57 protein-coding genes and 2 tRNA genes (2 of these 59 cut by a window edge) are annotated in these 57,671 nt (G+C 30.0%); 35 read left to right on the top strand and 24 right to left on the bottom strand.

What is annotated here, in order from left to right:
* Window positions 1-213, bottom strand: the start of a protein-coding gene (locus B3086_RS11520; RefSeq protein ID WP_346880027.1) for a histidine phosphatase family protein. Its footprint begins 399 nt before the window's first position; 213 of the gene's 612 nt are visible here — the first part of the coding sequence; it begins with the start codon at window positions 211-213; its stop codon lies beyond the left edge, outside the window.
* A 371-nt stretch (window positions 214-584) separates the two neighbouring features.
* Here B3086_RS11520 and B3086_RS11515 point away from each other — a divergent pair, with 371 nt between their 5' ends.
* The 7 genes from B3086_RS11515 to B3086_RS11485 all read left to right on the top strand — a co-directional run bounded on the left by B3086_RS11515 (window position 585) and on the right by B3086_RS11485 (window position 6,020).
* On the top strand, window positions 585-1,451 hold the full coding sequence (locus B3086_RS11515) for a CAP domain-containing protein (RefSeq protein WP_346846512.1): 867 nt from the start codon (window positions 585-587) through the stop codon (window positions 1,449-1,451).
* A gap of 368 nt (window positions 1,452-1,819) precedes the next feature.
* Window positions 1,820-2,296 carry an NUDIX hydrolase gene (locus B3086_RS11510; RefSeq protein WP_346846513.1) on the top strand — a complete coding sequence of 159 codons (477 nt, stop codon included), beginning with the start codon at window positions 1,820-1,822 and terminating at the stop codon, window positions 2,294-2,296.
* An 83-nt stretch (window positions 2,297-2,379) separates the two neighbouring features.
* Entirely contained in the window at window positions 2,380-3,420 is a 1,041-nt protein-coding gene (locus B3086_RS11505; protein WP_346846898.1) for a S66 peptidase family protein, read from the top strand.
* Window positions 3,421-3,424: 4 nt separating this feature from the next.
* A complete protein-coding gene (locus tag B3086_RS11500) occupies window positions 3,425-3,955 on the top strand; it encodes a 2'-5' RNA ligase family protein (RefSeq protein ID WP_150842363.1) in 531 nt (176 codons plus the stop codon).
* 159 nt (window positions 3,956-4,114) lie between these two features.
* Entirely contained in the window at window positions 4,115-4,654 is a 540-nt protein-coding gene (locus tag B3086_RS11495) for a 2'-5' RNA ligase family protein (RefSeq protein ID WP_346846514.1), read from the top strand.
* A 36-nt stretch (window positions 4,655-4,690) separates the two neighbouring features.
* Window positions 4,691-5,230 (top strand): DUF402 domain-containing protein, encoded by a 540-nt coding sequence (locus tag B3086_RS11490; RefSeq protein WP_346846515.1) that lies wholly within the window; start codon window positions 4,691-4,693, stop codon window positions 5,228-5,230.
* 265 nt (window positions 5,231-5,495) lie between these two features.
* Complete coding sequence (locus B3086_RS11485; protein WP_346846516.1) at window positions 5,496-6,020, top strand: biotin transporter BioY; 525 nt, start codon at window positions 5,496-5,498, stop codon at window positions 6,018-6,020.
* A 58-nt stretch (window positions 6,021-6,078) separates the two neighbouring features.
* Here the strand turns inward: B3086_RS11485 and B3086_RS11480 are convergent, their stop codons facing one another.
* Entirely contained in the window at window positions 6,079-6,342 is a 264-nt protein-coding gene (locus B3086_RS11480) for an ATP cone domain-containing protein (RefSeq protein ID WP_150842366.1), read from the bottom strand.
* Window positions 6,343-6,589: 247 nt separating this feature from the next.
* Here B3086_RS11480 and B3086_RS11475 point away from each other — a divergent pair, with 247 nt between their 5' ends.
* A complete protein-coding gene (locus B3086_RS11475; RefSeq protein WP_346846517.1) occupies window positions 6,590-7,513 on the top strand; it encodes a DMT family transporter in 924 nt (307 codons plus the stop codon).
* Between the two features lie 78 nt (window positions 7,514-7,591).
* Here B3086_RS11475 and B3086_RS18035 read toward each other — a convergent pair whose 3' ends face one another.
* Window positions 7,592-8,143, bottom strand: a complete 552-nt coding sequence (locus B3086_RS18035; protein WP_414632290.1) for a metal-dependent hydrolase — start codon at window positions 8,141-8,143, stop codon at window positions 7,592-7,594.
* A 333-nt stretch (window positions 8,144-8,476) separates the two neighbouring features.
* Between B3086_RS18035 and B3086_RS11470 the strand changes: the two genes are divergently transcribed.
* The 5 genes from B3086_RS11470 (at window position 8,477) to B3086_RS11450 (ending at window position 12,762) form a co-directional block, all read left to right on the top strand.
* Window positions 8,477-10,480: a S9 family peptidase gene (locus B3086_RS11470; RefSeq protein WP_346893409.1), complete on the top strand. Its 2,004-nt coding sequence runs from the start codon at window positions 8,477-8,479 to the stop codon at window positions 10,478-10,480.
* A 44-nt stretch (window positions 10,481-10,524) separates the two neighbouring features.
* Window positions 10,525-10,866 (top strand): hypothetical protein, encoded by a 342-nt coding sequence (locus B3086_RS11465; RefSeq protein WP_346846519.1) that lies wholly within the window; start codon window positions 10,525-10,527, stop codon window positions 10,864-10,866.
* Window positions 10,867-10,958: 92 nt separating this feature from the next.
* The gene (gene def / locus B3086_RS11460; protein ID WP_035133709.1) at window positions 10,959-11,438 is read left to right on the top strand and encodes a peptide deformylase; all 480 of its coding nucleotides are present in this window, start codon (window positions 10,959-10,961) and stop codon (window positions 11,436-11,438) included.
* Window positions 11,439-11,796: 358 nt separating this feature from the next.
* A complete protein-coding gene (locus B3086_RS11455) occupies window positions 11,797-12,189 on the top strand; it encodes a hypothetical protein (protein ID WP_346846520.1) in 393 nt (130 codons plus the stop codon).
* Between the two features lie 6 nt (window positions 12,190-12,195).
* Window positions 12,196-12,762: a flavodoxin family protein gene (locus tag B3086_RS11450; protein WP_346846521.1), complete on the top strand. Its 567-nt coding sequence runs from the start codon at window positions 12,196-12,198 to the stop codon at window positions 12,760-12,762.
* Here the strand turns inward: B3086_RS11450 and B3086_RS11445 are convergent.
* On the bottom strand, window positions 12,759-12,953 hold the full coding sequence (locus B3086_RS11445; RefSeq protein WP_035133703.1) for an aspartyl-phosphate phosphatase Spo0E family protein: 195 nt from the start codon (window positions 12,951-12,953) through the stop codon (window positions 12,759-12,761). The two genes, B3086_RS11450 and B3086_RS11445, sit on opposite strands and share 4 nt — an antisense overlap.
* 346 nt (window positions 12,954-13,299) lie before the next feature.
* Here B3086_RS11445 and B3086_RS11440 point away from each other — a divergent pair, with 346 nt between their 5' ends.
* The 3 genes from B3086_RS11440 (at window position 13,300) to B3086_RS11430 (ending at window position 16,086) form a co-directional block, all read left to right on the top strand.
* Complete coding sequence (locus B3086_RS11440; RefSeq protein ID WP_035133744.1) at window positions 13,300-13,500, top strand: DUF896 domain-containing protein; 201 nt, start codon at window positions 13,300-13,302, stop codon at window positions 13,498-13,500.
* Window positions 13,501-13,562: 62 nt separating this feature from the next.
* Window positions 13,563-14,474 (top strand): HPr(Ser) kinase/phosphatase, encoded by a 912-nt coding sequence (hprK, locus tag B3086_RS11435; protein ID WP_035133701.1) that lies wholly within the window; start codon window positions 13,563-13,565, stop codon window positions 14,472-14,474.
* 205 nt (window positions 14,475-14,679) lie between these two features.
* Window positions 14,680-16,086, top strand: coding sequence for an aminopeptidase (locus B3086_RS11430; protein WP_414632287.1), 1,407 nt, complete (start codon window positions 14,680-14,682; stop codon window positions 16,084-16,086).
* A gap of 262 nt (window positions 16,087-16,348) precedes the next feature.
* Here B3086_RS11430 and B3086_RS11425 read toward each other — a convergent pair whose 3' ends face one another.
* Window positions 16,349-16,813 carry a DUF4883 family protein gene (locus tag B3086_RS11425; protein ID WP_346846523.1) on the bottom strand — a complete coding sequence of 155 codons (465 nt, stop codon included), beginning with the start codon at window positions 16,811-16,813 and terminating at the stop codon, window positions 16,349-16,351.
* 180 nt (window positions 16,814-16,993) lie between these two features.
* On the opposite strand from B3086_RS11425, the gene B3086_RS11420 reads away from it, so the two are divergent.
* The 3 genes from B3086_RS11420 to B3086_RS11410 all read left to right on the top strand — a co-directional run bounded on the left by B3086_RS11420 (window position 16,994) and on the right by B3086_RS11410 (window position 20,303).
* Window positions 16,994-17,203: a DUF3006 domain-containing protein gene (locus B3086_RS11420; protein ID WP_346846524.1), complete on the top strand. Its 210-nt coding sequence runs from the start codon at window positions 16,994-16,996 to the stop codon at window positions 17,201-17,203.
* 243 nt (window positions 17,204-17,446) lie between these two features.
* Window positions 17,447-19,141, top strand: a complete 1,695-nt coding sequence (locus tag B3086_RS11415; RefSeq protein ID WP_346846525.1) for a [Fe-Fe] hydrogenase large subunit C-terminal domain-containing protein — start codon at window positions 17,447-17,449, stop codon at window positions 19,139-19,141.
* Window positions 19,134-20,303, top strand: coding sequence for a SpoIIE family protein phosphatase (locus B3086_RS11410; RefSeq protein WP_346846526.1), 1,170 nt, complete (start codon window positions 19,134-19,136; stop codon window positions 20,301-20,303). The genes B3086_RS11415 and B3086_RS11410 overlap by 8 nt, the downstream gene beginning before the upstream one ends.
* Before the next feature lie 75 nt (window positions 20,304-20,378).
* Here B3086_RS11410 and B3086_RS11405 read toward each other — a convergent pair whose 3' ends face one another.
* The 3 genes from B3086_RS11405 to B3086_RS11395 form a co-directional block, all read right to left on the bottom strand.
* On the bottom strand, window positions 20,379-22,097 hold the full coding sequence (locus B3086_RS11405; RefSeq protein WP_346846527.1) for a S8 family peptidase: 1,719 nt from the start codon (window positions 22,095-22,097) through the stop codon (window positions 20,379-20,381).
* The gene (locus B3086_RS11400; RefSeq protein WP_346880023.1) at window positions 22,094-23,953 is read right to left on the bottom strand and encodes a S8 family peptidase; all 1,860 of its coding nucleotides are present in this window, start codon (window positions 23,951-23,953) and stop codon (window positions 22,094-22,096) included. The genes B3086_RS11405 and B3086_RS11400 overlap by 4 nt, the downstream gene beginning before the upstream one ends.
* A 124-nt stretch (window positions 23,954-24,077) precedes the next feature.
* Window positions 24,078-24,164: transfer RNA gene (locus B3086_RS11395), tRNA-Leu, on the bottom strand.
* Window positions 24,165-24,322: 158 nt separating this feature from the next.
* Here B3086_RS11395 and glsA point away from each other — a divergent pair.
* From glsA to B3086_RS11340, 11 genes are all read left to right on the top strand, one after another.
* Complete coding sequence (glsA, locus tag B3086_RS11390; RefSeq protein ID WP_346846529.1) at window positions 24,323-25,237, top strand: glutaminase A; 915 nt, start codon at window positions 24,323-24,325, stop codon at window positions 25,235-25,237.
* Between the two features lie 44 nt (window positions 25,238-25,281).
* Entirely contained in the window at window positions 25,282-25,380 is a 99-nt protein-coding gene (locus B3086_RS11385) for a DUF554 family protein (RefSeq protein ID WP_346846530.1), read from the top strand.
* Between the two features lie 343 nt (window positions 25,381-25,723).
* Window positions 25,724-28,357, top strand: coding sequence for a DNA polymerase I (polA, locus tag B3086_RS11380; RefSeq protein ID WP_346846899.1), 2,634 nt, complete (start codon window positions 25,724-25,726; stop codon window positions 28,355-28,357).
* Entirely contained in the window at window positions 28,344-28,949 is a 606-nt protein-coding gene (gene coaE, locus B3086_RS11375; protein ID WP_346846531.1) for a dephospho-CoA kinase, read from the top strand. The genes polA and coaE overlap by 14 nt, the downstream gene beginning before the upstream one ends.
* Window positions 28,950-28,962: 13 nt before the next feature.
* A complete protein-coding gene (locus B3086_RS11370) occupies window positions 28,963-29,541 on the top strand; it encodes a lytic transglycosylase domain-containing protein (RefSeq protein ID WP_346846532.1) in 579 nt (192 codons plus the stop codon).
* A gap of 155 nt (window positions 29,542-29,696) precedes the next feature.
* Window positions 29,697-29,782, top strand: a tRNA-Leu gene (locus tag B3086_RS11365).
* Between the two features lie 218 nt (window positions 29,783-30,000).
* The gene (locus B3086_RS11360) at window positions 30,001-31,368 is read left to right on the top strand and encodes a sodium:alanine symporter family protein (protein WP_346893406.1); all 1,368 of its coding nucleotides are present in this window, start codon (window positions 30,001-30,003) and stop codon (window positions 31,366-31,368) included.
* 206 nt (window positions 31,369-31,574) lie between these two features.
* Window positions 31,575-32,927 carry a replication-associated recombination protein A gene (locus B3086_RS11355; RefSeq protein ID WP_346876964.1) on the top strand — a complete coding sequence of 451 codons (1,353 nt, stop codon included), beginning with the start codon at window positions 31,575-31,577 and terminating at the stop codon, window positions 32,925-32,927.
* A 149-nt stretch (window positions 32,928-33,076) separates the two neighbouring features.
* Window positions 33,077-33,313: a DUF1292 domain-containing protein gene (locus tag B3086_RS11350; protein WP_346876963.1), complete on the top strand. Its 237-nt coding sequence runs from the start codon at window positions 33,077-33,079 to the stop codon at window positions 33,311-33,313.
* 57 nt (window positions 33,314-33,370) lie between these two features.
* Window positions 33,371-33,568 carry a hypothetical protein gene (locus tag B3086_RS11345; RefSeq protein WP_346846536.1) on the top strand — a complete coding sequence of 66 codons (198 nt, stop codon included), beginning with the start codon at window positions 33,371-33,373 and terminating at the stop codon, window positions 33,566-33,568.
* Window positions 33,569-33,716: 148 nt separating this feature from the next.
* Window positions 33,717-33,974 (top strand): DUF1292 domain-containing protein, encoded by a 258-nt coding sequence (locus B3086_RS11340; RefSeq protein ID WP_346846537.1) that lies wholly within the window; start codon window positions 33,717-33,719, stop codon window positions 33,972-33,974.
* A 94-nt stretch (window positions 33,975-34,068) separates the two neighbouring features.
* On the opposite strand, the gene B3086_RS11335 is transcribed toward B3086_RS11340, so the two are convergent.
* The 11 genes from B3086_RS11335 to rsxC all read right to left on the bottom strand — a co-directional run bounded on the left by B3086_RS11335 (window position 34,069) and on the right by rsxC (window position 45,737).
* A complete protein-coding gene (locus B3086_RS11335) occupies window positions 34,069-35,559 on the bottom strand; it encodes a Na+/H+ antiporter NhaC family protein (RefSeq protein WP_346876962.1) in 1,491 nt (496 codons plus the stop codon).
* A 325-nt stretch (window positions 35,560-35,884) separates the two neighbouring features.
* Window positions 35,885-37,375, bottom strand: coding sequence for a Na+/H+ antiporter NhaC family protein (locus B3086_RS11330; RefSeq protein WP_346846539.1), 1,491 nt, complete (start codon window positions 37,373-37,375; stop codon window positions 35,885-35,887).
* Between the two features lie 476 nt (window positions 37,376-37,851).
* Window positions 37,852-39,306 (bottom strand): Na+/H+ antiporter NhaC family protein, encoded by a 1,455-nt coding sequence (locus B3086_RS11325; protein ID WP_346846540.1) that lies wholly within the window; start codon window positions 39,304-39,306, stop codon window positions 37,852-37,854.
* 235 nt (window positions 39,307-39,541) lie between these two features.
* Window positions 39,542-40,210 carry a deoxyribose-phosphate aldolase gene (deoC, locus tag B3086_RS11320; RefSeq protein WP_346846541.1) on the bottom strand — a complete coding sequence of 223 codons (669 nt, stop codon included), beginning with the start codon at window positions 40,208-40,210 and terminating at the stop codon, window positions 39,542-39,544.
* 115 nt (window positions 40,211-40,325) lie between these two features.
* Window positions 40,326-40,742: a SoxR reducing system RseC family protein gene (locus B3086_RS11315; protein WP_346846542.1), complete on the bottom strand. Its 417-nt coding sequence runs from the start codon at window positions 40,740-40,742 to the stop codon at window positions 40,326-40,328.
* Window positions 40,743-40,810: 68 nt separating this feature from the next.
* On the bottom strand, window positions 40,811-41,698 hold the full coding sequence (locus B3086_RS11310; RefSeq protein ID WP_346846543.1) for an RnfABCDGE type electron transport complex subunit B: 888 nt from the start codon (window positions 41,696-41,698) through the stop codon (window positions 40,811-40,813).
* A 14-nt stretch (window positions 41,699-41,712) separates the two neighbouring features.
* Window positions 41,713-42,291 (bottom strand): electron transport complex protein RnfA, encoded by a 579-nt coding sequence (locus tag B3086_RS11305; RefSeq protein ID WP_035133663.1) that lies wholly within the window; start codon window positions 42,289-42,291, stop codon window positions 41,713-41,715.
* Window positions 42,292-42,306: 15 nt separating this feature from the next.
* Window positions 42,307-42,924: an electron transport complex subunit RsxE gene (gene rsxE, locus B3086_RS11300; RefSeq protein ID WP_035133661.1), complete on the bottom strand. Its 618-nt coding sequence runs from the start codon at window positions 42,922-42,924 to the stop codon at window positions 42,307-42,309.
* A gap of 1 nt (window position 42,925) precedes the next feature.
* Window positions 42,926-43,471, bottom strand: coding sequence for an RnfABCDGE type electron transport complex subunit G (locus tag B3086_RS11295; RefSeq protein WP_346846544.1), 546 nt, complete (start codon window positions 43,469-43,471; stop codon window positions 42,926-42,928).
* Window positions 43,471-44,406, bottom strand: coding sequence for an RnfABCDGE type electron transport complex subunit D (locus B3086_RS11290; protein WP_346846545.1), 936 nt, complete (start codon window positions 44,404-44,406; stop codon window positions 43,471-43,473). Before B3086_RS11290 ends, B3086_RS11295 begins: the two co-directional genes overlap by 1 nt.
* An 11-nt stretch (window positions 44,407-44,417) precedes the next feature.
* Window positions 44,418-45,737, bottom strand: coding sequence for an electron transport complex subunit RsxC (gene rsxC / locus B3086_RS11285; RefSeq protein WP_346893404.1), 1,320 nt, complete (start codon window positions 45,735-45,737; stop codon window positions 44,418-44,420).
* A 399-nt stretch (window positions 45,738-46,136) separates the two neighbouring features.
* On the opposite strand from rsxC, the gene B3086_RS11280 reads away from it, so the two are divergent.
* Both B3086_RS11280 and B3086_RS11275 read left to right on the top strand, forming a co-directional pair.
* Window positions 46,137-47,225 carry a PfkB family carbohydrate kinase gene (locus B3086_RS11280; protein ID WP_346846900.1) on the top strand — a complete coding sequence of 363 codons (1,089 nt, stop codon included), beginning with the start codon at window positions 46,137-46,139 and terminating at the stop codon, window positions 47,223-47,225.
* On the top strand, window positions 47,225-48,142 hold the full coding sequence (locus tag B3086_RS11275) for a pseudouridine-5'-phosphate glycosidase (protein ID WP_346846547.1): 918 nt from the start codon (window positions 47,225-47,227) through the stop codon (window positions 48,140-48,142). The genes B3086_RS11280 and B3086_RS11275 overlap by 1 nt, the downstream gene beginning before the upstream one ends.
* 252 nt (window positions 48,143-48,394) lie before the next feature.
* Here the strand turns inward: B3086_RS11275 and B3086_RS11270 are convergent, their stop codons facing one another.
* The 3 genes from B3086_RS11270 to B3086_RS11260 form a co-directional block, all read right to left on the bottom strand.
* On the bottom strand, window positions 48,395-50,146 hold the full coding sequence (locus B3086_RS11270; RefSeq protein ID WP_346846901.1) for an ATP-dependent metallopeptidase FtsH/Yme1/Tma family protein: 1,752 nt from the start codon (window positions 50,144-50,146) through the stop codon (window positions 48,395-48,397).
* Between the two features lie 336 nt (window positions 50,147-50,482).
* Window positions 50,483-51,649, bottom strand: a complete 1,167-nt coding sequence (locus tag B3086_RS11265) for an amidohydrolase (protein WP_346846548.1) — start codon at window positions 51,647-51,649, stop codon at window positions 50,483-50,485.
* Between the two features lie 38 nt (window positions 51,650-51,687).
* Entirely contained in the window at window positions 51,688-52,302 is a 615-nt protein-coding gene (locus tag B3086_RS11260; protein ID WP_346846549.1) for a 3'-5' exonuclease, read from the bottom strand.
* A 435-nt stretch (window positions 52,303-52,737) separates the two neighbouring features.
* On the opposite strand from B3086_RS11260, the gene B3086_RS11255 reads away from it, so the two are divergent.
* Window positions 52,738-54,630 carry a glutamine synthetase gene (locus B3086_RS11255; RefSeq protein ID WP_346846550.1) on the top strand — a complete coding sequence of 631 codons (1,893 nt, stop codon included), beginning with the start codon at window positions 52,738-52,740 and terminating at the stop codon, window positions 54,628-54,630.
* Between the two features lie 73 nt (window positions 54,631-54,703).
* Here B3086_RS11255 and B3086_RS11250 read toward each other — a convergent pair whose 3' ends face one another.
* Together B3086_RS11250 and B3086_RS11245 are read right to left on the bottom strand one after the other, a co-directional pair.
* Entirely contained in the window at window positions 54,704-56,056 is a 1,353-nt protein-coding gene (locus tag B3086_RS11250) for an NCS2 family permease (protein WP_346846551.1), read from the bottom strand.
* Between the two features lie 77 nt (window positions 56,057-56,133).
* Complete coding sequence (locus B3086_RS11245; protein WP_346846552.1) at window positions 56,134-56,949, bottom strand: hypothetical protein; 816 nt, start codon at window positions 56,947-56,949, stop codon at window positions 56,134-56,136.
* Window positions 56,950-57,137: 188 nt separating this feature from the next.
* Between B3086_RS11245 and B3086_RS11240 the strand changes: the two genes are divergently transcribed.
* Window positions 57,138-57,575, top strand: coding sequence for a LysO family transporter (locus tag B3086_RS11240; RefSeq protein ID WP_346846553.1), 438 nt, complete (start codon window positions 57,138-57,140; stop codon window positions 57,573-57,575).
* A gap of 1 nt (window position 57,576) precedes the next feature.
* Window positions 57,577-57,671, top strand: the beginning of a protein-coding gene (locus B3086_RS11235) for a lysine exporter LysO family protein (RefSeq protein ID WP_035133637.1). Its footprint extends 505 nt past the window's final position; the window shows 95 of its 600 coding nt (coding positions 1-95); its start codon is at window positions 57,577-57,579; the stop codon falls past the right edge of the window.

The raw sequence follows: 57,671 nt of genomic DNA, 5'->3' as shown, positions 1-57,671 counted from the left end.
GTTAGTAGCATTAGATAATATTTTAGCAGTTTCACTAGCACGTTTTAACGGACTGGAATAAATTTTATCAATATTATAATTAATTGATAAAAAATTTGACATAGCTAAACCTTGCTTATTTCCAAGCTCTGTTAATGGAAAATCTGCTCTTCCTTCATGAACATTTAATATGTCTGCTTCTGATTGACCATGTCTAATTACAATGATATCCAAATTTATAGTTCCCCCTCATAATTAATTTAAGGTTATAAAATAATTATATAATATAAATAAAATGAATTATATGAATTTTTAGTTAAATATAATTGCAATTAAGTGTCTATTCATAGGTGAAGAATAATAAATTTTTTAATAAATTTAAATTTATATATAGATTATATTCATTTATTAACCTGGAAAAGGGTAACAATTATAGCATCTGTATTATAGTTAGTAGAAAAATTTATGGAAGAGAGGAACGTTATTATAAGTAAATAATATGAAATTATTAATTATTATAGAATCATAGGAAGTGTTCTACTAATAAAAAATTCTATATTTTATGTTATAAATAAATAATAAGGGAATTAAAAGGAGTGATACTAATGAAAAGGAAACTTATTACATTAATTATATGTGGAGCATTAGCAGGCACTGCACTGGTAGGATTAACTTTACAAAATAATTCTAAGTACATTAATAATTCAACAATTGAAAGTGTAGATGAAAAAGAAGACACAATAGAGGACAAGAGAAATGAAATTGCTTTGTCTGATGAAGTAGATGAAAAAGATAAAAACAGTAATGAAGAAATAAACCTTAGTAAAAATACTAGGTTATCTAGGGGTGGTGGACAAGCTGATAATTCACAAAATGATAAAAATGTAGTTAATAATGATGAAGGAAGTAATTTAGAGGAAAAAGAAAGTTCTAATACTACAGTTAATAATCAAGAAGAAATAACTGGAGGTAATTCTTATAGTAATACTGAAAAGTCATCGGTACCATCTCAGGAAAAAGTGAATACACCATCTAAATCAACTACACCGACTACAACAGTTACAGGTGATTTTTCATCGCAAATAGAACAGCTTATATTTACAAAAGTAAATGAAGAGAGAGCTACAGCGGGTATGAGCACCCTAAGTTACAGTAATCTTATGGAGAAATACGCAAGAATAAAATCAAAGGATATGGGAGATAAAAATTATTTTGACCATAGAAATCTAGAGGGTGAGCTTATAACAGCACAAATGGCTAGAGATGGTATTTCTTATAGATCTTGGGGAGAGAATATAGCTTATATAGGTGGAGTATCTGATATAAATGAACTTGCAAATCAATTTATGATAAATTGGATGAATTCACAAGGACATAGAGAAAACATACTATCTCCTAACTTTACAAGTATAGGTGTTGGTGTATATAAAGCTGGGAATAGATACTATGCTACACAAGAGTTTTATAAATAATAGTACAAGCATTAAAAGTTTCACTGTAAATATATAATTAAGGATTAAATTAAAAAAGCACTAAGATAAAAAATATCTTTAGTGCTTTTATTTTACATAAAACATTTATTAAAAGTTATTATTCATTTGTTAATACTGTAAGTTTATTGTAATATATAATAAAGGTTAATCCGATGACTACCAGCTCTAATACTCCATCTTTTTCAAAGTGGGAGTAAGAGCTGGTACGTCCCTGGATAACGATTTCCCCTAAAGGACAACGACTTCTAAGTATCAAATAAATTGATACTAAGAATTCTGTTAGTAAGCTTCAGAGAAGCTAAGAACTCTGTTTATAGAGTAATCTTATATTGGTAAGGAGTGGAATAATGAAAGTTAATTTTTATAAATTTAGCGAAATAGATGATTATAAATTGAAATTTGCAGTAATAATGGCAAGATATATGAATCAATGGATATTTGTAAAGCATAAAGAAAGAGATACTTGGGAGATTCCAGGAGGACATAGAGAAGAGAATGAAAGTATAAAGGATACTGCAAATAGAGAATTGAGAGAAGAAACAGGAGCTATAAAATTTAAACTTAATCCTGTAAATATATACTCTGTTGTAAGGGAGAGTAATGACACTGATGAATATGATGAATCCTATGGGGCACTTTTCTTTGCCGATATTGAGGAGTTAGGTGAACTTCCTAACTTGGAAATTAGGGAAATTTGCTTATTCGATAATCAACCTAAAAATCTTACTTATCCATCAATACAGCCTCATTTATTTAATAAAGTTTGCAGAATATATACTTTAGATGATGGAGCAAGTATAAATAAACCTATAAGCATTAGGTAGGAGGGAGTTAAAAAATGGGAAAAAACTTTGAAGATGTGTTAAAATCAGATTATAAAAACAATGAAGGAAATGATTTAAACTCCATGGGACTTAAAAAACCCATTATGTTAATGGAAGGAGATAAAGTTGCAACTATAAGTCTATCTTGGGGCGGAGCAGGAGATGAAAATATTCTTTGGAGATATGAAGTTGGGAAAAAAAGACTCCAAGAAGATTTTGGGCTTCAAGTTATTGAAATGAAGACAACTCTTAAGGGTACAGAATATGTATACAATAATCCAGAAGAACGGGCAAAGGATTTGATGGAAGCTTTTAAAGATCCTTCGATTAAAGGTATTTTTTCTTGTATCGGGGGCGATGAAAGCATAAGAATTTTACCTTATATTGATTACGAAGTAATAAGAAATAATCCCAAAATCTTTATTGGTTATTCTGATAGTACAGTTACACATTTTATATGTATGAAAGCTGGAATTTGTAGCTTTTATGGACCTGCGGTACTTTCTGAATTTGCAGAAAATATAAAAATGTTTGACTATACTAAGTTTTATATAAATAGAGTATTATTTACTAATGATGTTATTGGTAATATTAGACCATCAGAAATTTGGACAAGTGAACATCTACCTTGGCAAATAGAGAATAAATTTATTCCAAGAAAAGTAAATAAAAATATGGAATATGAAATATTACAAGGAAGTGGAAAGGTTCAAGGACATTTAATAGGTGGTTGTATTGATGTATTAGAAATGTTAAAAGGAACTGAAGTATGGCCAAGTAGTGACAAGTGGAAAGATGGAATATTGTTTTTGGAAACATCAGAAGATAAACCAGAACCTACTTATGTGGAATATTGGCTACGAAACTATGGAGCTCAAGGAATTTTACAAAATATAAATGGAATAGTTTTTGGAAAACCTTATGATAATGTTTATTATAATGAGTATAAGGAAGCTTTTATTAAGGTCATAAGAGATGAATTGAAACTAAAAGATTTACCAATACTATTTAATGTGAATTTTGGACACACAGCACCTATGATTACAATTCCTTATGGAGCAAAAGCTGAAATAGATTGTGAAGAGAAGGGTTTTTCAATAATAGAAAGTGGAGTTAGGAAGTGATAAAATGAGATACGTTATTGTTTCCGTTATAAAGGGAGAAGCAGGAGATTTTAACAATAATCTTAGAAAAGAAGTTTATGATAAGTTTAAGGCTAAGTCTTCAAAATTACCTGCACATTTTACTATAAAAGCCCCCTTTGAATATGATGGAGATATTAAAGAACTAGAGAAATCTATAGAAAATTATTGTATATCTCATAAAAGAGAGCCTTTAGAGATTAACGGTTATAATCACTTTGATGATAGAGTGATATATATGGATATGATAATGAGTGAAGAGGGAAAGGCTCTTCACGATGAATTAATTAGTAAAATGAGTAGGATTCCTTATATTGAATTTACTAATAAAGATGGTAAGGATAAAATATTTCATATTACCATAAGTTCAAAAAGAATAAAAACCATATATTATGATCTTTGGAATTATGTAAATAAGTATCCATGCAATTTTCATGGCTATTTTGATAATGTATGTATTTATAGGTGGGAGACTAATACTTGGGTATTACATAGAGAGTATCTTTTCCAAAAGTAAAATAATATAATAACTACTAAGTGATAATTTAATATCAATAGTTGTTATAGAAAATTAATATAGATATAGTTATATATATAATTAAAATTACAATAAATTTTTAGTTTATGCTAGAATAAACTTTATATATTTATAATATATATCTGGATAGGAGTAGCTATGGGTAATGATATAAAAAGATGTATAATGATATTTCCAGAGTTTCAAAATATAAATACAATTAATGAAATAAGAGAAACTTATGATCCTTTTGTAAATAATGTGAGCCCTCATATAACGTTAGTCTTTCCTTTTGAAAGTAAAATTAAAGAGTACCAATTGAGGAATTGGATGAATGAAGCATTAAAGGGTGTAAAGCCCTTTAATGTGGAACTTGAAGGAATAATAAAAATTAGCAGTGATTCAAGTTTATATTTATGTTTAGAGGTAAAGAAAGGCAAAGAAGAAATAAGAGAAATTCACAGTAGATTATATGATGGAATACTTAAGGCGTATAAGCCACAGTGGTTAAGTCAGATTGAATTTATACCACATATGACTATTGGTAAATTTAGTTCTGAGGAAGAGCTAAATATTGCTTATAAAAAAATTGGAAACGTGAGAGAAAAGTTTTTTTCTAAGGTGGACAAGATATCTGCAGAAATTGTAGTTAAAAATGACAGATCGATTAGGGAAATAGAGATTAATTTACAAGAGTAGATTATATTAATAAGCATTATAAGGAGACGATATATAATGAAGAGAAGATTTGCTAATAAGCCAGATTGGAGTAGAGTATTAAGGAAAGAGTTTAAAATTGAATTCATAGATAATGAAGAGTTAAGAGGATATATATCAAGTATCCATATGAAAGAGATAACAGAACCCTTAATTATACAAACTAAGGGTGTGGATTATTGTATTGTGGATAAGGAATATTCTTGGATTCAGTATTTTCCAGAAAATAAAAACTATGTATTAACAGTTATGATTGATGAAAAACACAATATAATTCAATGGTATTTTGACATTTCAGAAAAATATGAACTTACTGAGGATGGAATACCTTTTTATGATGACTTATTTTTGGATATAGTAGTGTTAACTACAGGAGAAGTAATTTTATTAGACGAAGAGGAATTAGAAGAGGCTTTAAATAATAAGGAAATAACAGAAAAACAATATGGAGATGCAAAAGAACAGGCTAAGGAACTTATTGTATGGATAAATAAAAACTTTGAAAAATTATATGAACTTACTAAGAAATATTATAACCATTTACAAAGTATTTCTTAGGAAATATATTACATATAAGAAATGTTTTGTATAAGATACCTCTGAGCATGTTTCAAACAAAGTTGAACATTTCATAAGGATTAGTGTAATATTTTTTAGTATAGGTACAATTTAAAAAATCCACAAAAGAAATTGTAAACCTAATCTTAATAAAAAGATTACAATTTTCGCAAAAGCTATAGAAATGGATGTACACATATGTTAATATATGAGGGAATAAATATTTGAAATAAATATAATAAGTATTAATATTGGAGGTACAACATTGAAAATTACAACTAAGAACATTATATTATGCGCTATTTTTGCTGCATTAACAGCTATTCTCTCACAAATATCAATACCACTGCCATTTACTCCTGTTCCTATAAATCTTGCTATGATATCAGTTTTTATTGCAGGAGGTTTGTTAGAAACTAAGATAAGTGCAATTAGTCAATTGGTATATGTAATAATTGGAGCTATCGGAGTTCCTGTTTATGCAAACTTTACAGGGGGGCTTGGAATTCTAGTTGGTCCTACAGGGGGATATATAGTAGGATATATTATAACTACAATTATAATTGGAGTTATAGTTAAAAGGTTAGGGAACAGTATATATTCTTATACAGTGGCTATGGTAGTAGGTATCTTAGGATGTTACTTCGTAGGAACAGTATGGTTTATGCATATAATTCAAAGTGGACTAATAGAGGCGTTGCTTATGTGTGTAGTACCATTTTTAATTGGAGATATATTAAAAATCATTTTATCAGCTTTCTTAGTTAAAAAGTTAAAAAAATATGTATAGAGGATTAATAAAAGCACGGTAGATATTAACTACTGTGCTTTTTATAACTGATTTAGGATTAAAGTATATTTAGCATATATGACTTAGCTATGTTTTTATATCCATATTTAATTAATGCTTCTACTACAATACTTCTTACTTCATAACCAGTAGTTATTTCTCTAGATAAAGATATTAAGATTGACTCTACATCTGAAACAATTAGTTCTAGTTCTTTAGAGTTAAGTTGAATATCTACATCAGAGCCAGCATTTTCAACACTAGTTTTAATTTTTGATGGTTCAAAGGAAACAACATTTCCATTCTTCTTTATAAATTTCATTTAAACGCCTCCTTACTATAGTTATTATTCACACATAAGTTTATTTATAGTAATTATACACTTAAATATATAATAATAACATATATTTAAGTAATAAAATTGTAGTACTAATAAAATTTTATTTAAAAGAGGAATAATGAAAAATTTGTAGAATTTAATAAGTATATGTTAAAAAACATATAGATTATTCATTATGAGAAATAAATTTTCTCATAATGAAAAAGGTTTAAATTGAAAGGGGATTATTATGACTAAGACTCAACTAAAAGCAAATATTTTACTTCTACTTACAGCTGCAATATGGGGGTTAGCATTTGTAGCTCAAAAGGTAGGAGCAGAACATGTAGGGGCTTTTACATATAATGGTATTAGGTTTGCCCTTGGAAGTATATCGTTGATACCGTTAATTTTATTTTTAAATAAGAAAAAGGGGGAAAATGAGAAAACCAAAAATAATGATAGAGATTCTTTAAAACTTACAGTTAAAGCTGGGATAATTGCGGGTTGTGCCTTGTTTATAGCAACAAGTCTTCAGCAAATGGGAGTTATGGGTACAACTGCCGGAAAGGCTGGTTTCATTACTGGACTCTATATGGTTATAGTTCCTATATTAGGATTATTTTTAAAGCAAAAGGTTAATAAAAGTACTTGGCTAGGAATAGTTATAGCAATTATTGGATTATATTTATTAAGTATTAATGAAGATTTTTCTATATCAAATGGTGATTTATTAGTATTAATAGGATCTGTAGGATGGGCTGTACATATTTTATTAATTGACAACTTTACTAAAAAAATAGATCCATTAAAGTTATCAAGTGTACAATTTGCTACATGTTCAATTTTAAGTTTAGTAATGGCTATTATATTTGAAGATATTAATATGGTAGGGATTTCTGGAGCTATGGTATCAATATTATATGGTGGGCTTTTATCTGTAGGAGTTGCATATACTCTTCAAGTAGTAGCACAAAAAAATGCAAAACCGTCACATGCAGCTATACTTCTTAGCATGGAATCTGTATTTGGTGCATTAGGAGGTGCTATGTTCTTAGGAGAAAGAATTGGTGCTAGAGGCTTAGTTGGATGTATACTTATATTTATAGCTATAATAATTTCTCAACTAAAGCCTTCAGAAAAAGGTTCAAAAGATATGGTAGAAAATATTTAATATTATATTAAAGCTTGTACTATAGCTACTGCAATTATGAATGTAGTAGATTATAATACAAGCTTTAATCATAGTAGGTTATGGTAGAAAACAAATATAAATTTTATAAATATAATATGATAATGGTAGTAAATATAAAATCTTTAATATTTTATTAAAGATTTTTTCACCTATTGAATTAGTTTTAAGATTAAGGAAATTAATATTAATTTTTAGTGGAAATAATAATTCTACACCTTGGTGAGTAAATAAATCTAGAAATATATGTGATGCATACCCAAACCAAAAGCCATAGCATAATATTTCTATTACCACATTCCAGTTGCTTATGTAAATAAAAAAAATATAAACTATATATAATACTATTAAACACAGTAAACTATGAGTAAAACCTCTGTGTTTAAATTTTTTACCTAAGGATTTTGAAATTAATGGATATCTTTTACTTATATAAGAACTTTTAAGATCTATATCAGGAAAGAGTGCTCCAATATTTACTGCACGAAAATATAAAATTATCAATAATAACTGATAAATTAATAAGTAATTGTTTAAGTTCTTTAGGACCATTGGGTAAATAGTTATAACTCCAATTAAAAATCCACCAGATTCATGTGTTTGTTTTGTCATTTTTTCACCTGTCATCTTTTGTTTTACTACTAATTATTAAAGCTATAATATCTGCTCAGTAGTTAAATACATTATATATTAATTATAGGGTTACGTACATATGTTTTTGTGATATGTATGATAAAATTTTGATAATGGAACTATATTAATCAAGTAAGTGAAATTTAAAAAAGATATTTCCTTTACTGTTCTACAAGGAGTAAAGCTGTACAATGATTAATTGGTTTAGTTTAAGAAAAAAATAGTGAAGTATGTTAATAAGGTATACTATAATAATTACAATGAAGTTAAAATATGGTATAATTATTTTAATATGTAATTGGGGGGAGCGTTATGAAAAACATTCAACTAGAAGATTTTACAAAATATAACTTTTTATCATCTCTAAACTTTTCACCAAAGGGAGATACTGCTTGCTTTGTAGTGTCTAATTGTAATTTAGAGGATAACACATATGATTCTAATTTATGGCTTTATGATTTAACTTTGAATAAGTATCATCAATTGACTGCTTTTAATAAAGAAAGAAGTTATATATGGCTCCAAGATAATGAGACTATATTATTTCAAGGAGTAAGAGATAGTAAGGATAAAAAGAAACTTGAAGATGGTGATGAATTTACTCAATTCTACAAGTTAAATATCCGTGGTGGAGAAGCTGTTAAGGCTTTTAAAATCCCTATGTTAGTTGAAACTATAGTTGAGGTGGATGAAGATACATTCCTATTCACAGGGATTCATAAAGTTGGGAGAAAAAGTTTAATTGGACTTTCTGACGCTGAAAAAGTTGAGGAATTAAAGTCTAGAAAAGAAGAGAAGGACTATGAAGTTTTAGATGAGATTCCATTTTGGAGCAATGGTGGTGGATTCACTAATAAAAAGAGAAGTGGATTATATAAATATGTAGTAAGTACAGAGGAGATAAACTTAATAACTGATGAGTATACTTCGGTTATGTCATTAGAATTAAGTGAAGATAAAAGTAAGGTAGTATTTGTTGCAAGCTCCTATAAAGATAAGGCAGCAATTAATGATGAGCTATATATTTATAATATTAAATTAGATGAGCTTTCTTTAATTAACGGAGAAGAAAAATTTTCTTATAGCTATGTAAATTTCATGGATGAAGAGAAATTAATAGTACTTGGAAGTGATATGCAAGAATATGGAATTAATGAAGATGGTAGATTCTACCTAATAGATATAAATACTAAGATTAAAACCTTATTAACTCCAGATTTTGATAAAAGTACATGGAACTCTGTAGGTTCAGATTGTAGATATGGAGGAGGAAAATCTATTGTAAGAGATAGTAAATACTTATATTTTATAACTACAGAAATAGATAGTTCTTATATAAATAGAATCAATATAGATGGAAATATAGAAAAAATATGTTTTAATAAAGGGTCTGTAGATTGTTTTGATGTTAAGAATGGTAGTATATTATTTATAGGCCTTAGAAATCAAAAATTACAAGAAATATATTCTTTAAAAGATGGTAGCGAGTGTGAAATTTCAAAATTTAATCAGTGGATTCATGATGAATTAAAAATCTCGAAACCAGAAAGAGTTGAGGTTGAAACAGAACCAGGTGTTGTAATAGAAGGATGGGTATTAAAACCTGTAGACTTTGAAGAAAATAAAAAATATCCTGCTATTTTAGATATTCATGGTGGACCTAAAACTGTATATGGTGAAGTTTTTTATCATGAGATGCAACTTTGGGCTAATATGGGGTACTTTGTATTCTTTTGTAACCCAAAGGGTAGTGACGGTCATGGGAGAGCTTATGCAGACATTAGAGGGAAATATGGAACTATTGATTACCATGATATAATGACTTTTACAGATATAGTTTTAGAGAAGTATAAAAATATTGATGTAAACAATGTAGGGGTAACTGGTGGGTCTTATGGAGGATTTATGACTAACTGGATAATTGGTCATACTGATAGATTTAAAGCTGCAGCATCTCAAAGAAGTATATCTAACTGGATTTCTAAGTTTTGCACTACAGATATAGGGTTCTATTTTGTAGATGATCAAAATGGTGGGACTCCATGGAGTAATGTGGATAAGTTATGGTATCATTCACCGCTTAAATATGCAGATAAAGTTAAGACACCAACTTTATTTATACATTCAGAAGAAGACTATAGATGTTGGTTAGCTGAAGGTATACAGATGTTCACAGCTTTAAAATATCATGGAGTTGAAGCTAGACTTTGCATGTTTAGAGGAGAAAACCATGAGCTTAGCAGAAGTGGAAAACCAAAGCATAGAATAAGAAGAATTACAGAAATAACAAATTGGTTTGAAGAACATCTAAAATAATTGTATGAATTATAAATGAAAAAATTCAGAATAGGAGGAGTAATATGGCTATGACTTTTAAACTTATATCCTTGATTTTAATAATAATCTATGGTGGATTATCTATGTTTGCTTGTGCTATGGCCATCAAAGAAAGTAGAGAAAGTATTTTCCCTAATTTATTGATGATTATAGGAAGCGTAGCTATTTTACTTGCTTCTATTACACAGTTTAAAAGTGGAAGTAATATGTTATATATACTTTTGTTAGGATTGATATCAATACATGTAGCTGCAATAATTCATGGATATAAATTATTTAATAAGCTGAATTTAAAACATCATATACTAAGGGGATGTATTTCTTTGATAATTTTAATATGCTATTATGTAGGTTATTTTTCTTAGTATTTTAGTAAGATACTAAAAACATAGGATGAAAAATATATAAAAATATGGTTTAATATACTTATGAAAGAATATGAAAGGGGTAACTTAAGATGGCAGTAAAGAAGATAGTTCAATATGGAGATGAACATTTAAAAAGGGTTAGTGATACTGTAGTTGAGATAAATGAAGAAATAAGAGATTTAATTCAAGATTTAAAGGATACATTATCAACGGTTGAAGGTATTGGACTTGCAGCTCCACAAATTGCTGTAAATAAAAGAGTTATATTAATTGACTTAACGCCTGATAATTCTTCGCCTTTAATACTGATTAATCCTAAAGCTATTAAAGTATCTAAAGAAACAGCTAGAGATTATGAGGGATGTCTTAGCTATGTGGGATATGAAGGATTGGTTGAAAGACCTACAAAAATGATAGTTGAAGCATTAAATGAAAATGGTAAACTTATAAAGTATGAAGTAGAAGATTTTATGGCAAGAGTTTTTTGTCATGAGATGGATCATTTAGAAGGAATTCTTTATATGGAAAAAGCTGATGAAATGTATGAATTAGTGGAAGGTAAAGAATAAAAGTTATTTATTGGTAATGTGAAAATAGATGGAACTGTTAAATGGTTATTTATAAATATAACCTTTTAACAGTTCTTGTTTATTTTGTGAATTTAAAGTTATTATAAATAACTTTAAATAGGCTATTTAAAAACTTTCATATAGATTTATACTAAAATTTAGATTATTATATAATAAAGGTAAAATTTAAGCTTTATTATATAATAAGTGAAAGTATATAATATAAAGAAATACATAAACAAATATTAATTTATAAATTTAGTGAATTAAAGAAATCTTGCATATAGAGACTTAGAAATGCAAAAATTAAGTAAATGTAGTAGAAATATAATAAATAAAAATAAAGGAGTACTATACTATGAATAAACAAGAAATTATAGAGATTTTAGAGGATAATGCTTTAGAAAATATTACAGAAGTAAAAAAGCATGATCACTGCTTCATAATTAAATTTTCTTACGAATTTGACGAGTTAGAAATTGAAGGAGCTAGAGAATTTGCCAATGAAGATTGTGAGGAAAAAAGAGAAGGAGAACAATGGTATGAAGAGTATTTTCTACCTTATTTAAATGATACTGCAATAGATAATATTAATGACATAGTAGATGAAATTTCAGAGGAGTATGATTTAGATTATGAAATGTTGTCTTATGAGCTTTCAGAAGAGGATTATGATTCAATGAATTTTTTAGTTGCATTTTATAGAGAAGTTTTACCTGTAGATATTGATGAATTAATTATGGAGTTATAATTAATTATGAAAAAAATAATTATAATAAATGGTTCTCCCAATAAAGAAGGTCACACAAATAAAATAGTAGATTCAATTTTGGAAGGTATTAATCCCAACGTGGAAATAAAGCATATTAATTGTTATGATATGAATATTAATCCATGTATTGATTGTAAATATTGTAGTAAAGTATTAGGGGAGTGCTCAATTAAAGATTCTATGACGGATATTTATAAACATATACAAGAATGTGATATAATAATTTTAGCATCTCCTATGTATTTTGGTATGTTTCCATCACCATTAAAATCATTGATAGATAGGTGTCAAGTGCTTTGGAGTAAAAAGTTTATTTTTAAACAAAATACAAAAGAACGAAAACAGGGTATATTTATATTTAATGGGGGCAGTTCCTGGAATAATATGTTTAACCATATGGAAACTATAGGTAAATATTTTTTTAATACCCTTAACTGTGATATTTTATTTAAACTATATATAGACAATACAGACATAAATTATAATTATATTAATAAACATTATGATGATATTTTAAAATGTCAAAACATGATAAATGTGGAAGTAAATTAGGCTAATTTCTTATGTTTTTTATCATTATTAGAATTATTACTCATCTTTTGATATTCTACGATATATTCATCTAAATGTTGAGAGCATATTACAACAATGTTATCTGTAGGTCTCTTAAATCTAAGCAGTACATGTAGTAGTAGTTTAAAAGATTTAATTTTTTGATTTAGGAATTTAAATTTTAATAACATACCATCACATCCTTAAACTTTATATTTTTATTTTAACAGAGATATAGCATAATGTTAATGATTATTAATAGTCAAATTCATATTAAGTTTTACAAAAATCACCATAAAAGCGATAAATATATCATAAAAAACTTATAAGTAAATATATGAAGATGACTTAAAGCCATTTCTCGGATATCGAAGTAAATATAATAATACACTTTGCGACATGTAACAAATATAAATTTAAAATAATTAAAAAAATACCTATAAATAATACTATAATTCACATCATAGTAATTATTTGGGGGGAGTTATTATATAATCGTATAATAGACTATTAGGAGGAAAAATGAATAAAGAATATATAAATATTGATAATATGAAAATAGAAGAAGTTATTGAGGAAATAAATTTTTTATATAAAAAGAGCCAAGAATCTGGTTTAACAGAAGCTGAAAAAAATAGACAGCAAGTTTTGAGAAGAAGGTATATAGATAATGTTAAAAGAAATTTTAAGGCTCAAATTAGTGGATATAAACCTGTAGACCCAAAACATAATAATTAGTAAAATAGAATTTAAGTAATCAATAATTATAAATGCAAGATATGAGGTAGGGGAGGCGTAAGATGGGAGTACAAGTTTTAGATTTAGTTAACAACTATAATTTAGAGGTTTTGGTAGAAGGAGATTTAGAATCTAATATTGTGGTAAGTGAGATAAATAGGCCTGGATTACAATTTGCTGGTTTCTATGATTATTTCGATAATAAGAGAATTCAAGTTGTAGGTAAAACTGAGTGGAGTTATCTAAAGTGTCTTGATCCAGAAGTAAGGATACGTAGAATAAAAAAATACTTTTCTTTCCCAATACCTGGAGTAATAATTACAAGTGGATTAAAAGTACATGATGAATTTTTAGAAGAAGCAAGAAATAAAAATGTTACTGTTCTCAGAAGTATTGATAAGACTACAAAATTCATTAATAGGGTTAGTAATTTTTTAGACTCAGAGTTAGCTCCAGAAACTAGGCTTCATGGTGTTTTAGTAGATGTGTATGGAATTGGCATATTGATTATAGGAGAAAGTGGAATAGGAAAAAGTGAAGCAGCATTGGAGCTTATTAAAAGAGGTCATAGGCTTGGAGCTGATGATGCAGTAGATATTAAAGAAATAGATGGAAAGTTATATGGTTCTTGTCCTTATATAACTACAGGAATGCTTGAAGTTAGAGGTATGGGAATTATTGATTTATCAGCAATTTATGGTAGTAGCTGTATAGTTTCTCAAAAAAATATCAACTTAGTTATTTCTTTAGTTAACTGGGACGTAAATGATAAATATGAAAGACTTGGAGTAGATAAAGAGTATATGGAGATACTAGGGGTTGAGGTAGAGAAAATAGTATTACCTTTAAAGCCAGGGCGTAACATAGCAGTTATAATCGAAGCTGCAGCAGCTAATTTTAGATATAATGCCACATCAAATTGTACTGCGGTAGAAACAATTGAAAAGAGAATCATGGATAGTCAAAATCCTTAAGAGTTTTAGTGCGAAAAATATAATTTAAAGAATAATTTTATAAAAATTTTAAGTTGTATTAGGCACTTACTTATAAAGTTTACTGTAATAAATTTAAATATAGTATACATTTGAAATTTTCACAAATTTAAATTGTAAATCAATTTGAGTTGAGTTAATATAAAAGTATAATTATATGACTATGATTTTATTGGGAGGGATTTTAGTGGAAGATTTAAAAAAATTAGAAAAGAAATATGAATTGGTCTGGGATAAATACGGAAAGGAAGACCTTGATAAGGCATTCGAATTATCAGATAGATATATAGATTTTATGTCAAAGTGTAAAACTGAAAGAGAATGTGTTACTGAATTCATAGAAATGGCAGAAAAAGACGGATATTTAGATATAAATCAGTGCATAGCTGAAGGAAGAAAGCTTAAAGCTGGAGATAAAGTTTATGCTAATTGCATGGGAAAAACTCTTGCATTATTCTTAATAGGAACAGAACCTATAGAAAAAGGTTTTAAAATATTAGGAGCACATGTTGACTCACCAAGACTTGATCTAAAGCAAAATCCATTATATGAAGATTCAGATTTTGCAATGCTTAAAACTCATTACTATGGAGGAATTAAAAAATATCAGTGGGTTACTATACCTCTAGCAATTCATGGTGTTGTGATTAAAAAAGATGGAAGTGTAGTAAACATAGTTATAGGTGAAGATGATAGGGAGCCAGTAGTAGGAATATCAGATTTATTAGTTCACTTATCTGCAGATCAAATGGCTAAGACATTAGCTAAAGGAATCGAAGGCGAAAGTTTAAATGTATGTGTTGGATCTATACCAGTAGAAGATAAAGAAGCTAAAAATAGAGTTAAACTTAACATATTAAGACTTCTTAATGAAAAATACGGAATTACAGAGGAAGACTTTGTATCAGCAGAGCTAGAGGTTGTTCCAGCAGGAAGAGCTAGAAGTTATGGTTTAGATAGTTCAATGGTTATGGCCTATGGTCATGACGATAGAATATGTGCATATACTTCTTTTGAAGCAATGATGAAAATTAAGAGTACAGATAAAACTTGTATCACATTACTTGTAGATAAAGAAGAGGTTGGAAGTCAAGGTGCAACAGGAATGCAGTCAAGATTCTTTGAAAACACTGTAGCAGAACTTGTAAACCTTGTTGAAGATTATAGTGAACTTAAAGTTAGAAGAGCACTTGCAAATTCTAAAATGCTTTCTTCAGACGTAAGTGCAGCTTTTGATCCAAATTATCCATCAGTAAGTGAAAAGCAAAATAACGCATTCTTCGGTAAGGGTGTGGTATTCAATAAATATACTGGAGCAAGAGGAAAAGGTGGATGTAATGATGCAAATCCAGAATTTATTGCTCAATTAAGAAGAGTAATGGATAAGCATAATGTTTATTGGCAAACATCAGAACTTGGAAAAGTTGACCAAGGTGGCGGTGGTACTATAGCATACATTCTTGCTGAATATGGAATGGAAGTTATAGATTCAGGTGTAGCTCTACACAATATGCACGCGCCATGGGAAATTGCAAGTAAAGCAGACATATATGAAACTTGCAGAGCTTATGAGGCATTTTTATTAGATATCTAATTTAAATATTTATATAAACAGAGTTCTTTGCTTCAGAGGGAGTTTTTACACTCTCTCTGAAGGTTACTAGCAGAATTCTTAGTATCAGTATTTTCGATACTTAGAATTCGTTGTCCTTTAGGGGAAATCGTTATCCAGGGACGTACCAGCTCTTTACACCTACTTTGAAGAAGAGGGTAGTATTAGAGCTGGTAGTCATAGGATAAGATATAAAAGGTAGAAGAAATATTCTTCTGCCTTTTATATTTTCTTTTATTGCTAACTATTCTTCTGTAAAGTATTTACAAATACCATATAAGTTATAGGAAATTGGCACTTCAGTAATGTTTAAGTAATCAACTTCATATTTACCATCCCAATCATAGATAGATATATATTTTTCGTTAAATATAGTTATGCCATATTTTTTATTTGGGAATTCAATATATACTTTATATTTATAAGATTCAGGTAAATCATTAGGTTTTTTTATGAAATAGCTTTCATCTAAGGAATTTAAAAAACTAACAATATCTTTAGATTCTGTAGAAGGAAAATCAAATTCTTTAAAAAATTCTTTATAAAATACAGAAATACGCGTTGGCTCTGATTTATTAAGATTTGTTACTAGTTCTTGAGTATAATAATCAAGATATGTTTTTTCTTTATTTAGTGATGACTTTACCCTTGTACAGCCAGTGGTTATTGTTATAATAATAATAAATAAAATTAAAAATTTCTTTTTCAAAATATCAACCCCTCTATTCCTTATAAATTATGAAAGTTAAGGTGTAATTATTACTACTAATAAGAAAAAATACTAGGTATAATATGTATAAATAAAAATGCAATATTTGTATTATAAATATTTACCATTTAATTATAAAAATTATGTTTATATTAATAATAGTATAAAAGGAGGAAGGTTATGATAATTATAGATAGGTTTGAAGAAGAGTACGCTGTATGTGAAAAGGAAGATATGGAAATGGTAAATATACCAATTATATATTTACCAAAGGGCGTTAAAGAGGGAGATTGTATGGATTTAGTTAATGATAAATATATTATTAATAATAAAGAGACGGAAAAACTTAAGAAAGAAATTGAAAAACTTACAGATAATATGTGGATATAATAGTGTTAATTTAATCAAAAAGATATGTTAAGCATATCTTTTTTTATGGAAAACAATATACTTCATACATATATACACTAAGAAAATAAAATTATAGAATATATTTTAGCACTTGGAATTTGAGCCTTAGTTAGAATTGACAATTATACTATTCGGCTATACAATTGAGTTGTTAAAACTTTATCAAATTGATATTGTTAAATAGTTTACATTATTTATTTTATGATAGGGGATAGATTTTCCATGGGTATACTGAAATTTAAAAAAGCTAATTGTAAGAACTGTTATAAATGCATTAGAAATTGTCCTGTTAAAGCTATAGAGGTAAAAAATCATCAAGCTCAGATTATTGAAAGAGATTGTATTTTATGTGGTAATTGTATGGTTGTTTGCCCTCAGAATGCCAAAGAAGTTCGTAATGATGTATTAACTATAAAGAATTTGATCAGGGATGGGAAACAGGTTATTGCTAGTATAGCGCCTTCTTATATTTCAAATTACAACGTTACTCAGTTTTCACAATTTGCTAATGTGCTAAGAAAGCTTGGATTTAGTAATGCTTTTGAAACGGCAGAAGGAGCATACATAGTCAAAAGTGAATATGAAAATTTGATTAAAAATCATTGGAAAAATATAATTATATCTTCATGTTGTCCTACGGTTGTTAAATTAGTTCAGAAGCATTATCCAGAAGCGGTAAAGTATTTAGCACCTGTAATTTCACCAGTGCAAGCTCATAGTAAGTTATTGAAAAGTAATATAAAGGATGCTATTGTTGTGTTTATTGGTCCATGCATATCTAAAAAAGAAGAATGTGGAAGTGGAGAAGAATACAATGATATAACCATTACTTTTGAAGAACTAGATATTTGGATAAATGAAGAAGGATTAAAATTTGAAGATAATATAAACATAGATAAAAACACTTATGTTTCAAGATTATTCCCCATAACTGGAGGAATTTTGAATACAATGAATAAAAGTTCTGAGTATAGATATATTGCTATTGATGGTCTAGATAATTGCATAGAAACCCTAAAAGAAATAATTAATAATAATCTAGATAATTGTTTTATTGAAATGAGTGCGTGTAGTGGTAGTTGTATAAATGGACCAGCATCATCTCATAACAAAGCCCTACGGATATCTTCAATGAATAAGGTAGAAAGTATAGCATTGAATGAATGTAATCCTACTGATTTTGATTTGAAATATAGTATTGATACAAGTAGAAGAATTACAGATGAACAAGTAGTTGTTCAATCTCCTAGTGATAGGGAGACTAGCAGTATATTAAGAAAAATGGGGAAAAACAGTATTGAGGATGAATTGAACTGTGGAACTTGTGGGTATTCAACTTGTAGAGAAAAAGCAATAGCAGTAATTTTAGGAAAAGCAGAAATAAGTATGTGTTTACCCTATATGAAGGAAAAAGCAGAATCTTTTTCAGATAAGATTATAAGTGTTACACCTAATGCTATTCTTACTGTAGATACTAATTTAAAAGTTCAACAGATTAATAAATCAGCTTGTGATATATTTGAAATTCAAAATTCCAGAGATATTATTGGTTTTTCAGTATCTAGAATTTTGGATGAATTTGATTTTATAAAGGTAATTAGCAAAGAAGAGAATGTAGCGAATGAAAATGTTTACTTACCTGAATACGGTAAGTTTGTTAAACAGAATTTTATATATGATAAAAATAGCGGAATTGTTATTTGTATAATGAAGGATATAACTAAACTAAAACTAAAAAGAGAGAAATTAATTAAAGAAAAGACACATAGAGCAGAGATAACTGATAAAATTGTTGAAAAGCATATGTGTATTGTACATGAGATTGCATCATTACTTGGAGAAACAGCCGCTGAAACTCAAGTAGCACTTACAGACCTTAAAGAAGCAATACTTATGGAGGAAGAGGATTATGACTAATTTGTTTTTGGAAAGCGGATTTGCAAGCTTTAACAAACATGGTGAATCTATCTCTGGAGATTTTTATACTACACTAAAAGGTAAAGATAAGACCACATTTGTATTGTCTGATGGGTTGGGAAGTGGTATTAAGGCTAATATACTAGCAACTTTAACATCAAAGATATTAGGCACCATGATGGCTAGTAATATGTCTATAGAGGAAAGCGTATATACAATAGCTAAAAGCTTACCAATTTGCAAAGTTAGAAATATGGCATATTCAACTTTTACTATACTTCAAATTTATCAACGAGGTGATGCATATTTAGCACAATTTGATAATCCGTCGGTAATTTTAATTAGAGAAGGGAAAAACGTTGTATATGATTCAATGTGCAAAGTTATATATGAAAAAGAAATATATGAAAGCAATATTAAGCTTTATATAGGAGATATGATAATACTTTTAACTGATGGAGTTACAAGTGCTGGTCTTGGAAGAACTACAAAAAATGGGTGGAGAAGAGAAAGTGTTATAGAATACGTTCAGAGATGGTACACTCCAGAAATGTCACCACAAAGGATGGCAGCAACCATAGCAAATGCATCTATGGATTTATATTTAAATTCCCCAGATGATGACATAACCGTTGCTGTGTTTAAAATTTGTGAGAGAAAAGTAGTAAATCTTATGATAGGTCCACCAGAGCATAAAGAAGATGATAATAAGGTATTAAAACTTTTTTTTTCAAGAAAAGGTAAGAAGATAATTTGTGGAGGAACTACGGCTAAGATAGTAAGTAGATATTTAAATAAACCTATTGTAATAAACAATAATACATGCAATGAGGAGACACCATCAACTGCGTGTATTGAAGGAGTAGATTTAGTTACAGAAGGAGTTATAACTTTGGAAAAAGTTTTAAATATTGCTAAACAATATAGTGTTACATCAAATATATCCTTAGATTTAAGAAATAAAATAGACGGAGCTTCCATGATAGCAAAAATTTTATTTGAAGAATCAACTGATATAAATTTTTTTATAGGGAATGCAATAAATCCTGTTCATGATGATTCCAATAGTCATATTAGTTATACTATAAAATTAGGAATAATAAGAGAATTAGAAAAGATACTTAGTAATATGGGTAAAAATGTTAAAGTGAGTATGTGTTAAAAAAGAGTTTAAAAGAAGAAAAGTTACAAAACCCTAATCATAGTATATTTTATGATTAGGGTTTTACCAGTATAGTTAAATCATATTTTGAAACATTTGAAGTATATTTAATAATCCATAGCCCCATTGAGGATTAGGATATATATCGCCAAGACGTTGTACAGCGCCTCTTGCAATATAGGTTTTTATACTTTGAGAATACATGTAGGGATCATTAAGTCTAGTAAATCCCCATTCAAATAACATGGCACAAGCACCAGCAACAACAGCAGCAGCTACACAGGTACCATTAACTGTTGCAATTTCGTTGTTAGGAGCTACGGCTATAGCATTTACACCACCAGCTGCTATATCAACATAATTGAATTTAAGGTCGTTAAAACCTGCGCCGGAGTAGTTTAGAAGATAATTATTATTTTGATTATAAGCTGCAACAGAGATTACATAAGGGGAATTGCTTGGATTAGTAGATGTTCCAAAGGGATCAGCATGGCTAAAGTGAGTACCACCAACAGTTAAGCCTTCTTCCGGAATCCAAGCATTAAAGTTACCTTTTAATACAGTATTTGTAATCAATCTAAGTTTCCATATGCCTGATTGTATGTCATAAAATCTAATTCGAATTAATTCATGACCGGTAATATCTTCAGGTAAATAGTAATTAACCTTAACCGAAGTCTTTTCGAATATATAATCATAATATTCTGTACTATTAATTACGGCCCCAATAACACCAGTGCTTTCACCAGAGGGAGATATAATTTCTACTGACATGATGTTAGGTGAATCTACCCAAATATCCATCCATAAACTATTTTGCTCTGGAGATACATCAACTTCTACTATATGAAGTTCTCCAGGTTCAGATAATATTCCAGAAGCATGGCATCCTTTATCTCTTTGATTCCCAGTTGGAACAACAACTACAAGTCCACTATTTTGGCTTAAAGACTCTATATACTGCTCTAAGATTCCAGTTCCATAATGGTTACCTAAATTTGTACCAAGAGGAAAAAGGATGACCATTGGTTTAGATGAAGTTAAAGAATATCTATATAAAAATTCTAGGGCTGCAAAAATAGTAGTTATATTATAAAGGGGAACTTTAACATTAAATTGTGATTTATAGGAAAAATCTTCGATTAGTTTTACAATTACAAAATCGCAATTTGGGACTACACCCTTTAACTGAGGATTTTTACCAGTGGCTCCAATTATCCCAGCCATATTTGTACCATGACCAATTTCATCTATGGTTGGTACTATATCATAGGGGGATTTGCCTTCTCTAGCTGCTTGTATAGCAGATTGAATATCATCTTTTTCATATACAGTACCGTATGGAATAAAGTAATCTAAAGTTTTGCCATTAGAAGGTATTGTTTGATCCCAAATACATTCTATTCTAGTTTCTCCATTATCCCTCATAAATTCTTCGCTTAAGTAATCTATACCTGTATCAAGAATTGCTATATTTACACCACTGCCATTTAAAGTTAAAGGTAGGTCTAGCTGTAAGAAACCTACTTGAGAGGCCTCTGTAGGGGTAATCTGTTGAAGGGTATACATTTCAACTGGTTTTACATATACAATGGATGGATATTCAGGGTCACCAACAGATATTTCTACGTTTTTAGGCAGAGATATGATTGCATATCTGTCATTAATTATAGTTAAATAGTGACTCGGCTCTTGAGTGATATCTTGTTGAATATTTCCTTGATACTGAACAATATAATGATCGTAATTTATATCATAAAAAATGTTATCAGGAACATCTAAATGTCGCTTCATATAAAATCACCTACAATACATTTTGGAATTCTTATAAACACATTATTAGTAGTATATACAATATAATCATCATTTTTATTACATTCATCGCAAGTGTTTGTTCTGTTAAGAGATATATCTGTAGAATAGGATCTACTTATAAAGTTAAAAACACCTAATAGGTCTAAATATCCATATCCTAATTCCTGATTAGGAAAACGGTAATAACTGCTCCTAGCAGCACCATGCATTAGATAACTTCTAATTTTTTGAGAATACATAGTTTGATCATTGCCATTAATAATTCCCCATTCTAATAATATTGCACAGGCTCCTGCAACTATAGCAGTTGCAGCAGAACTACCAGACATGGTGGTAGTGCCACCAGTAACTTTGGTTGTTAAAATATTTGTGCCTAAAGTAGCTATATCAGGATTGATTAGGTTGTTGGTATTAAAACCTCTTCCAGAAGTGGAAATTAAAGCATTATCTTCACCGTAATAAGAAACAGTAACAACATTAACAGCTGTGGATGGTTCAGTTAGTGTATTTAATGGGTTAGGTTGAAGAAATTCGGTACCGCCAGGTAAAGTATTATGGGGTTGTAGCCAAATATCATATCGACCATCAATTAAATATTCTCCTATTAGTCTAAAAGTCCATATGCCAGGTTTTATGTCATAAAATTCTACATGGATAACTTCATGGCCAGTAAAATGTTCAGGATTAAAATATAGAACTCTTGATCTAGTGTTTAAGAATACGAATTTAGTATTCTGTTCATTAACATCCTTGGATTTTAATAGGCTAGAGCTTTCACCAGTAGGAGATACTATGACCAAAGAAGCTCTGTTTGGCTTTTTAACCCATATGTTAAATGTGAAAAATTTCATTTCTTTTGTTATTCTAAGCTCTAGGGATGATGGGTCAGTTTTGTTTTTGATATAACCAGTAGCATGGGTTTGAGCAGCTCCTTCATTTCCAACGCCTGAGACTAAACATATTCCTCTAATAGTACCTATAGAGGATACATATCTGGAAATCAAGCTAGTTCCATCGTGGCTACTTTCTGTAGAACCTAAGCCTAAATATATTACCATGGGTCTTTTAAGTTCAATAGCAACATTTTTTAAATATTCGATTCCAGATACGATTTCACTGGCATTATATACTGGGGTATACTCTACACCATTTTCTAATAAGGCTTTTCTAAAATTAGTAGATTCAAAGAGCTTTACAATTACAAAGTCACTGTCATTGGCTATACCTCTTACATCAGAGTTATTACCTCTGGCACCTATAATCCCTGCAACCTGTGTGCCATGCCCAATAGTATCTTTAGATGGCACAATGGTATAAGGATCTTCATTGTTTCTATAAGCTTTAATTGCTGCATTAATTTGTTCATTAGAATAAGTAGTACCCATATAGGTGCTAGAACTATTGTTTGAGATAGTTTGATCCCATAGGCTAACTATTCTTGAGGTATCATCTTCTCTAATAAATTCATTATTAAGATAATCTATACCAGTATCTACAATACCTATTAGAACTCCTCTGCCAGTTAAATTCAAATAAGGATTTATTAATATGGAATTTATATTACCCACAGAAGGAGGGGAAGTAGATTTTGAAGTTTCACCTAATACAAACATTTTTCTAAAGTCGAAAAAAATAATTTGGGGAACTTCTTTTAACAATCTATTCATTTTTAAATGGGACACTGCTACTACAGCTAGATTATCTGTAATTACATCACCACAAGCATAGGGTATTTTATCTATCTGTTCTTTAAACTCATCTTTATTTTTATATTGAACAAGAAAGTTAGATACACTTTCATCGTAATATAAACTACAATCTCTTGAATTAATCATAGATACTCCTGATAATAATACTTTATAATATTATTATATTTCAGTTTAAATATTTCATGATATTATTTGCTAAAATAAGTTTATAATATAAAAAAACCTCTTGATTAATCAAGAGGTTTTTTACTGGTGCCGGTGACCGGGGTCGAACCGGTACGGTGTTGCCACCACGGGATTTTGAGTCCCGCACGTCTGCCAATTCCATCACACCGGCTAGTACATTTAGTATTTTACCACAATATCCTAAGGATTACAATAGTATTTTTATCTTAGATAAGGATAGTGTAGAAGTTAATACTTAAGTATTGAAAAATAGGTACTTGATTAATATAATAAAACTGTAAGTAATTAAATCAGAGGGGAGACATGATAATGAAGAGGATCTTGGAAAATATAATTGAAGATTGTAGAAAATGGACAAGTAAAGGTGAAGTGGCTTCATATATACCAGAACTAGCAAAAGCTAATCCTGAAGCTTTAGGTATTTGGGTTACCAATTTAGGTGGTGAAGAATATTTTGCAGGTGATTGGGATATTAAATTCACAATACAAAGTATGTCTAAAGTAATAACCCTAATGTTAGCAATCTTAGATAATGGTACAGAATACGTTTTCACTAAAGTGGGGATGGAGCCTACAGATTCAGGGTTTAATTCCATAACTAACTTGGAAACTCACGAACAAAAACAACCATTAAATCCTATGATAAACGCAGGAGCTATTGCAACAGTGTCTTTAATTAATGGAGAAACAGCTGATGAAAAAATAAATAGAATACTTAATTTTACTAGAAAAATAACTGGAAATGATGAGATAGGTATAAATTACAATGTGTATGAGAGTGAAAAGAAAACAGGAAATAGAAACAGAGCATTAGCTTATTACATGAAGGGTAATGGTATAATAGAAGGGGATGTAGAGGAAATTTTAGATGTCTACTTTAAAGCTTGTTCTATGGAGATAACTTGTAAAGATATAGCTAGGATAGGAGCTATGCTTGCCAATGATGGAGTTCTTATAAATAATGAAAGAGTTATATCTAGAGAGGCATGCAGAATAGTTAAAACCATAATGGTTACTTGTGGCATGTATGATGCATCTGGTAAGTTTGCTGTACATATAGGAATTCCAGCAAAGAGTGGAGTAGGTGGTGGAATAATGGCTGCAGTACCTAGGAGGATGGGAATTGGAGTTGTAGGTCCTGCTCTTGATGCTCAGGGAAATAGCATAGGTGGAATTAAAATTCTAGAAAAATTATCCCATGAATTAGATTTAAGCATATTTTAGAAGTTGAAAAACAATGTAAGGATAAAAATATATCTATTGCAGAAATGACTTGTGTTGGTTCACTTTTAATTATTGAATTAGCCTTAAATATGATGAAGATATCAAGATTTAAAGTTAAGAATTATTTACCAGCAATTTTTTGATTAGTTATTATTTATTTGTTTATATAAATATTCAGTTGTATTTAGAAATATATTTTTGCATTTAATAAACCTTCTAAGATNNATCTTAGAAGGTTTATTAAATTATATTTTATTAAATAAAATATATATTATAATTATAATGAAGATGAATGAAAACTTATATTTAAAAATTACAAGTTTTATTGTTAATACCATGAAGTAATGATATAATCATTTATCAAAAGAATCCTGTTTATTTACTTGACTTTAGGCTCAAAAAAGTAAAGAATAATATAGGGGATAATAAGAAAAAATGAAGGAATTCAATAAAAGTGATTAAATAATTTGAATGGATGTGATTAAAATTAATAGAGAAAGCTTAGCTGTTTTAGATGGAAATAGCTTACTATATAGAGCATTTTATGCTATACCAGAACTTACAACAAAAGAAGGCGTTTATACTAATGGAGTATATGGGTTTTTAAATATGCTTCTTAAAATTAAAGAAGATATAAATCCAGATTATATTGTAGCTGCCTTTGATAAATCTTCTAATACATTTAGACATAAGGAATATGAAGATTATAAAGCAGGAAGGAAGAAAACACCTCCAGAGCTTTCTATGCAATTTCCTATAATAAGAGAAATATTATCCAAGATGGGAATAAGCGTATTTGAGATAGAGGGATATGAAGCAGATGATTTAATAGGTACTATATCTGTTTTAGCAGAAGATGAAGGTATGGAAGTTTATGTGGTAACAGGAGATAAAGATGCTCTTCAACTAGCCACAGATAACGTTAATATAGTTATAAATAAAAAAGGAATTACAGAAAAAGAGATATATAATAAAGAAAGATTTATTGAAGATTTTGGGGTGACACCTACTCAATATATAGATGTGAAGGGCCTAATGGGAGATAAATCAGATAATATTCCAGGAGTTCCAGGGATAGGGGAAAAGACTGCATTTAAGTTAATTAAGGAATATGGTAGCATAGAAGATGTTTTGATGAATATATCTAATATCAGTGGTAAAAAACTTAAAGAGTCTCTTCAAGAGTATAGTGAACAAGCAATTTTTAGTAAGAAGTTAGCTACAATTATTACTAAAGTTCCTGTAGAAATATCTATGGAACAGTTAAAAACTAAAGGAAACTTTAATAATAGTGAAGTTAGAGATATGTGTCTAAAATTACAATTTAAATCTCTTCTTAATAAATTTGAAAATCTTTCACAAGATAGTTCTGAAACTCCAGAAAATCAAAGATTAGAAGTTGTTGATTATAAAGTTATTAATGAAATTAAAGATTTGAATGATGTTATACCTAATATAAAAAATAGGGCTTTTGTAAAATTATATGTGGAGGATACAAGTAATTTTACCCAAATTATGGTGAAGACCATAGGCATATTGTCAGAAGGTCAGGTGTATCTACTTTATTGTGATAAATTGCTAGAAGAAGATAGAGAAGGCTTTATAAATGCAATGAAGATAATTTTTCATAATTCTAGCCTTGAAAAAATTACCCATGGTATTAAATATGGATATACTGCTTTTTTAAAGCTTGGTATTGATTTAGACCTAGTAAATTTTGATGTGGAAATAGCAGCTTACTTATTAGATTCATCAAAATCAGAGTATTCCATAAAAACACTTTACGAAGAAAGGTTAGGAAAGACATTTGACGGAGATGAAGACTCCCTTAAAGCTAATGAAATTGTAGCTCTTGAGAAAATATATACAATCTTAAAAGAGGAAATTAAAAAAGAAGATATGGAAGAACTAATGTTTAAAGTAGAGCAACCTCTTACTAAGGTTATATCATATATGGAATATGAAGGGTTTAATATCAATAGAAAAGAATTGGAAAATCTAGGAACTAAGTTTAGTGGAGAGATTGATACTCTTACAAAAGAAGTATACCATTTGGCAGGGGAAGAATTTAATATAAATTCTCCTAAGCAACTTGGGAAAATATTATTTGAAAAACTAGACCTACCAGTAATAAAGAAAACTAAAACAGGTTACTCCACCAATGCGGAAGTATTGGATGCGTTAAAGGATAAACATGAGATAATAAATAAAATTTTATATTTTAGACAAATTACAAAACTATACTCTACCTATATAGAGGGACTTAAAAATGTAATAGATGAAGATGGAAGGATACATTCCAACTTTACTCAAACTGTAACTACTACTGGCAGATTATCTAGTACAGAACCTAATCTTCAGAATATACCAATCAAAAATGAGAATGGAAGATCAATAAGAAAGGTTTTCATACCACACAATAAAGATTCAGTAATTTTGTCAGCGGATTATTCACAAATTGAACTTAGAGTTCTTGCACATATTTCTGAAGATGAAAATATGATAAAAGCTTTTAGAAATAGTTTAGATATCCATACTTCTACAGCATCAGAAGTATTCAATGTGCCAATTGAAAATGTAACTAAGATAATGAGAAGTAATGCAAAGGCTGTTAACTTTGGAATTGTTTACGGAATAGGTGATTTCAGCTTGGCTCAAGATTTAGGGATAACACGAGGAGAGGCTAAAAAGTATATTGATACATACCTTGAGAGATATGGGAATGTACAAAAGTATATGGATAGAGTAATTGAAGAAGCAGAAGAAAATTCTTATGTAACAACACTTCTTCATAGAAAAAGATATATTCCAGAAGTAAAATCTTCTAATAAAATTGTAAAAGCTTTAGGAAAAAGATTAGCTATGAATGCACCTATTCAAGGTAGTGCAGCAGATATTATAAAGATTGCCATGGTGAATGTTGCTAATGAGCTTAAATTAAAACAACTTAGGAGTAGATTAATTTTACAAGTTCATGATGAACTTATACTTAATGTATATAAGGATGAACTTGACTTAGTAAAGGATATAGTTAAGAAGGAAATGGAGAATGTACTGGATCTTAAAGTTCCCCTAGATGTAGATATTTCTATAGGAGACACTTGGTATGAAGCAAAATAATATATTAAGAGTAGGTTTAACAGGGGGCATTGGATGTGGAAAAAGTACCATAAGTATGATTTTTAGGGAAAATAATATTCCTGTTATTGATGCAGATAAAATTTCTAGAAAAGTACTTGTGAATCATCCTAATATTTTATTAGAAATAAGAAGAGCTTTTGGTGATGAATATTTTGATGAAAATGGTGAGTTTCTAAGGCGTAAAATGGGAAATCTAATATTTTCTGATAAAAATAAAAAAGCTCAATATGAAAATATAATAATGCCTCATATTTTTCATGATATATTTAGTGAAATAAATAAATATAGTGATATAGGAGAAGAAATGTGCATAGTAGATGCACCTACATTAATAGAAAGTAAACTTCATACTTATATGGATAAGATAATAGTTGTTATTGCCAGTGAAGAAATACAGTTAGAGAGAGTTATGAAACGAGATAATTTTTCAATGGAAGAAGCAACTATAAGAATAAATAATCAAATGAGTACAAAAGAAAAATGTAAGTTTGCAGACTTTATCATAGATAATAGTGGAAATCTGCAAGAAACTAGGATTAAAGTGATGAAAGTAATAAGCAAGCTTAAATAGATTAGGGGGAAAAATGACTTATAAATCTAATAAAAGGACCAGGAAGAATATATTGATAATAGTTATAGCTGTAATTATTATTGTTAATTTTAAAGTTATATTAAAAAGCTTTTTTCCGTTAGAGTATGAAAAAAGTATTATTGAATATAGTGAGATGTACAATGTAGATCCGAATTTAGTAGCAGCGGTAATTAATACAGAAAGTAAATTTGTAGTAGATGCAAGTTCATCAAAGGGAGCAATAGGATTAATGCAGATAATGCCAGATACGGGAAAGTGGATTGCAGAAAAACTAGAAATAAGTAATTTTAATGAAGAAATAATAGCAGATCCTGAGATTAATATAAGAATGGGAACTTGGTATTTAAAAAAATTGAGTGAGGATTTTAACGGGGACTATATTCTTGTATTAGCGGCTTACAATGGTGGTCCTGGAAATGTTACTAAGTGGCTTGAGGATGAGAAATATTCTAGCGATGGAGAAAACCTTCATAAGATTCCATTTAAGGAAACTAAAAGTTATGTTCAAAAGGTTAAATTTAATCATAGAATATATAAATATCTATACAATTTAGGTCAAAAGGCAGAGTAAAACATATATTGCAATAATTATAGTAGTAAACCCAATTTAGTTTATTATAAATTAAATTGGGTTTATTTAATAAATTGCTTTAAACTAAGTTGATTTTAGTTGTTGAATCTAGTAATAGATGATGGTATAATAATTGAGTAAAATTATATTATTATGCAGATGTGGTGGAACGGCAGACACGCTATCTTGAGGGGGTAGTGAGAGAATTTTCGTGCGGGTTCAAATCCCGCCATCTGCACCAAAAAAACAATGGGAAGGAGCCTAATGCTTTTCATTGTTTTTTATTTATTTTTAATATTTTATAAGATTATATGATAATTTAAATCTTATCTATTTAAATATCAAATAGTATCATTACATATTCAAATATACAAGGTTGTTCGAAATTGTTGAAAAATTCACAAAATAAACTTACAATGAATATAAGGTAGTAAACTGTAACATCATGGGGAGGATATTATGGATAATTTACTAGAGATAGTTAAGAGTATCAACGGAGTTATTTGGAACTATGTATTGATTTTTTTACTATGTGGAACAGGGATTTATTTTACATTTAAATTAAAGTTTGTTCAAGTTGTAAAATTTGGTGAAAGCGTTAAACTTGTTTTTGGTAAAATAAAATTTGGCAAAAAAGCAGGAGCAGATGGAATGTCTTCATTTCAAGCTTTAGCTACTTCAATCGCTGCGCAAGTAGGTACAGGAAATTTAGCCGGAGCTGCTACAGCTATTGCAATGGGTGGACCTGGAGCAATTTTTTGGATGTGGGTTAGTGCATTCTTCGGAATGGGAACTATATTCGCAGAAGCAACTTTAGCTCAGCAATACAAGACCGTAGTAAATGGACAAGTTACTGGTGGTCCAGCTTATTACATTAAAAATGGATTAAAGAATAAAAAAATAGCAAAGGTACTATCTGTGTTTTTTGCAATAACTATTATACTTGCTCTTGGTTTTATTGGAAATATGGTACAAGCAAACTCCATAGGAAGTGCTTTTAAAGAATCCTTTGGTGTTGATGCTAGAATAGTAGGTGTGGTAGTCGCTGTATTAGCTGGTGTTATTTTTATAGGTGGTGTTTCTCGTATAGCATCCTTTACAGAAAAAATTGTTCCAGTAATGGCACTATTATATATTATAGGTAGTTTATTTATAATAGTAATGAACTATGCAAATATATTACCTGCTTTAAAAATGATTGTAGTTGGAGCATTTAATCCTCAAGCTATAGCTGGTGGAGTTGTAGGAGTAACTGTTAAACAAGCAATTAGATATGGTGTTGCTAGGGGATTATTTTCAAATGAAGCAGGAATGGGGTCAACTCCACATGCTCATGCAGTAGCAAAGGTTAATCATCCGTCAGAGCAAGGATTAGTTGCCATGATGGGAGTATTTATAGATACTTTCATTATATTAACTTTAACAGCTTTTGTAATATTGACTACTGGAGCATTAGATAGTGGAGAGACTGGAATTATATTAACTCAAAAGGCGTTTGCTGCAGGGATGGGTGGGGAATTTGGAGGAATATTTATATCAGTAGCATTATTCTTCTTTGCCTTCTCTACAATTATTGGATGGTATTTCTTTGGGGAAGCTAATATAAAATTCTTATTTGGTGATAAAGGAATAACCCCTTATAGAATATTAGTAATGATATTTATATTCTTAGGTGCTGGTATGAAAGTTGATTTAGTTTGGGAGCTTGCAGATACTTTTAATGGATTAATGGTATTCCCTAACTTACTTGCCCTTTTAGCGTTATCTGCAGGGGTTAAAAAGTGTTTAGATGATTACAATGAAAAGAAAAGCAAAAACTTACTATAATTAATAATTAGTATTATAATTATTAATTATAATACTAGATTACTATATCAAATATGCAGATTATTACCTTAATGACTTTTAATAGAGATAATAGCCTTCCAGAGTTAAAGATTTTATTCTGGAAGGCTTTATGTTATATTTAATATATTATAGAATGAATTTTAGTTTTAAATGATATGATAAGTATTTATTGAAGGATGATGTAAATGGAAAGAGAATATAATATCTCATTATTTGATTTAGAAGAAACAAAAGAAAAAAAAAATAATATAGATTTAAATAGTAATGAACCTTTAGCACAAAGACTTAAACCTAGTAATTTAGATGAATTTGTAGGGCAAGACCATATATTAGCCAAGGATAAACTATTATATAGAAGCATTAAAGGTGATAGAATTACATCTTTAATATTTTATGGACCTCCTGGAGTTGGAAAAACAAGTCTAGCAAAAATTATTGCTAAAACTACAAAGTGTAACTATGTTGAGTTAAATGCAGTAACTTCTGGAATTAAAGATATAAAGAATGTAATAGATGAAGCAACGAGAGAAATTTCTATGAGTGGAAAGAAAACTATACTTTTCATAGACGAAATACATAGGTTTAATAAAACCCAACAAGATAGTTTATTACCTCATGTAGAAAAGGGAATAGTAACCTTAGTTGGTGCTACAACAGAAAACCCCTTTTTCGAAGTTAATAAAGCACTTTTATCTAGATCAATGATTTTTAAATTAGAGCTATTATCAAAAGAAAATATAGTATCATTATTAAATAGAGCACTTAAAGACAGAAAGTTGGGCTATGGAAGTATTAATATAAAGTTATATAAAGAAGCAGAAGAATTTATATGTGATAATGCTGTCGGTGATGGAAGAAGAGCATTAAATGCTTTAGAATTGGCTGTTTTAACTACTAATAAAAGAGAAGATGGTATAATACATATAACTCTAGATGTAGTAGAAGAGTGTATGCAAAAAAAACAAGTTACCTATGATAAAAGTGGAGATTATCATTATGATATAATATCTGCCTTTATAAAGAGTATTAGAGGAAGTGATCCTGATGCTTCAGTGCATTATCTTGCTCGAATGCTATCAGGTGGTGAAGATCCTGAATTCATAGCTAGAAGACTTGTAATATCAGCATCAGAAGATATAGGCAATGCAGATCCATATGCGCTTTTAATAGCTAATGCGGCTCTAAATGCAGTGAAGTTTATAGGAATGCCAGAAGCTAGAATACCTCTAGCTCAGGCAACTATATATTTAGCTGGAGCACCTAAAAGTAATGCATCTTATAATGCTATTAATTTAGCTCTTGAAGACATAGAGAAGGAAGAGGTAGGTAGAGTTCCTTTACATCTGCGAGGTAATAATTATAGCGGATCTAATATTTTAAATGAAGGATCAAGATATAAGTATCCTCATGATTATGAAAATCATTATGTTAGACAGCAATATATGCCTAAGGAGTTACTTAAGAAAAAATATTATACTCCAACATCAATGGGGTATGAAAAACGTATAAAGGATAGATTAGATACCTTAAAAAAATAAAATCTAAAACATAAATAATTTTTTGTATTATGCACATCTTATAAATAGGTAATATATTTTTAAAATAAAGTGGAGTTAAGAGCTAAAAATGTATAACTTAAAATTTATATATTTTTACTAAAGATTTAAAAATAGTTGGAGGTTATAAGATGAGCAATAATAAGTGTATAAAAGTTTCAGGGGAAGATGGAAGAATAGTAGAATTAGAATTTATTGATGTGGTTAATGTAGGTAAAAATGAATATGTAATTGCAGGTCCCAAGGATTCAGATGAAGCTTGTGCATATAAGGTTGTAAGTAGAGAAAATGGTATGGTTGAATATGCTTCTATAGGAGCAGGTAAAGAGTTCAATCAAGTTTTGACTGCCTATAATGCAAAAAAATGATTAACCATCCTTTGTCTTAAATAATTTGTATTATATAAGAAAGGAAGGTGAAATAACATGAGTAAATCGAAAAAGAAAAATAAAAAGAATAATCAAATTAAACCATCACAAAAGAGTACTATAGATCAAGTACAAATTTTAAATAGAGATGTGCAGGATGCCCACCATATTGAAAGTGCTACTTTAATAAATGGATTATTTGGTGTAGAAATAAAAGATAATCTCATAGACCCAGATACTAGATTTTATATTTAAAAATAATATATACATGTCTACTAATAAATAGTATAAATTAGATAGTAATACGATTAAGTTTTATATTTTTAATATGGCATTGTTTTATAGGTTTATATGCTATATAATGAAATAAGATTTATTTGAAAGAATTTAGGAGGACATGAAAATGGAAGAAATGAATATAATAACACTTACTGACTCAGAAACAATGGAAAAGGTAGAACTAGAAATAGTTGAAGATTTAACTATAGATGGAGAGCACTATGTTATTTTAGCACCACTTGAAGAAGAAGAGGAAGCTTATGTATATAAGGTAATTGGAGAAGGTGCAACAGCTTCATATGAAATGGTTGAAGATGAAGCTGAATTTGATAAAGTTGTTGCAGAATATGATAAAATATTTGAAGAAGAGATGAGACAGTAATAAGAGATAAATTATCTATGATTATAAACATATATAATTTATAATTAAATGAAAAAAGATAACCTTAATTTATAAGGTTATCTTTTTAATTTATTTATATTGCTGCATTTTTATCAGCATTTAAATTGTTATTTCCCTTTTTTAGTCTAACAGCTGGTTCACTTGGTAAACCGAACTTAGGAATAAATCTATCCCATCCAGTTAGAGTAAGTATTAGGATTGAACCTACAGCTACGAATGCCATAAAGTTAAATTTAATTATATCCATAGCTACAAATTTGTGTAATGGATATACTGAAGAAGCAATTCCTACATAGAATCCTATATATACGTGCCAAGGAATCAATTGAGAACCAAACACTCCAAGAGCATCACCAAAGGTTGCATTTCTAAGATATAATTTATACATATCCTCTTGGCTTCCTTCAACGTTTTTATCAACTAATTCTTTAATGATAGGTCCAATAGTTACTATTTGAGCCATCTCGTCAGCAAGGGCAGCGTTACCACCTATACATAAAACACCATTCCAGAACATTAATTGTCTTACATTTCCAGATATCTTTAGAACAAGAGCTGATATTGGAGCAAAAGCATCCATTTTAGCCATGACTCCACCAAAGGCACCAACCCACATCATCATTACTATAACCCAAGAACCAGCTTCGCCAAATCCGCTTTCAACTAAACCTAAGAAAGAAGATAAGCTTTCTACAGTTCCTGCAAAAGAACCAAAAATGAATGAAGAAGCGATTCCTAAGAATAAACATAGTAGAGTAGGTGTTCCCATGATAGCAGCAGCTATAACAAGTATAAGAGGAATTACCATATAGAAAGGAACTCCATGCTTAACTTGATTTAAAAGTTCAACAGCAGCAGGTTTTTCAGCTTCGATAGCAGACCATGCTTCTGCTGGAATAGCATCAATAGCTAATTTTGCATTAGCTACGTCTGTAGGTAGTTTCATAGCTAAACTAACAACAAAAATAATAATTGCAGTTATAATAAGACATGTTACTGACCAAACTCCTTGAGTTCTAATTCTATCAATAACCTCAACTTTTTGGATACCAGAACTTACAACTGTTGTATCAGAAATAAGACCAATATTGTCACCGAAACAAGCACCACCAGCTATAGCAGCTGTAGTAAGAAGAATATTTCCTCCAACTATATGGTTAAGCCATAAGAAAATAGGAGCACATGCAGCAAATGTTCCCCAAGAAGTTCCAGTAGCAACTGAAAGAATAGCAGTCACTAAGAATCCACATACAGCAACAGTTCTTGCATTTAATCCAAGAGATAGAGCCATATTAACTATAGAAGCACCAACTCCTGTTGACATGAAAGCGTTTGCCATTGCATAAGCAAACATTAGTATAAAAAATACTAAAATAAGTTCCTTTACATTATCGACTGCTGCATCGATAAGTTCACTGAATTTTACTTTTTCTGTGATAAAGGCTACAATACATGCAAATATAGTTGCTATTGGTGCAGCTGTAAGCACGTCTACCTTCATCATCATAAGTCCGGCCAATACAAATATTGGTACAAACTTAAAGGTTGCTTTTAAAAATTTCATTTTTATATCCCCCTATAAAAAATTTACTAGAAAAACTAGTTATTTATTTAACTAGTCTTACTATAAAATTAGTTTAAAACGTTTTCTCAAAAATATCAAGTATTTTTCAGAAAAAACGCATAAATTAAATAATTTAATGTAGAATGTTAGGAGTATTTGCTAATATATGTATTATAAAAGAATAATTGTTATTATGTGTAAAGGGTTTTATGGTTATTATTAGTAAATAAATATGAAGTTTTTGGAATGAACTTTAATTTGTATAACTATCATATATAAAAAACCTCACAATAATTATTAACTATTGTGAGATTTTTTATATTTATTATGCACAAATTTCTTTATCAGAATTGACCTCAGAAGTTTGGTTCTTAAGTTTAACTTTAGGTTCCCTTGGTAAACCAAACTTAGGAATAAATCTATCCCATCCAGTAATAGTAAGAAGAAGTAATGAAATTACGGTTACAAAAGCCATGACATTATATTTAATAATATCTGTAGCTATAAATGTATGTAATGGATATACTGAAGAAAGTATTCCTACATAGAATCCTATGTATACATGCCAAGGAATTAATTGAGATCCAAAAACACCTAATGAACTTGAGAAGGTAGCATTTCTAAGACGAAGTTTATAAAGATCTTCTTCGCTTCCTTCAACATTTTTATCAACTAATTCTTTAATAATAGGTCCAATAGTTACTATTTGAGCCATTTCATCAGAAAGAGCAGCATTACCACCTATACTTAAAACACCATTCCAGAACATTAACTGTTTTACATTTTTAGATATTTTTAAAACAAGAGCTGATAGTGGAGCAAAGGCATCCATTTTAGCCATGATACCACCAAAGGCACCAACCCACATCATCATTACTATAACCCAAGAGCCAGCCTCGCTAAATCCACTTTGAACTAATTCTAAGAAAACTGGTAGGCTTTCTACTGTTCCTGCAAAGGAACCAAGGATATAAGAAGAAATAATTCCTAGGAACAAACAAAGTAGAGTAGGTATACCCGTAACAGCGACACCTATAACAAGTAATAGCGGAATTACCATATAGACAGGTACTCCATTTTTAACTTGATTTAAAAGTTCAACAGCTGCAGGCTTTTGAGCTTCAATAGCAGACCATGCCTCTGCTGGAATAGACTCAATTGCTAGTGCAGTATTAGCAGCCTCTGTAGGCAGTTTCAGTGCTACACTCATACCATAAATAATAATTGCAGACACAACAAGACAAAGGACAGACCAAACAACTTGAGATTTTACTCTTTCAAGTATCTCAACCTTTTGAATACCAGAACTTACAACTGTAGTATCGGAAATAAGACCAATATTGTCTCCAAAGCAAGCACCACCAGCTATTGAAGCAGTAGTAAGAAGAATACTTCCTCCCAATATGTGGTTTAGCCACAAGAAGATAGGAGCACATGCTGCAAAGGTCCCCCAAGAGGTACCGGTAGCAACAGAAAGTATAGCAGTTACTAAGAAACCGCATACAGCAACACTTCTTGCATTTACTCCAAGAGATAGTGCTATATTAACTATAGAAGCACCCACTCCAGTTGACATAAATGCATTTGCCATTGCGTAGGCAAACATTAGTATAAAGAATACTAAAATAAGCTCCTTTACATTTTCGATGGAAGCATCGATAAGTTCATTCAGTTTAATTTTTTCTGTGATGTAGGCTACAAGGCAAGCAACTATTGTTGCTATAGGTGCTGCCGTAAGTACATTAACCTTAAGCATCATTAGACCTGCCAATACGAATATTGGTACAAACTTTAAAAATCCTTTTAAAAATTTCATTTATGATCCCCCTATAAATTAATTAAAATGAAAATATAGTTATTTTTTTAACCATTATTTTCACATTACTAGTTTAAAACCTTTTCAAAAAAATATCAAGTGTTTTTCCAGAAAAAATACATAAATTTTAGAACTTTTTATAAAAAAATTAAAAATATTGAGTTAATTAATGAAAACGATAAATCAAAAAGTAGAAATAGGTAGAAATAATATTGAAGATCAAAATATTTGCATATATTCCATGTAAATGTTTACTAAAATTAATTTCAAAAAATTTAGTATATAAATAATATTATAAATAAAATTTACATTTTAGTATTTATAACTTGAAGTATTATAGAATATTTCGATACGCATGTTAAAAAAATAACAAATGGTATGAAAAAACATGCTATTACCATCTTATGATATTAATAGCATGTCTTAAGAATTATTTACTTATATTACAGAATTACTTCCTTATCAGTGTTATATTTTTATTTCTTTTTTAATCTAACAGCAGGTTCTGTTGGTAGACCAAATTTAGGAATAAATCTGTCCCATCCAGTAAGGGTAAGTAGTAGGATTGATCCTACAGCTACAAAAGCCATAAAGTTGTATTTAATTATATCTGTAGCTACAAATTTGTGTAATGGATATACTGAAGAAGCAATTCCTACATAAAAACCAATGTATACGTGCCAAGGAATTAATTGAGATCCAAATACTCCAAGTGCATCACCAAAGGTTGCATTTCTAAGATAGAGTTTGTACATATCCTCTTGATTTCCTTCAACATTTTTATCAACTAATTCTTTAATAATAGGTCCAATAGTTACTATTTGAGCCATTTCATCAGAAAGAGCAGCATTACCACCTATACATAAAACACCATTCCAGAACATTAGTTGTCTTACGTTTCCAGAAATTTTTAAAACAAGAGACGATAATGGGGCAAAAGCATCCATTTTAGACATTACACCACCGAAGGCACCAACCCACATCATCATTACTATAACCCAAGAACCAGCCTCACCAAATCCATCTTGAACTAAAGATAAGAAAGCAGGTAAGCTTTCGACAGTTCCGGCAAATGAACCGAAGATGTATGAAGAACCAATTCCTAAAAATAGGCAAAGAAGAGTAGGAATACCCATAACAGCAGCAACTATAACAAGTATTAGAGGAATTACCATGTATACAGGAACTCCGCTCTTTACTTGATTTAAAAGTTCAACAGCTGCTGGCTTTTCAGCCTCAATAGCAGACCAAGCTTCTGGTGGAATAGCATCAATAGCTAACTTTGCATTAGCTACATCAGTAGGTAATTTCATTGCTAGGCTTACTACAAAAATAAGAATTGCAGTGATTATCATACAGGAGAGAGACCAAACACCTTGAGTTCTAACTCTGTCTATAACCTCTACATCTTGAATACCTGAGCTTACAACTGTTGTATCAGATATAAGACCAATATTATCACCAAAACAAGCACCACCAGCTATAGCAGCTGTAGTAAGAAGGATATCTCCTCCAACTATATGGTTAAGCCATAAGAAGATAGGTGCACATGCTGCGAAAGTTCCCCAAGAAGTTCCGGTAGCAACTGATAGTACGCAAGTAACTATGAATCCGGTTACAGCAACAGTTCTTGCATTCAACCCAAGAGATAGAGCTACATTAACGATAGAAGCACCAACTCCTGTTGACATAAAGGCACTTGCCATTGCATAAGCAAACATTAATATAAAGAATACAAGTATGAGCTCCTTTACATTGTTTACAGCAGCATCAATTAGTTCATTCATTTTAATTTTTTCTGTGATGTAGGCTACAAAGCAAGCAACTATTGTCGCAATTGGAGCTGCCGTAAGTACGTTGACCTTCATCATCATTAAACCTGCCAATACAAAAATTGGTAAAAATTTGAATAGTCCTGTTAAAAATTTCATTTTTATATCCCCCTATAAAAATATTTGATAGAATTGATTAAATTTTCTATCATGTCTTAATTTTAAACATTTTGTGACTAATTTCAATATATACGACAAAGCTTTAACAAAATTAATGTTCTTAACAAGAACTTAACAAAAAAGTCGAAAAATAAATAGATAAACTTCTAGAATTTACAGAAGTTTACCTATTTATAAAATGTATTTTAACTAATTTGTAAAATGAAAATAAATTCTAATAGTCAGAATCTGAATTACATAAATTATTTACGATTGCTATAGATGCACTGGCACCAAGTCTATTTGCACCAGCATTTATAACCTTCATTGCATCTTCAGTAGTACGGACACCACCAGAGGCTTTTACTCCCATATTAGGTCCAACAACCTTTCTCATTAGAGCAATATCTTCAGGAGTTGCTCCACCTGTACTAAATCCAGTTGAAGTTTTTACAAAGTCTGCACCTGCTTCTTGTGATAATTCACAAGCCTTGATTTTTTCTTCTTCAGTTAATAGACAAGTTTCTAAAATAACTTTAACTATAGCCTTTCCTTTAGCGGTATCAACAATTTCTTTTATATCATTTCTCACAAAATCGTAATCCTTATCCTTTAAAGCTCCTACGTTGATAACCATGTCTATTTCATTTGCTCCAAGTTCGATAGCTCTAGCTGTTTCGAAAGCCTTAGATTTAGTATCCATAGCTCCTAGAGGGAAACCTACCACTGTGCACACGAGTACTCCAGAGTCCTTTAGTTCCTTTGCTACTAACTCAGTATAACAAGAGTTTACACATACTGACTTGAATTTATATTCCTTTGCTTCTTTGCAAATTTTTATAACCTGATCCTTGGTTGTTTCAGCTTTTAAAATAGTATGATCAATCATTGATGCTATGTTCATCTTTATACCTCCTAATGGTTATAATTGATTTTGTATGATCTATATGTGAATATTATTAACTTTATATAGTAAAATATATCTTTATTAATATAACTTTCATCACATTTTAAAAAGTTTAATTTAACTTTTTACTCATCTTAAAAGAATACTTATCTTGTTTTTTATTTAGTTTAGAACTAAGTACATAAGAAATTACCATGGCTACTAAAGCCAGTAGCACTGAATATACTTCAGAGTTAGCTAAATTAAGCTTATTAAATACGTATAGACATATTATAAGAGTAATTACTGTAATAATGGTAGGGAAGGCATAGGCCCAAAATGTCATGTTGCTAAAAACCTTATTATCCATTGATACTAAAACTCTTTCACCAACAGTAGCGTGTTCTGTATTTTTTAATTCTACCAATATAGTATCTTTAGGACATCCAGATTTACAAGAGGAACATCCACCACCACAACCACCTTTTTTTACAAAAGCAACAGTAGCTATATCTCCATTAATTTTCTTTATAATACCTTCTTCTTGCACGAAATCACCTCCAAATAAATATAGAAGGCTAAAAAGCCTTCTATATTATAACATAAAATTAAATTTATTTATACTGTAGCATTGTTATTTTCAGAAGAAGTAGCTTCACTAGCTGGCTTAGCAGGAGATGGTACTGCTTCTTTTTTTAATACAGGTTTTCTAAGGTTTAATATGGAGTTCTTTGGACATTTATTTGCACATATTCCACAACTAACACATTTTGTGTAATCAAATACTGGAATATTATTTACTATCTCGATTGCATCTTTAGGGCAGTTTTTCATACAGATACCACAACCGATACATCCTACATCACAAACATCCATAACTTCTTTACCTTTATTTTTGTTATTACAGTCTATTCTAACCTTAGATTTTTTAGGTACAAGATGAATTAATGTTTTTGGACAAGCTGATATACAAGCACCACAAGCTACACATTTTTCTTCATCTATAGAAGCTACACCATTAACTATGGATAGTGCACCGAATTCACAAGCCTTTACACAAGAACCAAGACCTAAGCATCCAAATTCACAAGCTTTAGAACCACCACCAGGGGCTACGGAAGCTTGGTTACAGTCTAGAATTCCTACATAATTATATTTTTCTCTTGCAACATCAGAAGTTCCTTTGCATCTTACAAAAGCTACCATTGGTTCAGCTGTTGATGCTTCAACTCCAAGAATTGAAGATATCTTTTCAACTGCCTCAGCACCTCCAGGGCTACATTTGTTAGTTGTAGCTGTACCCATAACTACAGCTTCTGCATAAGCATCACATCCAGCAAATCCACATCCACCACAGTTTGCACCAGGTAAACATTCTCTTACTAGAGGGATTCTTTCATCAACTTCTACTTTAAATTTACTGTTTGCATATCCTAATAGCGCTCCAAATACTAAGCCAAGGCCACCTAGGCTGACTACTGGATATACTAAATTTGATAAATCCATTTAAATTCCCTCCTTTAAACTAAACCACTGAATCCATAGAAAGCAATAGCCATTAATCCAGCAGTTATTAGAGAAATTGGTAACCCTCTAAAAGCAGCAGGCATATCAGTATTATCTTCCATTCTCTCTCTTAAACCTGCAAGTATTACTATAGCAAGTACATATCCAAGAGCTGCCCCAATAGTATTAGATAATGATTGAGCTAATCCATACTGTTTATCTATGTTTGTAACAGCAACACCAAGTACTGCACAGTTAGTTGTGATAAGAGGTAAGAAGATACCTAGAGATCTATAAAGACCAGGTTGGATTTTCTTAATAACAATCTCAACGAATTGTACTAATGCTGCAATAACAAGGATAAAAGCTAATGTTGATAGATATTCCATTTTAAATGGAACTAAAATTAACTTATTTACCACGAAGGTAATAAGAGTAGCTAGTAACATTACAAAGGTAACAGCTGCACCCATACCTTTAGCAGTTTCTGTCTTTTGAGAAACTCCAAGGAAGGAACATATACCTAGAAACTGCCCTAATATTACGTTGTTAACTAATAGGGCTCCTATAAATATAGTAAATAATTCTTTCATTAAATTTCACCTTCCTTATTTTGTAGTTTCAGATTTTTTAGCTTTTGAAATCTTATATTGATTCAAGCATGCTAAAAGTATACCAAGAGTTATGAAAGCTCCAGGAGCAGATGTCATAACCATAGCTGGAACATAAGATTTTGGTAGGAATTGCATTCCGTAGAATGTTCCATTACCAAGAACTTCTCTAAAGGTTGCTAATACAACTATAGCAAGTCCAAACCCAAGTCCCATTCCAATAGCATCAAAAATTGAAGGGATTACTTTATTTTTTGATGCATATGCTTCAGCTCTACCTAAGATAACACAGTTAACTACTATAAGAGGTAAGAATATTCCAAGAGATTTATATAAGTCAGGAATATAAGCTTGTAATAAGAACTGTATTAAAGTAACGAAGGTAGCGATAACTACGATATAAGCTGGTATTCTGATTTTATCAGGAACGAGTTTTCTAATCAAAGAGATAACAGCATTTGAGCCTATTAATACTACTGTTGCAGCAAGAGCCATACCTGCCGCATTCTTTACACTACTTGTAACAGCAAGAGTAGGACACATAGCTAGTACTTGTATGAAAACTGGATTTTCGGTAATAATACCTGTTTTTAATCTATTAACTAATTCTTTCATTCTACTTTGCTCCTTTCAAGTTAGTATTGTAGTAATTTATAGCAGTGTTTACACCAGTAGTTACTGCTTTAGAAGTAATTGTTGCACCAGTAATTGCTTGAATATCGGAACCGACAGTAAGTTCCTTTTCAGAAGAAAGACCTTTATATTGTGCTGCGAAAGAAGGATCATCCTTTGCTTTAGAACCAAGTCCAGGAGTTTCAGTATGACTTAAAATTGTAATACCAGAAACAGCTCCTTCAGCATCGATACCAACCATTAATTCAATTTTTCCACCATAGCCTGATGAGTTAACTTGAAATACATAACCAGCATCAGTTCCACTAGTCTTAGCTTGAAATATACCTGTTACGTTTTCATCGGCAATACCATCTGTTAATTCTGAAAATTCTTCTGCTTCTAAGACAACTTTCATAGCAGCAGCTTGGTCCTCTTTAGCTTTAGCTTCAATTGGTGCTCTAGTAATATCATAAGCAAAGGCAAGGATTAGACCAGCAATTGCAGTAATTGCAAGAAGAATTCCTCCTAATTTTAAATTTTCTTTCATTATTTTGCACCTCCGAACACACGTGGATTCGTCCATTTATCAATCATTGGAACTAATAAGTTCATTATTAAGATTGAGTAAGAAACACCTTCTGCATAACCACCGTATAAACGAATTAATGATGTTAATAAACCACAACCAACACCAAATATGATTTGACCTTTTCTAGTCATAGGAGATGTAGTATAATCAGTAGCCATGAATATAGCACCAAGCATTAATCCACCTATAAATATTTCATATATTCCATTTCCCTGCATAAATCCATCTCTACCTAATACTGTAGTGATTACAAAAACTGTACCAATATACGTAGCAGGAATGTGCCATGTTATAACTTTTCTATATAATAGATAAGCTCCACCGATAAGTAGGGCAAAAGCAGAAACTTCTCCGATACATCCAGCTAAGTTAGTACCAAGGAATGCATCTAGAGTATCAGGAAGTAATCCACCACCATTACGAAGTATAGCAAGTGGAGTAGCTTTAGTTACACCATCTATAGTCCATTCAGTCATTTGACTTGGATATGCAGCAAGTAAGAATGCTCTTCCAGCAAGGGCTGGGTTCATAATATTTTGACCAAGACCGCCAAAAAAACATTTAACAACAATGATAGCAAATGCACTACCAACAGCAACCATCCAAAGAGGAAGTGTAGGAGGCAAGTTAAAAGCAAGTAGTAATCCAGTAATAACTGCACTTAAATCTTTTAATGAATTTGGTCTTTTAGTTATTTTATTAAATAAGTATTCGCTTAGCATTGCAGAAACAATAGCTGTTATCATAACTAAGGCTGCTTCTTTCCCAAAGAAATAAATACCTGCTACAGTAGCTGGTACTAAAGCGATTAGCACATCTCTCATTACAGTTGATACTGTTTCCTTAGATTTGATATGTGGCGATACTGATACGTTATATAAATTTCCAGACATTATGTTCACCTCTACTTTTTCTTTTTATTAGCTATAACTCTTTTTTTACCCTCTTTGCAAGTTTGAGTTAAATTTCTCTTAGCAGGGCAAGAATAGCTACAAGCACCACATTCAATGCAGTTAAGTCCACCAAACTTTTCAAAGTTTTCATAATCGCCTCTTACAACTTGGGCATTAAGTTTATTTGGAAGCAAGAACATTGGACATGCGTTAACACATTTACCACATCTGATACAGTTTGATTCAAGAGTAGGCACAGCCTCTGATTTTGTTAAGCAAAGTATACCAGAAGTACCTTTTATTGCAGGAATGTCTAAAGTAAATAGTGCAGTTCCCATCATTGGACCACCGCTAAGAACTTTAACAGGCTCTTCGTTAAATCCATCACAATAATCAACAAGTTCTCTCAAGCTTGTACCAAATTTAACTCTTAGGTTTTTTGGAGTTTTTATTGCACCTCCAGTAACAGTAACTATTCTTTCAGTAAGTGGTTTGCCAAGAATAACTGCTTCTCTTATAGCAAAAATAGTAGCTACGTTTTGAACTATGCAACCAGCATCTGCAGGTAGTTTTCCTGTTGGAACTTCTCTTTTAGTAACAGAATAGATTAACTGTTTTTCTGCACCTTGTGGATACTTAGTTTTAAGTTCTGCTATTTCAACATTTTTAATAGGTTCTACAACTGCTTTCATTATTGTTATAGCATCACTTTTGTTGTTCTCAATACCTAAGAAGATTTTTACTTCAGGAAACATTTGAGAAAGGATTTCTAAACCTTCAGCTATCTCATTAGAATATTGTAGCATTAACTGATGGTCACAAGTTAAGTAAGGTTCGCATTCAGCTGCATTGATAACAATAGTATCAATATTGCATTCTTTTGGTGGATTTAGCTTTACATGAGTTGGAAAGCATGCACCTCCAAGACCTACAATACCAGCTTCTTGAATTATATCTAATAGCTCATTTTTAGATAAATTCTTATAATTTTCGTGTGGTGTATAGGCTATTTCTTCATAGGTATTATCGTTTTCAATAATAACGCTCATAGCCTTTGAACCATTTGATGTAAGCATAGGTGTTACATTTTTAACTATTCCAGATACACTAGAATAGATATTAGATGAAACAAAAGATGTGCTTGCACCAATTTTTTGTCCAACTACAACTTTATCTCCCTTTTTTACAATAGGTTCACATGGAGCCCCTATATGTTGGCTCATAGGGAACACTAAATCACCCTTTGGAAGATAGGTTTCAATTTCTTTTTTTTCTGAAAAATGTTTTCCGTGAGGCGGATGAATGCCTCGTTTAAAAGTTAATAGTCCCATAATATTCCTCCATTCCTATAGTATAAATTATAAAGACATTGTATTAATGACTCCTATAGTACAAACTTTATTATAACTCGAAAATCTTTATGGTGCAATATATTGAATTGTTTATATGATTTAAGAATAATTAAAACTATAGGGGATAAATTAAAAATTAAATAGAAAATAATGCATACATTGTCTAATATTAAGGTATTACTTACATAAATTTAGATAATATAATTCCATACTCGTAATAAATTACAAATTTTAAGGAATATTATAGTGAGAAAAAATAAATATAAATTTATTGCATTAAAATTTTTGGATAAAATATTATTGCATTAATTTTTATAGTATGCTAAAATCAAGTAAGCAAATCTTTATAAAATAAGCAAATATTAAGAGGAGAAAATGATGACAAATAGAGAAGAAGAAATATTAAATCTTATAAAGGATAACCCCTTAATATCTCAAAATGAAATAGCAGATATTCTTAAGATTACTAGGTCATCTGTAGGAGTACATATAGGAAACCTTATAAAAAAAGGATATATCTCAGGTAGAGGATATGTAATGAGTAAAGAAAATTTTGTGTCTATAATAGGAGGAACTAATATAGACATAGTAGGATTTTCTAATGATGAGTTAAGACTTAATGATTCTAACCCTGGAAATATAAAATTTTCTTTAGGTGGGGTTGGTAGGAATATAGGTGAAAATTTGTGTAGATTAGAAGTTTCTACAAAACTAATTTCTGTTATTGGTAATGATATTTATGGTCGTAAGATTATAGATGAAGGCAGAGAAATTGGTTTAGATTTAGAACATAGCCTTAAATTAGATGGAGAATTTACATCAGTATATATGTCTGTTCTTGATTATTCTGGAGATATGAAGGTAGCAATTTCATCCATGGATATCTATGATAAGATGACCATAGAATTTATTAAAACTAAAAAATCAGTAATTGAAAGTTCTAGAATATGTATTATAGACACTAATATTCCTAAGGAAGTAATAGAGTATGTAGTTAATAACTTTAAAAATACAAAATTTTTCTTAGATACAGTATCATCATCTAAGGCAGTTAAGGTAAGGGACATCATTCATAAGTTTCATACAATAAAACCTAATAAAATTGAAGCTGAGATTTTATCAGGAATGAAAATTAGTACTATGGATGAGGTAGAAAAAGTTAGTGATTACTTTTTAAACTTAGGTGTAAAAAATGTATTTATAAGTCTAGGTGAAGAAGGAGTATATTATAATGATGGGATAAGTAAAGGATTATTTACTCCACCCAAAGTTAAAGTTGTCAATGCTAATGGTGCAGGAGATGCTTTTGTTGCTGGATTAGTATACTCAAGTATGAATAATTTTGATTTAATACATACTTTGAAGGTTGCTTCAGCTTGTTCTTCACTGGCAATTACTCATAAAGATACTATTAATCCAAATATGTCTTTGGAAAATATAAATAAAAAATTGGAGGAGATTAAATAATGTTAGAAAAATATTTAGATATAAACCCAGAGGTAAAAGCAGCATTAATGGAAGGAAAGGCAGTAGTTGCTTTAGAATCAACTATAATTTCTCATGGAATGCCTTACCCTAAAAATGTAGAAACTGCATTAAAAGTGGAAAGCGTAATTAGAGAAAATGGAGCAATCCCAGCAACTATAGCTATTCTTGAAGGAAAATTAAAAGTTGGATTAACAACTGAAGAAGTTGAATTTTTAGGAAAAACTTCTGGAGTAATAAAAACTAGCAGAAGGGATATACCTTTTATAGTTGCTAATAAACTAAATGGAGCTACTACAGTTGCATCTACAATGATTATTGCAGCACTTGCTGGAATTAAGGTATTTGCTACAGGTGGAATTGGAGGAGTTCATAGAGGTGCTGCACAGACTATGGATATATCAGCTGACCTTGAAGAATTAGCTATGACTGACGTAGCTGTAGTATGTGCTGGATGTAAATCTATTCTTGATATAGGGTTAACTCGTGAATACCTAGAAACTAAGGGAGTACCTGTAGTAGGATTCCAAACAGAAGAATTACCGGCATTCTACACAAGAAAATCTGGCTTTAAAGTAGACTATAAAGTGGATAGTGAAGAAATCCTTGCAAAAGCATTAAAGGCTAAATGGGATTTAGGTTTAGAGGGTGGTATGGTTGTTGCAAACCCAATACCAGAAGAATTTGAAATGGATTATGATACAATTAATAATGCTATAGAAACAGCTGTTAAGGAAGCGGAAGAGAAAGGAATAGTAGGAAAAGAGAGTACACCATTCTTACTTTCTAAGGTTAAGGAGATTACAGGTGGATCAAGTTTAGAATCTAACATTCAATTAGTATTTAATAATGCTAAGGTTGGAGCAAAACTTGCAGTAGAACTATCTAAGCTACAATAGCATTTTAAACAATATATAAATTTTAAACAATATATAACTAGATAAGCTTTAATTTCAGGTAAAACTTATCTAGTATATAACATGTAATATTACCTATATAAAATATAAAAAGGTATGAAACCTAAAAATTTAAAATGGTTTCATGCCTTTTTATATATATAAGTACAAGTATTCTAATGCTACACCAATAATTAGCATTAAAATAAAAACCTAAGGAATTACCCCTAGGTTTCAAATAATATTGTACATAGATTAGCTTGTTTTACCATATATTAGATTAAGAATGTCATCAGTATATAGAGTTTCTTTTAAAAGTAATTCTTCAGATAGCTTAACTAATAAATCTAAATTATTATTTAAGGTGTTTTTAACTTCTTCATACAATTCATCCAGTACAGATTTACACTCTTCCAATACTACTGTAGTATAATAATCAGTAGGTATTCCTTGCATTTCTGAAAGTCTTAAAAGACCTAGAGATTTTCCCATACCATATTCACATACCATATTATTAACTATATTGGTAGTTTTCTTTAAATCATTGAAGGCTCCAGTAGTTATTTTTTCTTCGCCAAAGATAATTTCTTCGGCAGCTCTTCCACCCAATAAAACCATAATTTTTCTTTTTAAATAATCTAGATTATGGTAGGTGTTATCTTCACCTATAGTTAAAGTGTATCCACCTGCACCCTTAGAGGTAGGGATTATAGTTATTTTAGAGATTTTTTCTTCTGGAACTTTTAAGTGGGAAATCAATGCATGTCCAACTTCATGATAAGCAGTAATTTTCATATCTTCTTCTTTAAGGGCTTCTTTATCTAATTTTTCATGACCAGCTACTACTATTGAAAAGGCTTTATCCATATGTTCACCAGTGATATATGGAGCATCTTCTTTGCATGCAATTATAGCAGCTTCATTCACTAAATTTTCTAATTTAGCACCAGAAAAATAGGCTGTATTATGTGCGATATCTCTTATGTTCATATCACTTACTGGTTTATTTTTAAAGTGAAGATTTAATATTTTTTCTCTTGCATTAATATCTGGAAGAGATACCTCTATATGCCTATCAAATCTACCAGGTCTTAAAAGAGCTTCATCTAATATATCAAGTCTATTAGTAGCTGCTATAACTACAATACCTTCACTTTCTTTAAATCCCGACATCTCAGTTAGAAGAGCATTTAAGGTTTGATCCTTTTCATCAGAATTACCAGATTTATTAGAACTACGTTGCTTACCTATAGCATCGATTTCATCAATAAAAATAACAGCTTTACCATGAGTCTTAGCTTTCTTGAATAAATTTCTAATTCTACTTGCACCTACTCCAACATACATCTGAACAAAGTCTGAACCAGATACAGCATAGAAAGGAACCTTAGCTTCACCAGCTATAGCTTTTGCTAATAGAGTCTTACCAGTTCCAGGATCTCCATAAAGAATTACACCTTTAGGCATTCTTGCGCCGTAAGAAGCATATTTTTCTGGATTTTTAAGAAAATCTACTATATCCTTTAAACTTTCTTTAGCCTCATCATTACCGGCTACAGAATTAAAGTTAAATTTATCCTTAGAAACACTTTGTCCATCAATTGCAGTAATAGAAGTCATTGTTCCACCAGAACTATTCCTTTTTATAGTCATAAATATAGTAGTTACAGCAGAAAGACTGAGGAATATAACTGCTATACGTTGATTTGTTGGTAAAGTGGAAGAACTTTCAACTGTAATACCTTCTTTTAAAAGAGTTTCTTTAAGAGTATTACTATTAGGATTATCTGTAGAATATTTTTTTCCAAACTTATCTATAACAGTAATTTTAGGTGTTTGAGACATGGATACCTTAGATATATTATTACTTTCTAAGTCCAGTAAAAAATCTGAATATGTTTTATAGGGGATTGTAGCTGCACCTATATTTAATAAAATTAAAGCTACAATTGATAATACTAAAATACTTAAAGGAATAATAATTAAATTCTTTTTAATGTTATCTATCAATAATCTTACCTCCTTAAAATTTGTATATATCTTTTTATAAAATAGAATTTAATATATACAATATAAAATGATTAAAGAATAAGGTTTTATCTATAAAAAGATTGTTTAATGCTGTAATTAGTATTATACAAAATTTAAAACTAAAGTCCACAAATTAACCTAAGATTTGTAAATGTAAGTTATGGTAGAATTGTAAAGATAAGTGGAATAATATGTAATAATAAGATATACCTAGTTACATATCAATGTAACTAGGTATATTCTAAATAAGGAATCCCCCTAATAATATTCTGTTATATTTTATTTATATACTTAAATTAATGATTAATTAAATTAAAGTTGATTTTTAACTACTTTACCATCAATCATTACAAGTTTAACAGTATTTCTAAGATCAAAAGGATGTCCATTATATATTATAATATCTGCATCTTTGCCTACTTCAATACTACCAACTCTATGATCAGCATTTATTGCACGAGCTGGATTTATGGTAATAGATCTTAAAGCCTCTTCTTCATCCATTCCTTCTCTAGCAGCAAGGGCAGCACATAGAGATATATATTGAAGTGGAATTACAGGGTGATCTGTCATAATGGAAACTTTTATTCCAGCTTTGTTTAAAATCATAGGAGTTTTAAATGTTAAATTTTTCAGTTCCACTTTACTTCTATCAGATAAGCTTGGACCTATAATTATAGATTTTATATGTTCATCTTTAAGGCTTTCGGTTATTAAATGTCCTTCAGTACAATGTTCCAAAGAAAGGTCTAAATCAAATTCTTTAGCTATTCTAATAGCAGTAAGAATATCATCAGCTCTATGAGCATGAGATTTCAATGGAATTTCCTTTCTAATGACCTTTGCTAAGGCTTCTAACTTCATGTCAAAGTCTGGAGCTTTAGCATTACCATTTTTGAAGGCTTCTTGTTTTTCTACATAATTTTTAGCTTTTATTAAATTTTCACGAAGGATAGCTGCAGTAGCCATTCTAGTACTTGGAGTAACTTTTTTACCACTATAAACTCGCTTAGGATTTTCTCCAAAGGCAGATTTCATAGCGGTACATTCATTAATAACCATATCATCTATAGTTTTCCCATAAGTTTTCATAGTTGCGAAGGTTCCACCTATTACATTAGCACTTCCAGGACCAGTTGCTACAGTTGTAATACCAGCCTCTAATGCTTCTTGAAAACATTTGTCCACAGGATTTATTGCATCTATAGCTCTAAGATGAGGCGTAACTGGATCAGTAGTTTCATTTCCATCACTACCTTCAAATCCTAATCCATCTTCCCACATTCCAATATGACAATGAGCATCAATAATACCTGGCATTAAAAAGCCATTTTTTCCATCGATAATTTCTATGTTTTCGGGAATTGCTATGTTTGAACCAAGGTTGCATATTTTGCCATTATCAATTAGTATAACACCATTTTTGATAATTTCATCTTCTGCCATAGTGTGGATAGTAACATTTTTAATAGCTATCATTTAAATCACTCCTAAAATAAAAGTTTTACTTCACAGTATTACTTAAATTGTAACATATTAGTAAAAAATTTTGGAGGAATTAATCCAGTTTTTATTCCTTGAATTACTAACATATAAGTACAAGTTGTATCAAATCTTGCATCATGATAGCCAGATGTCTTACCAAATAGAGAAGTACATTTATTTTGAAGAAAATCTTCCTTAAGGTTTAAAAAGTTTATCACTTCTCCAAGAGAAGGATTTTTTAATAAGCCTCTAGAATTAGTAGCTTTACATATTTCTTTATAATATGACATAGTACAAAATGAACCTTTAGGATTAAAAGGAATATCTAAAAATTCTAGTTCGCTTTTTAAAAATTTAATATCAAATTGAACATTGTGTCCAATAATTATATCACTATTGATAAAATCATCTATAAATTCCTCATAAGTATCTTCGAAATATTTTCCATTACTCAGTTCGTAGAGCTTTTCTAAAGAAAAGCCATGTATAGCTTCAGCACTTTCATTCATTTCTTCTACAGTGAAGAAATAATTTTTACCTACTGTTGTTTGAGGTTTTGTGCTAGTATCAACAGTAATATATGATAATTGACATATATTACCGGGTTTTATACTAGTAGTTTCAGTATCGAAAAATAATAATTTCATAAATGTATTCTCCTTAATTTCTAATATAAACTATATATTTACTAAATTTAGTCAACTTTAGCCAATAAATTAATAGTATAATTCTATTAAAGTTATGTCAATATACTGAATAATTTTAGAGTTCTATAATTTGTATAAATTGTATAATTAATAGAAAGAATAATTTGAATGAAAAGAAATATTATAAACATTAAAATATTTAGGTAAATTTTATATTGGGTTAATTATATATTTTACGTAAAGTGAAAAGGTTTAACTTACAATGTAAAGGATTATATATTAACAAAAAGTAAAAAATTAATATATTTTTAATAAAAGGTCGAAAAAAAACTATATATATTAACTTATTGTTAACAAAATTAATTATATTCAATGTTTTTATATTATGCTATAATGCAAATATTGAACACAATTATAAAAGGGGGCTTATATTATATGAGTTTATTATTTGTAATACCTACTAATAAACAAAATAAAGAGGAGTTACTAAAAATACTTCAGCAGCATAAGGAAATAAGATTTGTTTCTCTAGTTGGTATTGACTTTTTAGGTAATGATACAGACGAAAAAATTCCTGTTAAAAATTTCATAGAAGATATTGAGACATTTTTACATGGTACAGCTGTCCAGACTGATGGATCATCTGTAATATTACCGGGAATAGCTACCCTTAATAATGCAAAGGTAGATATGAAGGTTGATTTAACTTGTAATTGGTATGTAGATTATAATTATGATTATATAGATGAAGAAACAAATAAACCAGTAGGAACTATTAGAATGCCATGTCACTTATACCATGAAGATGTTGCCGTAGATTCTAGGTACATACTAAAAAATTCTGTAGATCACTTTAGAGCTTCTATGATGAAGTTATTTGAAGAAAATCCACAATTTTTAACTAACTTTGACATAAACTATGATGAAATAGAGGACGTAAGTATTACAGCAGCTACAGAATTAGAGTTTTGGGTAAATACTCCAAATGAATTAGCTGAAATAGAAGAATTATCCACTTCCCAAGTATTAAAGGAGCAGTACTGGAAGAGAACTAAGGGTCCTGTAAGAACAGCACTGGAAAAATCTTTAGATTTATTAGCTAAATATGGACTAGAACCAGAAATGGGTCATAAAGAAGTAGGGGGAGTTAAAGCTAAACTATCTGAGTCTGGAGTTCTAACTCACATAATGGAACAATTAGAAGTGGATTGGAAGTTTTCTACAGCCCTTCAAACTTGTGATAATGAACTTTTGGTAAGAGGTCTAATAAAAGAAACTTTTAGAAAAAATGGTCTTGAAGTTACATTCCAAGCTAAACCAATTGAAGAGGTAGCAGGAAATGGAGAACATTTACATGTAGGCGTTACTTTAAAGCTTAAAAATGGTAAGAAGATGAATTTATTCCACAGTTATGCTGAAAAAGACTTTTTAAGTGAAGTAGGATATGGAGCAATAATGGGAGTATTAAAGAATTATGAAGTAATAAACCCCTTTGTTTCTTCAAATTATGATGCATTACAAAGATTAAAACCAGGCTTTGAAGCACCAGTATGTATAGTAACTTCCTTAGGATTTACTAAAGATGTGCCTTCAAGAAATAGAACTATTCTTGTTGGACTAGTGAGAGATGCAATTAATCCAATGGCTACTAGGTTTGAGTTGAGATCACCAAATCCTAATACAAATATTTATTTAGTATTATCTTCAGTTATAATATCTATGGTAGATGGAATAAGCTATGTAGTTACAAATAATAAAAGTAGAGAAGAACTTTTAGCAGAACTTTCTAAAAAACCAGGTGAAAAAACTTCTTACCTAGAGGAAGGCAGATGTTATAGAAGTGAAGAAGATGTATTTGAATTCTATACAGAGGAAGAAAGAGAAGAGTATTTTGGTAAGGCTCCAAGTACTGTATATGAAAATTTATTAGCTTTTGATGATGAATCGAGAGTACATGTTTTAACTAAAGATGGAGTAATAACTAATAAAGTAATTAAAGGATATAAGGAAGCTGTACTTGAAAGATGGACTACTGAGTTAGAGCATAGAATTCTTCCAAACTATTCTAATGAAATTAGAAACATTAGAAGATCTAATGGCGATGATTTTATGGAGTATGATCTTGAAAAATGGAGTGAAATAAATAAGCTAAGAGAAAAACTTATGAAAGATAATTATGTAAGTAGAAGCTTATTTACTCAAATGAGAGAAGCAATTAATGATAAAAATTATAAGGAATTATCTGAGTTACAATTAATTGTAGATGAAGATATGAGAATCCTAAGAAGATTATATATGAATTATAGAAGAAATCTTATGGATATATAGATATAAACAAAAGGTAATCACTGAAAAATTTTCGGTGATTACCTTTTTAAATTAATGATAACTAAAACATAAATTACATAAATATAAGTTTTAGTATAAATATGATGGATAGAATATACATTACTATTGAGATTGGTTTTTTAGTTTCTTTCTTACCAAATATGTTATTTAATAAGTTTATTAATGTATATGAAAGAATTCCAAGGGTAAGACCATCACCGATACTATAACATAATGGCATTGCGGCTATAGTAATGAATGCAGGGAAGCCTTGAGTAAAATCGGTAAAGTCTATTTTCATAACACTTTCTAGCATCATAAAACCAATCCAAATTAAGCAAGGAGCTGTAGCACAACCTGGTATAGCTATAAATATTGGAGATAGAAACATTGCCAATAAGAATAAAATACCTGTAGTAACAGCTGTTAACCCAGTTCTTCCACCTTCACTAACTCCAGCTGCGCTTTCTACATAAGTAGTAACGGTTGAAACTCCAACTAAAGAACCAAAGGTGGTTCCTATAGCATCTACAAGTAGAGCTTTCTTTGCCATCGGCACATTACCATCTTTATCTAGCATATTGGCCTTAGAACATACTCCAACTAATGTACCAACAGTATCAAAGAAGTCTACGAATAAGAAAGTAAGACAAATTGTTATAAAATTAAGAATAGCTGAGCTATTAGTGAATACAGAGAAGTCAAGCTTGAAGGCAATTGATTTAATAGATTCATATTTGAATAATCCATTTGGAAGATATATGCCAGCGGCGGTAGCTCCTTCAGGATTTATAACTGCATATATCCAACCAATTATAGAACAAATCAGAATGGACCAAAGCATAGCTCCTTTGATATTTTTAGAGTTCAAAATAGCTATAATAAGAATGCCAATAACTGCGATTATAGCACCAGGAGCTACCATAGAACCTAGAGATACAAGGGTAGCTTCATTAGACACTACAATACCTGCACCTGTTAAACCTATAAAAGCAATAAAAAGTCCAATACCAGCAGTAACAGCGTACTTCATTGTAAGTGGGATACAATTAACTACAGCTTCACGCACTCTAGTTACAGAAAGAATAATGAAAATTATACCTTCTACAAAAACAGCAGTAAGTGCCACTTGCCATGGAACACCCATGGCACCGCATACTGTAAATGCGAAGAAGGCGTTAAGTCCCATACCAGATGCCAGTGCAAAAGGTGCATTAGCATATAGTCCCATGAGTATAGTAGTAAGTCCCGCAGCTAGACATGTAGCAGTTACAAGTGCTCCAGCAGTACCATCACCCATAGCTGTACTAAGGAAATTAGGATTTACAGCAATAATGTAAGCCATTGTTAGAAAAGTGGTAATTCCAGCAACAATTTCACGCTTTACGTTAGTTCCGTTTTCAGTAAGTTTAAAATACTTGTCCATATAAATCCCCCTAATATTAATAGATATAATTATTAATATTAGCATAATCTATAAATATTACTAAAACAAGATATTTATTACATATAAATTATAAAAGGTACAATTTCCAACACTTTCTTATCAGAAGGAAATTCATTATTATAGTCTAAATGAGAAACAAAGTCTTTATAGTTGCTATGAGATGTAATAAAATCCCATAATAATTTAGATACTAAAGGGTTACTATCAATAATATTATGATTTGACTGGGGATAGTCATAACTTGCTATTTCACCAACAATTGTACAAGGTCTACCAATATAACACTCTATGTCCATAGATGCATGTTTACTACAAACAGAAGTAATGACTAAAGAATCAGAATCAAAAGGAAGGGAGACAGGATATTTTAATACTTTATCTTCTGTTAAAGATTTTATATTTCTTTTTATCCAATTAATCATAGAGGTATTATCTATATCAGAAGTTATTTGTTGAAACTCAAGTAATTCTAATGTATTTCTTAAAAGTTCTAAAGTACTATCTGATTTTTCTATAGTACACTGTAATTCTACAATATCTCCAGGAGAAATTGTATTCAGGTCACTATATATTTTTAAAGATTTGATTGCATTGTTTCGATTTAATAAAGTTTCTAGATTTATAAATATATTAATAGATGAATTCTCTATTTCATCTATTGATTTTCTTTGAGTACTTTTAGATAAAGTTACTGTAGCTGAACCTTGAATAATTTTTCCACAAGTTAGTTCGGACAATGGTAGAGTAGCTTGAATTGTAGTTTCTTCTCTTTTTCCACTTATTTCAATGTTTTCATATCGATTTATAGCAATTTTATACATATCTCTAATAGTATCACCGTTAATATAGTAGGGCATAAAGATGTTCTTCATATTATAACTCCTTATTTATCAATTTTTAATATATTCCTATATATATTCAAGATTAAATATATTTATCATTATTATTACAAATAATTTCATGTATAAAGGTATAAAGTTAAATATAATAAAAATAATCTAAATATAATGTAACTGTTTCCAAATCTATGATATAATAACGTGGTAGAGGAGGGGGACATATGGAAATTTTAATTGCATTAATACTCGGTGCCATTGTAGGGTACTTTCTAAAATTAGGTGAGAAGGGGAAAATTATAAATGGTAAATTACAACAACTTGGTGTAATATTCTTATTATTTTCTATGGGAGCTTCTATAGGAGCTGATAAGGGCATAATAAAAAATCTTCCGACCATAGGGTTAAAGTCTTTTTTATTTGCAGTAGCTACAATAGGTGTAAGTATAGTACTTGTGTACATTTTATCAGAAAAGTTTATGCCTAAAGAAAATCAATTACCCAAGGAAGAATCAATCTTAAATGCGGAAATAATAGAAAATGAAAAAGTGGTTACTGAATTTCATAGTGAAATTTTAAATGCAGAGATTGTAGAAGATGAAAATGTTGTAATTGAAGAGTGTAGTGAGCTTTTAAATGAGGCATGTGGGGAGGACAAGTAATATGACGTACATAATAATAGTATCTATATTAGTTGGAATGGGTTGTGGTTATTTTGTGTTTCCACCAGAAATAATGAGTAGTATTGATAATCTTGC

Origin of the sequence: Clostridium sp. UBA871, assembly GCF_002295255.1 — a bacterium.
GTDB classification, from domain to species: Bacteria; Bacillota; Clostridia; order Clostridiales; family Clostridiaceae; genus Clostridium_J; species Clostridium_J sulfidigenes.
Note: the sequence above shows the minus strand (reverse complement) of the source record. Positions and strands in the feature narration are given on the sequence as shown.

Coding starts and splice junctions, on each gene's coding strand:
- B3086_RS11265 (WP_346846548.1), bottom strand. CDS start 51,649: ATGATAGCTATTAAAAATGTTACTATCCACACTATGGCAGAAGATGAA.
- B3086_RS11445 (WP_035133703.1), bottom strand. CDS start 12,953: ATGTTATTAAAATTTAAATTCCTAAATCAAAAAATTAAATCTTTTAAA.
- B3086_RS11415 (WP_346846525.1), top strand. CDS start 17,447: ATGGGTATACTGAAATTTAAAAAAGCTAATTGTAAGAACTGTTATAAA.
- B3086_RS11470 (WP_346893409.1), top strand. CDS start 8,477: ATGAAAAACATTCAACTAGAAGATTTTACAAAATATAACTTTTTATCA.
- coaE (WP_346846531.1), top strand. CDS start 28,344: ATGAAGCAAAATAATATATTAAGAGTAGGTTTAACAGGGGGCATTGGA.
- B3086_RS11410 (WP_346846526.1), top strand. CDS start 19,134: ATGACTAATTTGTTTTTGGAAAGCGGATTTGCAAGCTTTAACAAACAT.
- B3086_RS11245 (WP_346846552.1), bottom strand. CDS start 56,949: ATGAAGAACATCTTTATGCCCTACTATATTAACGGTGATACTATTAGA.
- B3086_RS11490 (WP_346846515.1), top strand. CDS start 4,691: ATGAAGAGAAGATTTGCTAATAAGCCAGATTGGAGTAGAGTATTAAGG.
- B3086_RS11405 (WP_346846527.1), bottom strand. CDS start 22,097: ATGAAGCGACATTTAGATGTTCCTGATAACATTTTTTATGATATAAAT.
- deoC (WP_346846541.1), bottom strand. CDS start 40,210: ATGAACATAGCATCAATGATTGATCATACTATTTTAAAAGCTGAAACA.
- rsxC (WP_346893404.1), bottom strand. CDS start 45,737: ATGGGACTATTAACTTTTAAACGAGGCATTCATCCGCCTCACGGAAAA.
- B3086_RS11330 (WP_346846539.1), bottom strand. CDS start 37,375: ATGAAATTTTTAAAAGGATTTTTAAAGTTTGTACCAATATTCGTATTG.
- B3086_RS11345 (WP_346846536.1), top strand. CDS start 33,371: ATGAGTAAATCGAAAAAGAAAAATAAAAAGAATAATCAAATTAAACCA.
- B3086_RS11325 (WP_346846540.1), bottom strand. CDS start 39,306: ATGAAATTTTTAACAGGACTATTCAAATTTTTACCAATTTTTGTATTG.
- B3086_RS11465 (WP_346846519.1), top strand. CDS start 10,525: ATGGCTATGACTTTTAAACTTATATCCTTGATTTTAATAATAATCTAT.
- B3086_RS11260 (WP_346846549.1), bottom strand. CDS start 52,302: ATGAAATTATTATTTTTCGATACTGAAACTACTAGTATAAAACCCGGT.
- B3086_RS11480 (WP_150842366.1), bottom strand. CDS start 6,342: ATGAAATTTATAAAGAAGAATGGAAATGTTGTTTCCTTTGAACCATCA.
- B3086_RS11335 (WP_346876962.1), bottom strand. CDS start 35,559: ATGAAATTTTTAAAAGCAACCTTTAAGTTTGTACCAATATTTGTATTG.
- B3086_RS11295 (WP_346846544.1), bottom strand. CDS start 43,471: ATGAAAGAAAATTTAAAATTAGGAGGAATTCTTCTTGCAATTACTGCA.
- def (WP_035133709.1), top strand. CDS start 10,959: ATGGCAGTAAAGAAGATAGTTCAATATGGAGATGAACATTTAAAAAGG.
- B3086_RS11340 (WP_346846537.1), top strand. CDS start 33,717: ATGGAAGAAATGAATATAATAACACTTACTGACTCAGAAACAATGGAA.
- B3086_RS11505 (WP_346846898.1), top strand. CDS start 2,380: ATGGGACTTAAAAAACCCATTATGTTAATGGAAGGAGATAAAGTTGCA.
- B3086_RS11360 (WP_346893406.1), top strand. CDS start 30,001: ATGGATAATTTACTAGAGATAGTTAAGAGTATCAACGGAGTTATTTGG.
- B3086_RS11240 (WP_346846553.1), top strand. CDS start 57,138: ATGGAAATTTTAATTGCATTAATACTCGGTGCCATTGTAGGGTACTTT.
- B3086_RS11510 (WP_346846513.1), top strand. CDS start 1,820: ATGAAAGTTAATTTTTATAAATTTAGCGAAATAGATGATTATAAATTG.
- B3086_RS11280 (WP_346846900.1), top strand. CDS start 46,137: ATGACAAATAGAGAAGAAGAAATATTAAATCTTATAAAGGATAACCCC.
- B3086_RS11305 (WP_035133663.1), bottom strand. CDS start 42,291: ATGAAAGAATTATTTACTATATTTATAGGAGCCCTATTAGTTAACAAC.
- B3086_RS11385 (WP_346846530.1), top strand. CDS start 25,282: ATGACTTGTGTTGGTTCACTTTTAATTATTGAATTAGCCTTAAATATG.
- glsA (WP_346846529.1), top strand. CDS start 24,323: ATGAAGAGGATCTTGGAAAATATAATTGAAGATTGTAGAAAATGGACA.
- B3086_RS11255 (WP_346846550.1), top strand. CDS start 52,738: ATGAGTTTATTATTTGTAATACCTACTAATAAACAAAATAAAGAGGAG.
- B3086_RS11355 (WP_346876964.1), top strand. CDS start 31,575: ATGGAAAGAGAATATAATATCTCATTATTTGATTTAGAAGAAACAAAA.
- B3086_RS11450 (WP_346846521.1), top strand. CDS start 12,196: ATGAAAAAAATAATTATAATAAATGGTTCTCCCAATAAAGAAGGTCAC.
- B3086_RS11275 (WP_346846547.1), top strand. CDS start 47,225: ATGTTAGAAAAATATTTAGATATAAACCCAGAGGTAAAAGCAGCATTA.
- B3086_RS18035 (WP_414632290.1), bottom strand. CDS start 8,143: ATGACAAAACAAACACATGAATCTGGTGGATTTTTAATTGGAGTTATA.
- B3086_RS11495 (WP_346846514.1), top strand. CDS start 4,115: ATGGGTAATGATATAAAAAGATGTATAATGATATTTCCAGAGTTTCAA.
- B3086_RS11420 (WP_346846524.1), top strand. CDS start 16,994: ATGATAATTATAGATAGGTTTGAAGAAGAGTACGCTGTATGTGAAAAG.
- B3086_RS11455 (WP_346846520.1), top strand. CDS start 11,797: ATGAATAAACAAGAAATTATAGAGATTTTAGAGGATAATGCTTTAGAA.
- B3086_RS11370 (WP_346846532.1), top strand. CDS start 28,963: ATGACTTATAAATCTAATAAAAGGACCAGGAAGAATATATTGATAATA.
- rsxE (WP_035133661.1), bottom strand. CDS start 42,924: ATGAAAGAATTAGTTAATAGATTAAAAACAGGTATTATTACCGAAAAT.
- B3086_RS11515 (WP_346846512.1), top strand. CDS start 585: ATGAAAAGGAAACTTATTACATTAATTATATGTGGAGCATTAGCAGGC.
- B3086_RS11290 (WP_346846545.1), bottom strand. CDS start 44,406: ATGTCTGGAAATTTATATAACGTATCAGTATCGCCACATATCAAATCT.
- B3086_RS11400 (WP_346880023.1), bottom strand. CDS start 23,953: ATGATTAATTCAAGAGATTGTAGTTTATATTACGATGAAAGTGTATCT.
- B3086_RS11310 (WP_346846543.1), bottom strand. CDS start 41,698: ATGGATTTATCAAATTTAGTATATCCAGTAGTCAGCCTAGGTGGCCTT.
- B3086_RS11250 (WP_346846551.1), bottom strand. CDS start 56,056: ATGGACAAGTATTTTAAACTTACTGAAAACGGAACTAACGTAAAGCGT.
- B3086_RS11500 (WP_150842363.1), top strand. CDS start 3,425: ATGAGATACGTTATTGTTTCCGTTATAAAGGGAGAAGCAGGAGATTTT.
- B3086_RS11350 (WP_346876963.1), top strand. CDS start 33,077: ATGAGCAATAATAAGTGTATAAAAGTTTCAGGGGAAGATGGAAGAATA.
- B3086_RS11475 (WP_346846517.1), top strand. CDS start 6,590: ATGACTAAGACTCAACTAAAAGCAAATATTTTACTTCTACTTACAGCT.
- hprK (WP_035133701.1), top strand. CDS start 13,563: ATGGGAGTACAAGTTTTAGATTTAGTTAACAACTATAATTTAGAGGTT.